Origin of the sequence: Roseateles sp. (assembly GCF_039595295.1) — a bacterium.
Classification (GTDB): domain Bacteria; phylum Pseudomonadota; class Gammaproteobacteria; order Burkholderiales; family Burkholderiaceae_C; genus Roseateles.
In genome coordinates, this window is the sequence record NZ_JBCNLU010000028.1 from 1 (window position 1) to 57449 (window position 57449).

Annotated in this window: 47 protein-coding genes (1 of these 47 running past the window's edge); 16 read left to right on the forward strand and 31 right to left on the reverse strand. The window is 68.1% G+C overall.

The features are described from left to right. The 12 genes from ABDW59_RS18045 to recA form a co-directional block, all read right to left on the reverse strand. A partial coding sequence (locus ABDW59_RS18045; protein ID WP_343631588.1) for a phosphatase PAP2 family protein occupies nt 1–2095 on the reverse strand: 2095 nt, incomplete at its 3' end. An 89-nt stretch (nt 2096–2184) separates the two neighbouring features. Then, complete coding sequence (locus tag ABDW59_RS18050; RefSeq protein WP_343631590.1) at nt 2185–2604, reverse strand: pilin; 420 nt, start codon at nt 2602–2604, stop codon at nt 2185–2187. Nucleotides 2605–2874: 270 nt separating this feature from the next. Further along, complete coding sequence (locus tag ABDW59_RS18055; protein WP_343631592.1) at nt 2875–3294, reverse strand: pilin; 420 nt, start codon at nt 3292–3294, stop codon at nt 2875–2877. Nucleotides 3295–3487: 193 nt separating this feature from the next. After that, nucleotides 3488–4270: a 3',5'-cyclic-nucleotide phosphodiesterase gene (locus tag ABDW59_RS18060; RefSeq protein WP_343631594.1), complete on the reverse strand. Its 783-nt coding sequence runs from the start codon at nt 4268–4270 to the stop codon at nt 3488–3490. Nucleotides 4271–4406: 136 nt separating this feature from the next. Then, complete coding sequence (locus ABDW59_RS18065) at nt 4407–5063, reverse strand: FHA domain-containing protein (RefSeq protein WP_067065871.1); 657 nt, start codon at nt 5061–5063, stop codon at nt 4407–4409. Nucleotides 5064–5103: 40 nt separating this feature from the next. Then, nucleotides 5104–5898, reverse strand: coding sequence for a Stp1/IreP family PP2C-type Ser/Thr phosphatase (locus ABDW59_RS18070; protein ID WP_343631597.1), 795 nt, complete (start codon nt 5896–5898; stop codon nt 5104–5106). After that, nucleotides 5895–6965 (reverse strand): serine/threonine-protein kinase, encoded by a 1071-nt coding sequence (locus ABDW59_RS18075; protein WP_343631599.1) that lies wholly within the window; start codon nt 6963–6965, stop codon nt 5895–5897. Before ABDW59_RS18075 ends, ABDW59_RS18070 begins: the two co-directional genes overlap by 4 nt. 18 nt (nt 6966–6983) lie before the next feature. Continuing rightward, nucleotides 6984–7715, reverse strand: coding sequence for a TerC family protein (locus ABDW59_RS18080; RefSeq protein WP_343631601.1), 732 nt, complete (start codon nt 7713–7715; stop codon nt 6984–6986). A gap of 187 nt (nt 7716–7902) precedes the next feature. Then, a complete protein-coding gene (gene sucD, locus ABDW59_RS18085; protein WP_067065875.1) occupies nt 7903–8796 on the reverse strand; it encodes a succinate--CoA ligase subunit alpha in 894 nt (297 codons plus the stop codon). Between the two features lie 29 nt (nt 8797–8825). Then, the gene (gene sucC, locus ABDW59_RS18090) at nt 8826–9986 is read right to left on the reverse strand and encodes an ADP-forming succinate--CoA ligase subunit beta (RefSeq protein WP_343631604.1); all 1161 of its coding nucleotides are present in this window, start codon (nt 9984–9986) and stop codon (nt 8826–8828) included. 383 nt (nt 9987–10369) lie between these two features. Continuing rightward, nucleotides 10370–10966: a regulatory protein RecX gene (locus ABDW59_RS18095; RefSeq protein WP_343631677.1), complete on the reverse strand. Its 597-nt coding sequence runs from the start codon at nt 10964–10966 to the stop codon at nt 10370–10372. 108 nt (nt 10967–11074) lie between these two features. Continuing rightward, complete coding sequence (gene recA / locus ABDW59_RS18100; RefSeq protein WP_343631606.1) at nt 11075–12121, reverse strand: recombinase RecA; 1047 nt, start codon at nt 12119–12121, stop codon at nt 11075–11077. 316 nt (nt 12122–12437) lie between these two features. On the opposite strand from recA, the gene ABDW59_RS18105 reads away from it, so the two are divergent. Both ABDW59_RS18105 and ABDW59_RS18110 read left to right on the forward strand, forming a co-directional pair. Continuing rightward, nucleotides 12438–13109 (forward strand): response regulator transcription factor, encoded by a 672-nt coding sequence (locus tag ABDW59_RS18105; protein ID WP_343631608.1) that lies wholly within the window; start codon nt 12438–12440, stop codon nt 13107–13109. Between the two features lie 41 nt (nt 13110–13150). Beyond that, nucleotides 13151–14656, forward strand: a complete 1506-nt coding sequence (locus ABDW59_RS18110; RefSeq protein WP_343631610.1) for a sensor histidine kinase N-terminal domain-containing protein — start codon at nt 13151–13153, stop codon at nt 14654–14656. Between the two features lie 19 nt (nt 14657–14675). Here the strand turns inward: ABDW59_RS18110 and rodA are convergent, their stop codons facing one another. The 5 genes from rodA to ABDW59_RS18135 form a co-directional block, all read right to left on the reverse strand. After that, on the reverse strand, nt 14676–15830 hold the full coding sequence (gene rodA / locus ABDW59_RS18115; RefSeq protein WP_343631612.1) for a rod shape-determining protein RodA: 1155 nt from the start codon (nt 15828–15830) through the stop codon (nt 14676–14678). Beyond that, nucleotides 15827–18022 (reverse strand): penicillin-binding protein 2, encoded by a 2196-nt coding sequence (gene mrdA, locus ABDW59_RS18120; protein WP_343631614.1) that lies wholly within the window; start codon nt 18020–18022, stop codon nt 15827–15829. Before mrdA ends, rodA begins: the two co-directional genes overlap by 4 nt. 13 nt (nt 18023–18035) lie before the next feature. Continuing rightward, nucleotides 18036–18557, reverse strand: coding sequence for a rod shape-determining protein MreD (gene mreD / locus ABDW59_RS18125; RefSeq protein ID WP_343631616.1), 522 nt, complete (start codon nt 18555–18557; stop codon nt 18036–18038). After that, nucleotides 18554–19528, reverse strand: coding sequence for a rod shape-determining protein MreC (mreC, locus tag ABDW59_RS18130; RefSeq protein ID WP_343631618.1), 975 nt, complete (start codon nt 19526–19528; stop codon nt 18554–18556). Before mreC ends, mreD begins: the two co-directional genes overlap by 4 nt. A gap of 175 nt (nt 19529–19703) precedes the next feature. Further along, on the reverse strand, nt 19704–20747 hold the full coding sequence (locus ABDW59_RS18135) for a rod shape-determining protein (protein WP_067065883.1): 1044 nt from the start codon (nt 20745–20747) through the stop codon (nt 19704–19706). 355 nt (nt 20748–21102) lie between these two features. Between ABDW59_RS18135 and gatC the strand changes: the two genes are divergently transcribed. Genes gatC through gatB form a run of 3 tightly spaced genes read left to right on the forward strand, consistent with a single transcriptional unit; the run spans nt 21103 to nt 24349 of the window. Further along, entirely contained in the window at nt 21103–21402 is a 300-nt protein-coding gene (gene gatC, locus ABDW59_RS18140; protein WP_343631621.1) for an Asp-tRNA(Asn)/Glu-tRNA(Gln) amidotransferase subunit GatC, read from the forward strand. Next, nucleotides 21399–22889, forward strand: a complete 1491-nt coding sequence (gene gatA / locus ABDW59_RS18145; protein WP_343631623.1) for an Asp-tRNA(Asn)/Glu-tRNA(Gln) amidotransferase subunit GatA — start codon at nt 21399–21401, stop codon at nt 22887–22889. The genes gatC and gatA overlap by 4 nt, the downstream gene beginning before the upstream one ends. Nucleotides 22890–22894: 5 nt before the next feature. Further along, the gene (gene gatB, locus ABDW59_RS18150) at nt 22895–24349 is read left to right on the forward strand and encodes an Asp-tRNA(Asn)/Glu-tRNA(Gln) amidotransferase subunit GatB (RefSeq protein WP_343631624.1); all 1455 of its coding nucleotides are present in this window, start codon (nt 22895–22897) and stop codon (nt 24347–24349) included. A gap of 87 nt (nt 24350–24436) precedes the next feature. Here gatB and ABDW59_RS18155 read toward each other — a convergent pair whose 3' ends face one another. The 3 genes from ABDW59_RS18155 to ABDW59_RS18165 form a co-directional block, all read right to left on the reverse strand. Then, nucleotides 24437–25159 (reverse strand): hypothetical protein, encoded by a 723-nt coding sequence (locus ABDW59_RS18155; protein WP_343631625.1) that lies wholly within the window; start codon nt 25157–25159, stop codon nt 24437–24439. Continuing rightward, entirely contained in the window at nt 25159–25836 is a 678-nt protein-coding gene (pyrE, locus tag ABDW59_RS18160; protein WP_343631626.1) for an orotate phosphoribosyltransferase, read from the reverse strand. Before pyrE ends, ABDW59_RS18155 begins: the two co-directional genes overlap by 1 nt. A gap of 135 nt (nt 25837–25971) precedes the next feature. Further along, the gene (locus ABDW59_RS18165) at nt 25972–28236 is read right to left on the reverse strand and encodes a TonB-dependent receptor (RefSeq protein WP_343631627.1); all 2265 of its coding nucleotides are present in this window, start codon (nt 28234–28236) and stop codon (nt 25972–25974) included. Between the two features lie 381 nt (nt 28237–28617). Between ABDW59_RS18165 and ABDW59_RS18170 the strand changes: the two genes are divergently transcribed. Continuing rightward, entirely contained in the window at nt 28618–29403 is a 786-nt protein-coding gene (locus ABDW59_RS18170) for an exodeoxyribonuclease III (RefSeq protein WP_343631629.1), read from the forward strand. Nucleotides 29404–29443: 40 nt separating this feature from the next. Here ABDW59_RS18170 and ABDW59_RS18175 read toward each other — a convergent pair whose 3' ends face one another. From ABDW59_RS18175 to argS, 9 genes are all read right to left on the reverse strand, one after another. Further along, complete coding sequence (locus ABDW59_RS18175) at nt 29444–30436, reverse strand: tripartite tricarboxylate transporter substrate binding protein (protein WP_343631631.1); 993 nt, start codon at nt 30434–30436, stop codon at nt 29444–29446. Between the two features lie 212 nt (nt 30437–30648). Further along, on the reverse strand, nt 30649–32853 hold the full coding sequence (locus ABDW59_RS18180) for a GGDEF domain-containing protein (protein ID WP_343631633.1): 2205 nt from the start codon (nt 32851–32853) through the stop codon (nt 30649–30651). Continuing rightward, nucleotides 32850–34913: a tetratricopeptide repeat-containing diguanylate cyclase gene (locus ABDW59_RS18185; protein WP_343631635.1), complete on the reverse strand. Its 2064-nt coding sequence runs from the start codon at nt 34911–34913 to the stop codon at nt 32850–32852. Before ABDW59_RS18185 ends, ABDW59_RS18180 begins: the two co-directional genes overlap by 4 nt. Before the next feature lie 172 nt (nt 34914–35085). Then, nucleotides 35086–36393, reverse strand: a complete 1308-nt coding sequence (locus ABDW59_RS18190; RefSeq protein ID WP_343631637.1) for a solute carrier family 23 protein — start codon at nt 36391–36393, stop codon at nt 35086–35088. A 170-nt stretch (nt 36394–36563) separates the two neighbouring features. Continuing rightward, entirely contained in the window at nt 36564–36794 is a 231-nt protein-coding gene (locus tag ABDW59_RS18195) for a hypothetical protein (protein WP_343631639.1), read from the reverse strand. A gap of 20 nt (nt 36795–36814) precedes the next feature. Beyond that, entirely contained in the window at nt 36815–37735 is a 921-nt protein-coding gene (locus ABDW59_RS18200; protein WP_343631641.1) for an SPFH domain-containing protein, read from the reverse strand. Between the two features lie 158 nt (nt 37736–37893). Then, nucleotides 37894–38577: a thiol:disulfide interchange protein DsbA/DsbL gene (locus ABDW59_RS18205; RefSeq protein WP_343631643.1), complete on the reverse strand. Its 684-nt coding sequence runs from the start codon at nt 38575–38577 to the stop codon at nt 37894–37896. 122 nt (nt 38578–38699) lie between these two features. Further along, the gene (locus ABDW59_RS18210) at nt 38700–39386 is read right to left on the reverse strand and encodes an SPOR domain-containing protein (RefSeq protein WP_343631645.1); all 687 of its coding nucleotides are present in this window, start codon (nt 39384–39386) and stop codon (nt 38700–38702) included. Then, nucleotides 39383–41113: an arginine--tRNA ligase gene (gene argS, locus ABDW59_RS18215; RefSeq protein WP_343631647.1), complete on the reverse strand. Its 1731-nt coding sequence runs from the start codon at nt 41111–41113 to the stop codon at nt 39383–39385. The genes ABDW59_RS18210 and argS overlap by 4 nt, the downstream gene beginning before the upstream one ends. A gap of 86 nt (nt 41114–41199) precedes the next feature. Here argS and ABDW59_RS18220 point away from each other — a divergent pair, with 86 nt between their 5' ends. Then, nucleotides 41200–42585, forward strand: a complete 1386-nt coding sequence (locus ABDW59_RS18220; RefSeq protein WP_343631649.1) for a serine/threonine-protein kinase — start codon at nt 41200–41202, stop codon at nt 42583–42585. Between the two features lie 196 nt (nt 42586–42781). Beyond that, nucleotides 42782–43117 carry a PsiF family protein gene (locus ABDW59_RS18225; protein ID WP_343631651.1) on the forward strand — a complete coding sequence of 112 codons (336 nt, stop codon included), beginning with the start codon at nt 42782–42784 and terminating at the stop codon, nt 43115–43117. Nucleotides 43118–43241: 124 nt separating this feature from the next. Here the strand turns inward: ABDW59_RS18225 and ABDW59_RS18230 are convergent, their stop codons facing one another. Beyond that, nucleotides 43242–43697, reverse strand: coding sequence for a DUF2214 family protein (locus ABDW59_RS18230; RefSeq protein WP_343631653.1), 456 nt, complete (start codon nt 43695–43697; stop codon nt 43242–43244). Then, complete coding sequence (locus ABDW59_RS18235; RefSeq protein WP_343631655.1) at nt 43694–44620, reverse strand: LysR family transcriptional regulator; 927 nt, start codon at nt 44618–44620, stop codon at nt 43694–43696. Before ABDW59_RS18235 ends, ABDW59_RS18230 begins: the two co-directional genes overlap by 4 nt. A 210-nt stretch (nt 44621–44830) precedes the next feature. On the opposite strand from ABDW59_RS18235, the gene ABDW59_RS18240 reads away from it, so the two are divergent. The 8 genes from ABDW59_RS18240 to ABDW59_RS18275 form a co-directional block, all read left to right on the forward strand. After that, entirely contained in the window at nt 44831–47020 is a 2190-nt protein-coding gene (locus ABDW59_RS18240) for a malate synthase G (protein ID WP_343631657.1), read from the forward strand. Between the two features lie 593 nt (nt 47021–47613). Further along, a complete protein-coding gene (locus tag ABDW59_RS18245) occupies nt 47614–50223 on the forward strand; it encodes a TonB-dependent receptor (RefSeq protein ID WP_343631659.1) in 2610 nt (869 codons plus the stop codon). Nucleotides 50224–50365: 142 nt separating this feature from the next. Next, complete coding sequence (locus ABDW59_RS18250; RefSeq protein ID WP_343631661.1) at nt 50366–51631, forward strand: geranylgeranyl reductase family protein; 1266 nt, start codon at nt 50366–50368, stop codon at nt 51629–51631. A gap of 18 nt (nt 51632–51649) precedes the next feature. Further along, nucleotides 51650–52405, forward strand: coding sequence for a class II glutamine amidotransferase (locus ABDW59_RS18255; protein ID WP_343631663.1), 756 nt, complete (start codon nt 51650–51652; stop codon nt 52403–52405). 220 nt (nt 52406–52625) lie between these two features. Next, the gene (locus tag ABDW59_RS18260) at nt 52626–53729 is read left to right on the forward strand and encodes a glycosyltransferase family 2 protein (protein WP_343631665.1); all 1104 of its coding nucleotides are present in this window, start codon (nt 52626–52628) and stop codon (nt 53727–53729) included. After that, nucleotides 53726–55396, forward strand: coding sequence for a glycosyltransferase family 39 protein (locus ABDW59_RS18265; RefSeq protein WP_343631667.1), 1671 nt, complete (start codon nt 53726–53728; stop codon nt 55394–55396). The genes ABDW59_RS18260 and ABDW59_RS18265 overlap by 4 nt, the downstream gene beginning before the upstream one ends. Further along, nucleotides 55393–56268, forward strand: a complete 876-nt coding sequence (locus ABDW59_RS18270) for a ChbG/HpnK family deacetylase (protein WP_343631669.1) — start codon at nt 55393–55395, stop codon at nt 56266–56268. Before ABDW59_RS18265 ends, ABDW59_RS18270 begins: the two co-directional genes overlap by 4 nt. Before the next feature lie 114 nt (nt 56269–56382). Continuing rightward, nucleotides 56383–57449 carry the 5' portion of a histidine kinase gene (locus ABDW59_RS18275; protein WP_343631671.1) on the forward strand. It continues 37 nt past the right edge of the window, so the window shows 1067 of its 1104 coding nt (coding positions 1–1067); the start codon lies at nt 56383–56385; the stop codon falls past the right edge of the window.

Sequence of the window (57449 nt, forward strand, 5' to 3'; positions counted from 1 at the left end):
CCGCCATCAGGGCATAGGCCTGGACGCTGCGCCCCGCGGCGATCGAGAGCAGATGCCCCTGGACCAGCACCACGCCGACCGCCAGCGCGCCGGCCAGCACCACGGATCCGCTGGACAGCAGCGGCCAGTCGCGGTGCGCCACCGCAGGGCGATCGACCGGGGGCACTCGCTCGATGGGCGAGGAGGTCTCCGCCGAGCTCTCGGCAGCACGCTGGCGTTTGTCACGCTCCATCAGGACGAGCGACGCCAGCAGATGGATCAGACCGGCGAGCAGCAAGGAACGCTGCTGCCCGATCGCCGGCAGCAAGCCGTAGGCCGCGACCAGGATGAACACCCCGGAGGCGCCCGTCATCACGGCCAGCGATGCGGTGGCGCGCGCGAAGTGGGAGGTCCCGGGCTCGGTCAGCGAGGCGGTGAGCACCGGCAGGCGCGCGCCCAGCAACAGCAAGGTCGGCAGCACCACGGCCGCGGCGAGCAGCACGCTGCCCGAGTCGCCCGCCAGCGCCTGCAGCACGCCCAGCACCGGCAGCGTGAGCACGGCCAGCACCGCCAAGCCGGCCTCCAGCATCGCGTGCGCGCGGGCCGGCGACTGGCTGCGAGCCAGCACGCGTGCGCCGATCAGCGCACCGGCCGCAATCGCGCCCAGCGCCGCCGCAAGCGCCAGCACCAGCGCCCTCGCGGAATCTGCTCCCGCCAGATCGAGCTGCTTCACCGCGACGCACAGGAACACCGCGCTCGCACCGCCGCCGGCCGCGCTCATGGCCAGGGCACCACGGCGAGCAGGCGACATCGGCTGCCGCGGCGCGAGCTCGATGGGCGCGGTCATCACGATCAGACGACGCAAGCGCCACAGCAACCAGGCGCCGATCGCGAGGGTCACCACCACCATGGCCTTGGCGACCCAGGCGTGGTGAAGGATCCAAGGGACCGAGGTGCGCAGCACCACCACCCAGACCAGCCAGGTCGTCAAACCGATGGCGATGATCGCCGCGCGATCGCCGCGCCAGGGGCGACGCACGCTGCACAGCGCCAGGATGGCCAGCGTGAACGGGGGCGAGACGACCAGATCGATCGCGTAATGCTCGCCCAGCATCTGGGTCGAAGCGGCGACCGTCGCGGCCCACAGGCACATCAGCACCCGGCTCCACCAGCGCGTGTCGCTGAAGCACCAGATGATGGCCACCGTGAACATCCAGCCGAAATGCATCGACGGCATGCCGTTGCGCGGGTAGTTGTCGACGACCAGCAGCTTCAACACGTCATTCGGAACGCTCCGCAAGACGTCCAGGAAGTCGCTGCTGAACACGTAGACCGGCCCGGTGATCGGGAAGAGGTGATACGCCCCGAGCGCACTCACGGAGAGCCCCACCCACGCGAGCAACGCGGAGATCGGGGGCGTGCCGCCACGGCGAACCTGCAAGGCCGCCACCAGGAGGAAGGCCACCGGCGTGTAGGCGTACGCCAGGAACAGAATCTTGTCGACGACGATCGAGTGCTTCAGCCACGGCACCAGCGTCGGAATCGGCGAGATGCCGGCGGCGCGATCGAACTGCAGCGCATACAGGTCCCAGGTCTGCGGATGCAGCGCGGCGGTCATCGTCAGCGCCGACGAGGGCACGAACGCGAACATCACCGTGAGCAACATGAGATCGCGTCGGCGTCCCACCAGCTCGCGCGCGACGGGATCGACCGGTCGCTTGAAGCAGCCCCACAGCAGCGGCGCCACGCAGGCCAGCGCGAGCGACGCGAGGATCCAATGCAGCGCCTTGATGTCGCCGGCCAGGATCACCTGGCTCATGTCGACATGGCCGAAATAGCGCTGCTTCATCGCGAACGCCACCACCGGCCAGGACAGGATCGCGACGCGGCGTTCGAGGACGTCAGGCGCGGTCGCCCAGAAGACGAAGATCGCCAGGGACGCGTAGGCGTAGATGAACGGGAAGCTGACGCGGCCGCCGACCTCGAAGGCCTCGAACCATTGCTTCTGACCCGGATAGGCCACCAGACCGGTGGTCGCGGCGGCGATCAGGACCGCCAAGCCGATCGAGAAGATGAACGCGGCTCGCCGCGCCTCCGCCCGCATTGGTTCCAACATGCTTTCCCTCGCCGGCGGCCTGCGGCCGCTCTCTTCCTCAAAAACGAAAAGGCTGCCCAAAGGCAGCCTTTCCTGTGGCGGGCCGGATGTTACTTGCAGCTGGCCGGCAGGTACTTCAGTTCGACGGTGCCGCCGCTGCAGGTCCAGACCACGGTTTCGCCACCGGCCGGCAGAGACGACTTCACCACCACGGTCTTGCCCGACAGCGCGGCTTCGACGGTGCTGGCGGTCACGGTCACGTTCGCGCCGTCCCAGGCGGTGCCGCCGACGACCGAGCCGGTCGACACGACCGGCATGGCGATGTCGGTGCTGCCCGGCATCGTGCCCTTAACGGTCACCCATTCCTGGATGTTGGCCTTCGGTTGGCCGGCGGCGGCGTACAGCTCAGAAGCCTTCGCCTTGATCGTGTAATCGCGATAGGCCGGCAGGGCCACGGCGGCCAGGATGCCGATGATCGCCACGACGATCATCAGCTCGATCAGGGTGAAACCTTGTTGGATGCGCTTCATGCTCGTTGCTCTCTCTGAAAGGAATGGGGGCCGCGTTCTCGTCGCGGACAAGCACTCCTTGCAGATGCCATGCCAGCACGCTTAACCCCCACCCGATCGTGACCCATGGCACAGGCGTCACGAGCTGTCACGCAAAGCTGACAGTTTTGGTCGCAAGGGTGACGAAGCTCGTCGCCCAAAGTGGTCACCTGGACGGATCAGTATCGGGACGGAAAAGAGAAAGGGCTGCCCGAGGGCAGCCCTTCGATGGAGCAAAAGTCGCTCGACCGATTACTTGCAGGAAGCCGGCAGGTACTTCAGGTCGACGGTACCGCCGCTGCAGGTCCAGACCACGGTCTCGCCACCGGCCGGCAGAGACGACTTCACGACAACGGTCTTGCCGGACAGAGCGGCTTCGACGGTGCTGGCGGTCACGGTCACGTTTGCGCCGTCCCAGGTGGTGCCGCCGACCACCGAACCGGTCGACACGACAGGCATCGTGATCTGGGTGGAGGTGGGCATCACGCCCTTGACCGTCACCCACTCCTGAATGTTCGCCTTCGGCTGGCCGGCGGCGGCGTACAGCTCAGAAGCCTTCGCCTTGATCGTGTAGTCACGGTAGGCCGGCAGGGCCACGGCAGCCAAGATGCCGATGATCGCCACGACGATCATCAGTTCGATCAGGGTGAAACCTTGTTGGACGCGCTTCATGGGGAACTCCTGAGAGGGAAGGTTGTTTGGGGTAGAGACCTCCCTGCTGATCGCAGGTCCCATGCCAACCGGATTCGTTCCCCGATCCGTGACGCAACGCACGCCCTGTCGATATCGCCCAGACTTCAAGTGACGCTTTTTGTCAGCCCCACCGCCGCGCTTTGTCAGACCCCAGGGGGTCTGCAAAGTTTTGTCAGCCCAGACTGAACTCTTGGAAATTCTCCAGCGCGGAGATGCGGTGGCCGCCTCGCAGGCCCATCACCGCATCCATGACGGCCGCGCGCTCGCCCGGCTTGATATGGGTGATGTGGACATCGATGGCCTCTTTGAGCTTCGCGAGCTCGTAGCCCAGCGTGGTCGGGCATAGGTGCTTGCTGATGCCGGCCAACTCGCATTCGTCATCGCCGAATGCGCATTCGATGATCAGGTGAGCCAGCTTGATCTGGCTCAGACGCTGCCACAGCGCGGGGTTCGGGCCGGTGTCGCCGGTGAAGACCCAATGGCCCGCCTCGCCGCCATCCACCGCGAAGCCGACGGCGGGCACGGTATGCGCGGCGCCCAGCACTTCGACCTGACGACCCGCGCCAAGATCCAGACGCTCGCCGACGGCGAACGGATGGAAGGTCAGGGCCGGCCGTTGCGGCGTCGGCAGACGCGTGAAGTCCGGCCAGATCACGCCATTGAAGATGTGTTGGCGCAGCGCCTGCAGGGTTTCGGGCAGCGCGTGGACCTGCACGGCGGGCCGACCGGCCTGCGCGCGACGGCGTTGCACGGTATCGGCCAGCAGGCCGATGGACAGCACATGGTCCAGGTGCGAGTGGGTCACCAGGATGTGGTCGACCTTGGCCATCGCCTCGACGCTCAGTTCGGCCACGCCGCTGCCGGCGTCGATGAGCACATCGTCGTCGAGCAAGAACGAAGTGGTTCTGTAGCCGGCCGCCATGGCGCCGGCGCAACCGAGCACGCGAATCTTCATGGCGGCACTTTAGAAGACCCGCCGCCCGCTGCTAAGCGCCGATTCCGCGTTCCAGGGACTTATTGCCGTCGCTTACGTGACGTCCGGTCGATGCCGTGAAAACCTGCACGCGTGTAGGTGATCGCCTGACGCGGCCTCAGACCTGCACGAACTGCATCTGCGTGCCGGCCAGCTCGATCACGTCGCCGTTCTTCAGCGGGACGGACTCGGCGGTCAGCGGCGCGCCGTTCACGACCGGCCGAGCGCCTCCCTCAACGTGAGCGAAGACGTAACCGCTGGGACGCTTGGTGATCGACGCGACCTGCACGCCGGGTTTGCCGACGGTCGTCACGACCTTGGTCAGCGTGACCTCGCGGCCGGCCGCCGGGCCGTTCAGCACCTTGATGGCGGCGGGCGTCGTCGACACCGGCGCCGGGCCCAGACCGCCGAAGGAGCTCGGCAAGCCGAAACCGCTGCTCGGGGCGGTGCCCGGGCGCAGGATCATGGTCTTTTCGTAATCGGCGTTGTCCTCGACCAGGAACTTGATCTTGTACTTGCCGACCTCGATCACGTCGCTGTGCGCGAGCAGCTGCTTCTTGATCGCCTTGCCGTTGATGTACGTGCCGTTGGTCGAGTTCAGATCCTCGATGAACACGTCCGCGCCGACCATCTGCAGCACCGCGTGCTCGCCGCTGACGGCGAGGTTGTCGATGACGATGTCGTTGTACGGCCGCCGGCCGAGCGTGGTCTTGTCCTTGGTGATCTGCACTTCCTTGATCACCACGCCGTCGAGCGACACCACCAGCTTGCCCATGCTTGACCTCGAGTCCTGTCTTTATTTATCGAGGACGACCTCAGCGCCGTCCATTGTTACGACTGAATGGCCACCACGCCCACGGCTTGGTGCGACTTTCCGCGCGAACCAGAACGATCGCAATATTATCCTTGCCACCCATGTCATTGGCGGCGTCCACCAGCGCCTGTGCCGCCTCGGGCAGATCGCTGTGGCTTTGCAACACCTGTGCCACGCTGGCGTCATCGACCATGTCGGACAGGCCGTCGCTGCACAGCAGGATCTGGTCGCCGGGCAGCAGCTCGTGCTGATGGACCTCCAGCATCACCGTGTCCTCCACGCCCACGGCGCGAGTCACGAGGTTCTTGTTGCTGGAGAACACCGCTTCTTCGGGCGTCAGCAGACCGGCGTCGATCTGCTCTTGCAGCAAGGAATGATCCCGCGTCAACTGCACCAGCTGACCCTCGCGCAGGCGATAGGCGCGTGAATCGCCGACGTGACCCAGCAACAGGGAGTTCTCGCGGAATACCGCCAGCACCAGCGTCGTCCCCATGCCGGCATACCGCGGGTTCGTGTTGGCCGCATTGAAGATGGCGCGGTTGGCGTTGTCCACGCAGATGTCCATCGCGCGGCGCACGTCGACATCGGTCGCATGCTGGCCGGCCTCGGACAACCAGCGGCCCAGCTCCGACTTGATGAAGGTCGTCAGCATCTGGCTGGCGACCTCCCCCGCGTTGTAGCCGCCCATGCCGTCCGCCAGGACCGCCAGCCCCACGCCGGGCTCAAGGGCCACCGAGTCTTCATTGTTGTCGCGCACGCGTCCGGTGTCGGTGGCGCTGAAGAACTCCAGGGTCATGTGTCGCGGGGGGGGTCGTCTGGGGGAAGGGGATTGTGCACTGCGCCCTTGGACTGTAGCCGTAAAGTTTGCTCGAATGCCTGCCCCGCCGGTGGGGGGGGTGTAGCACCCGTGCTATTGGCCAGCTCGGCGGGAAGTTGGGACAGCACCGCCTCCAGATCCTGCGCCAGCACATCGCCGCGTTGGTAGCGCAGCTCGGGCCGCTTCTCCAGCGCGAGCGCAATCACCAGCGCCAGCGATTCCGGCAGCTCCGCGCGCAGCTGCCGGAGATCAGGGGCTGGCTGGATGGCGATCTGTTGCATCAATTTCGCCATGGACTCGGATTGATGCGGCAGATTGCCCGTCAGCAATTGGAACAGCATCACCCCCAGCGAGTAGAGATCGGTCCGCCCATCCACCTGGAGCCCTGCCAATTGCTCCGGCGACATGTAGGACGGCGTGCCCAGCACCAGGCCGGTCCGGGTGCGGCTGCTGTCGGCGACGCGGGCGATGCCGAAGTCCATGATCTTCACGCTGCCCGAGGCGCGCTCCAGCATCACGTTGGCCGGCTTGATGTCGCGATGGACGACGCCATGATCATGCGCGTACTGCAGCGCTCGCGCGAGCCGAGCCCCGATCAACAACACCTCGCGCAGCGGCAGCAGCTGGCCGGCTCGGGTGTGATGGCTCAGGTCCTGGCCGACGACGAGCTCCATCGCGATCCAGGTATCGCCGGCACTCTCGCCGGCGTCGAGCACCCGCAGGATGTCGGGATGCTCGAGATGGCGCGCCGCGCCGGCCTCGCGCATGAAGCGGTCGCGCACGTCGACCAGATCCTCAGGCGAGAACTCGCGCTGCAGCGCCAGCCGCTTGATGGCGACGAGCGCGCCGCTGCGTCGGTCGACCGCTTTGTTGACCACCGCCATCGCGCCGCGGCCGATTTCTTCGCCGAGCTCGTAATCGTCCAGCGGCGTGCCGGCCGCACGAGGCATCGGCTGCGTGGTGAGAAGCGTGCTGGACGCCCCGGTCCCGTCGCGGTCGGAGGCGCCTCGTCCCAGCAATCGCTTGATGAAACCGGAGGCGCTCATGACATGGTGGGGCCGTCCTCAGCCGGCGGCGGGGCGGCGCGAGGCCAGCACCTTGCCCACGACGAGCACGAACAGCGCGCCGATCACACCCAGGCCGTAATAGACCTGCGGCAGCACCTCGGTCGTCCCGGCCTTCGCACCGGCCTGCATGGGCACCCAGCTGTTCAGCGCCGGATCGGTGACCAGCATGGTGCCGGCGATCCAGCCCAGCAGCATCGCGCCCAGCGTGATGACGATGGGGAACTTGTCCATCAGCTTGATCACGAGCTGGCTGCCCCAGACGATGATCGGGATGGACACCAGCAGGCCGAAGATCACCAGCGGCATCTGATGCGAGCCGCCCGCGCCTTCCGCGGCGCCCGCGATGGCGATGACGTTGTCCAGGCTCATGACAAAGTCGGCAATGATGACCGTCTTCACCGCACCCCACAGCTTGTCGCTGGCTTCCATCTTGGAATGGTCGTCATCGGCCTCGGGCAGCAGCAGCTTGATGCCGATCCACAGCAGCAGGATGCCGCCGACCAGCTTCAGGAAGGGAAGCTTGAGCAGCGTCAGCGCGAAGAAGATCAGCACGACGCGCAGCACGATCGCGCCGGCGGTGCCCCACAGGATCCCGCGCGTGCGCAGGTTGGGCGGCAGCTTGCGACAAGCGAGCGCGATGACGACGGCGTTGTCCCCGCCGAGCAGGATGTCGATCAGGATGATCTGGCCGACGGCGAGCCAGAACTCGGGGCTGGTGAGCATGTCCATGGATGGGAACCCGCCGGGCGGCTTCGCGTGGCGAAGGCCCAGTCTAAAGCGTTGGAGGGAAAAACGAACGAAGGGGCCGCAGGGGCCCCTTCGTTCCGTGGAGCGGACCGATTGTCCGCGCCGCCCCCCGGGAGCCCGCGTGCGTGGAACTACGCACCAGCGGGTACCCGCAGGTTTTTCCTGTGGCTTACAGCAGACCCTTGAGCAGACGCCCCATTTCGGACGGGTTGCGCGTCACGGTGAAACCGCACTCTTCCATGATGGCGAGCTTGGCATCGGCGGTGTCGGCACCACCCGAGATCAGCGCGCCGGCATGACCCATGCGCTTTCCGGGAGGGGCGGTGACGCCGGCGATGAAGCCGACCACCGGCTTCTTCATGTTGGCCTTGCACCAGCGCGCGGCTTCCGCCTCGTCCGGGCCGCCGATCTCGCCGATCATGATCACCGCGTCGGTGTCCGGATCGTCGTTGAAGGCCTTCATCACGTCGATGTGCTTCAGACCGTTGATCGGATCGCCGCCGATACCCACGGCCGACGATTGGCCCAGACCGATTTCGGTCAGCTGAGCGACCGCTTCATAAGTCAGCGTGCCGGAGCGCGAGACCACGCCGATGCGGCCCTTGCGGTGGATGTGGCCGGGCATGATGCCGATCTTGATCTCGTCGGGCGTGATCAGGCCGGGGCAGTTCGGGCCCAGCAGCAGCGTCTTCTTGCCGCCGGCCAGTTCCTTGGCCTTCATCTTGTTGCGCACTTCCAGCATGTCGCGGACGGGGATGCCTTCCGTGATGCAGATCGCCAGGTCCAGGTCGGCTTCAACGGCTTCCCAGATCGCGGCGGCGGCGCCGGCGGGCGGCACGTAGATCACCGACACGGTCGCGCCGGTCTGCGCAGCGGCTTCCTTGACGGTGCCGTAGATGGGGATGTCCGAGAACTTCTCGCCCGCCTTCTTGGGATTCACGCCGGCGACGAAGGCGTTCTTGCCGTTCGCGTAGGCCTGGCAGCCCAGGGTGTGGAACTGACCGGTCTTGCCCGTGATGCCCTGGGTGATGACCTTCGTGTCCTTGTTGATGTAAATGCTCATGTCGTATTCCTTGGCGCTGGGGCGGCTGTTTACTTGACGGCGGCGACGATCTTGGTCGCGGCTTCGGCCATGGTGTCGGCGGCGATGATGGGCAGGCCGGACTCGGCCAGCATCTTCTTGCCCAGCTCTTCGTTCGTGCCCTTCATGCGCACGACCAGCGGCACGTTCAGGTTGACGGCCTTGCAGGCGGTGATCACGCCTTCGGCGATGGTGTCGCACTTCATGATGCCGCCGAAGATGTTCACGAGGATGCCCTTCACCTCGGGGTTCTTCAGCATGATCTTGAAGGCTTCGGTGACCTTCTCGGCCGTGGCGCCGCCGCCGACGTCCAGGAAGTTGGCCGGCTCGCCGCCGAACAGCTTGATGGTGTCCATCGTGGCCATGGCCAGACCGGCGCCGTTCACCAGGCAGCCGATGTTGCCGTCCAGCGAGATGTAGGCCAGGTCGAACTTCGAGGCTTCGATTTCAGCCGGATCCTCTTCGTCCAGGTCGCGGTAGGCGACGATCTCCGGGTGGCGGAACAGGGCGTTGGCGTCGAAGTTGAACTTGGCGTCCAGGGCGATCAGGTTGCCCTTGGAGTCGCAGTTCAGCGGGTTGATCTCAACCAGCGACGCGTCCGTGTCCATGTAGCACTTGTACAGCTTGGCGAACAGGTCCACGGCCTGGTCCACCGATGCGCCGGTCAGGCCGATGGCCGCGGCGATCTTCTTCGATTGCTCGGTCGTGATGCCGGTCAGCGGATCGATGTACTCGGTGATGATCTTCTCGGGGGTCGAGTGCGCGACCTCTTCGATGTCCATGCCGCCTTCGCTCGAGGCGATGAAGGCCACCTTCTGGGTGCCGCGGTCGGTCACCAGCGAGACGTACAGCTCGTTCTTGATGTCCGCGCCTTCTTCGATGTACAGGCGGCGGACCTTCTGGCCTTCCGGACCGGTCTGGTGCGTGACCAGCTGCATGCCCAGGATCTGCTCGGACAGCGACTTCACGTCGTCCAGGCTCTTGCCCAGCTTGACGCCGCCGCCCTTGCCGCGACCACCGGCGTGGATCTGCGCCTTGACCACCCAGACCGGGCCGCCCAGCTTCTGCGCGGCTTCAACCGCTTCTTGCACCGTGAACGCGGGAATGCCGCGCGGCACCGGCACGCCGAACTGGCGCAGGATTTCCTTGCCCTGGTACTCGTGAATCTTCATAGGGAGGTCTCGCTTGATGGGTGAATCAGGAAGAGGTCACCAGCGCCACGGTCGATCCGCGATGCCGGCGTGGAGAGGGGGTTCGCACGGATGAACTCAGCCCCCTTGCCGCGACAAGCGCCCCGTCTTCGCGGCCATAGGACCGCGCGTCGGCAGAGCGACGGAGATGCGGCGGATGGCGCTCGGGGGAAGCGGTGGAAGACATAAAAACCGATGCAAACACGCAAAAACAGGCCCGCGGACAGGCGTCAGCGGGCAGGTTTGCGAAGCCGAAAATGTAGCATGCTGCGTTGCATCAAGTCCTTGCGGCGGTTGCGGCGCGCACCGGCGAGGGTCGTCAGAGTCCCGCAAGGTGCTTATGGCGCACGGAGTTTCAGGCGATTTCAGCCTTCCAGACCCCGATCGGTAACGCTACCGTCGCAAGCAGGGTCTTCCGCCACGTCGCCTTCTTCGGCCACACGCCTCAGCGCGCGACGCACCACGTCGGAGCCGAACCCGCGCCCGATCAGGAATCTCATCCGCTTCGCTTCTGCCGCCGCATCGGCGGCACGACCTTCGCCGAACTTGCGCCGCAGCATCTCGCAGGCGCGGTCGAGCTCGCCGGACGACAGCGCCGCCCGCTGCTCGGCATCGAGCGACAAGCCATGCTGCGCGAGCTCCTGCTCGATGCGACGCTGTCCAAAGCGCTGCGAGCGCACGTGGATGCGGGATTCGACGAAGCGCGATTCGTCCAGGTAGCCGTTGGCCTTGAGCCAGGCCAGCACGGCCTCGACTTCCTCGTCGATTGGGACCGCGTCGATTGCGTCGATCGCGTCGTCCCCGTGATCGGAGAGAAAGCCGACTTCGTCGCCATTGGCGCCCTCGGCGCCTGAAGGATCGAAGGCGCCGGGAACGCCAAGCCCCGCCGCCTCCGCCGCGGCCGCACGCTCGGCGGCGCGTCGATCACGCGCGATGCGCAGCAGCTTGCGCCGCAGCTCCATCGCGCTGTGCTCACGTTGTGTGAGCAAGGCCACCGCGCGCGCCTTCAGCGACAGCGGCTGCGAGGACCGGCCTCGCCGGCCGCTGGCCGGAGTCATGACTTGACCCCGTTACTCGGCGGCTGCGCCGGGCGTGGCGCCCAGCAGCGGGATGCCCAGCGAGTCGCGGATCTTGTTCTCGATCTCGACCGCCAGATCCGGGTTCTCGCGCAGGAACTCGCGCGCGTTGTCCTTGCCCTGACCGATCTTCTCGCCAGAGTAGGCGTACCAGGCGCCGGCCTTGTCGACGATCTTGGCGGTGACGCCCATGTCGATGATCTCGCCCTCGCGGCTGATGCCCTCGCCGTAGAGGATGTCGAACTCCGCCGTCTTGAACGGGGGGGCGACCTTGTTCTTGACCACCTTGACCTTGGTCTCGGAGCCGATGACTTCCTCGCCCTTCTTGATCGAGCCGATGCGTCGGATGTCCAGACGCACCGAGGCGTAGAACTTCAGCGCATTGCCGCCAGTGGTCGTTTCGGGCGAGCCGAACATCACGCCGATCTTCATCCGGATCTGGTTGATGAAGATCACCGTGCAGTTGGTCTTCTTGATGGTCGCGGTCAGCTTGCGCAGCGCCTGGCTCATCAGGCGGGCCTGCAGGCCGGGCAGCGCATCGCCCATCTCGCCTTCGAGTTCCGCCTTGGGGGTCAGCGCGGCGACCGAGTCGATGATGATCAGGTCGACCGAGCCGGAACGCACCAGCGAGTCGACGATCTCCAGCGCCTGCTCGCCGGTGTCGGGCTGGCTGATCAGCAGCTCCTGCAGATTGACGCCCAGCTTTTGCGCGTACTGGACGTCCAGCGCGTGCTCGGCGTCGATGAAGGCGCACACGCCGTCGAGCTTCTGCATCTGCGCGATGACCTGCAGCGTCAGCGTGGTCTTGCCGGAGGATTCCGGGCCGTAGATCTCGATCACGCGGCCGCGCGGCAGACCGCCGACGCCCAGCGCGATGTCCAGGCCCAGCGAGCCGGTCGACACCACCTGGATGTCCTCGATCTTCTCGCCTTCGGCCAGCCGCATGATCGAGCCCTTGCCGAACTGCTTTTCGATCTGGGCGAGGGCGGCCTGCAGGGCCTTGGCTTTTTCGGTATTGGCGTTCTTCACGGGGGCGTCCATGCAAGCTTCTCCTGTTGGGCTGCGGCGGATTATGGCCGAATCTGTATATCTGTACAGTACTTTGTTAGACCGGCCCGTTGGCTGTAGCGCCTTTCGCGGCGGTCGATGCAGTCATCTTAGGCATGAGGTGGCTCACTGGATGAGCCAGATGTGCCATTTCCCCCCTCTTTCCGCCATCAGAGGGAAAAGCCCCACCGAAAGCTGTCTCAGGCCTGACCCGGAGCCCCTCCTCGGCGGGCTTGCCACGGCTCGGAAACGCCTAGGGAAGCCACCGGGGCCCTCCATAAAATGTCTTCATGACCAGAGGGGACGACACATGCGCATCCTGATCGCCGAAGACGACCAAGTCCTGGCCGACGGCCTGCTGCGCTCGCTGCGCGCGTCGGGCTGCGCGGTCGATCAGGTCAGCAGCGGCAGCGAGGCCGACGCGGCCCTGGCCTCGCACGAGTTCGACCTGCTGATCCTGGATCTGGGCCTGCCCAAGCTGCACGGGCTGGAGGTGCTGCGGCGGCTGCGCTCGCGCGGCTCGGCGGTGCCGGTGCTGATCCTCACCGCGGCCGACAGCATCGAGGAACGCGTCAAGGGGCTGGACCTGGGCGCCGACGATTACATGGCCAAGCCCTTTTCGCTGCAGGAGCTCGAGGCCCGCGTGCGCGCGCTGACGCGCCGCGGCCTGGGCACGGCGTCCAGCGTGATCCGCCACGGCCCGCTCACCTTCGACGCCACCGGCCGCGTCGCCTACATCAACGAGCAGATGATCGAACTCTCCGCGCGCGAACTGTCGCTGCTGGAAGTGCTGCTGCAGCGCGCGGGGCGGCTGGTCAGCAAGGACCAGCTCGTGGAGCGGCTGTGCGAGTGGGGCGAGGAAGTCAGCAACAACGCGATCGAGGTCTACATCCATCGCCTGCGCAAGAAGATCGAGCAGGGTCCGATCCGCATCGCCACGGTGCGCGGGCTGGGTTACTGCCTCGAGAAGATCCCCGGCTGAGCCCATGCCCGTGGACGGCGGCATGACTCCCGACGCGCGGCATGGCGGCTGAATCGTCCGGCCATCGCTCGCTGTTCGGGGAGATCCTGGACTGGATGCTCGCGCCGCTGCTGGTGATCTGGCCGATCAGCGTCGCGCTGACCTGGCTGGTGGCGCAGGGTATCGCCAACAAGCCTTATGACCGCGAGCTCGGCGAGATGGCGCGCACGCTCGGCCTGCAGGTGGCGACGGAGCCCGCGCCCGGCGACGCCACGACGCGCAAGGGGCGCTCGCGCTATGCGCTGGCGCCGGAGGCCGCCGCGCTGCTGCGCGCGGACGAGTCCGACACCGTCTACTACCAGGTGCTGGGGCTGCGCGGCGAGCTGCTCAGCGGCGACGCGCAGTTGCCGGTGCCCGAGGTGGAGCCGCCCGTGATCCCGTGGGAGGTCAACAAGCGCTTCGACGAGATCAACAACGAGGCCGTGCGGGTGGCCTACCTGTGGGTCGTGCCCGAGGGGCAGGCCGGCAGCGACAAGATGATGCTGGTGCAGGTGGCCGAGACGCTGGGCAAGCGCTCGCGGCTGACCAACGAAATCATCAAGGGCGTGATCCTGCCGCAGTTCGTGATCCTGCCGCTGGCGGTGCTGCTGGTGTGGCTGGCCTTGGCGCGCGGCATCGCGCCGCTGAACGATCTGCAGCGCCGCATCCGCTCGCGCGACAGCACCGACCTCAGCCCCATCGACGAGCAGCGCATTCCGGAGGAGGTCGCGCCGCTGGTGCGCGCGATCAACGATCTGCTGGAGCGGCTGGATCAGTCCATCCGCTCGCAGAAGCATTTCCTGGCCGACGCGGCGCATCAACTCAAGACGCCGCTGGCGGGGCTGCGCACGCAGGCCGAGCTCGCGCAACGCGAGATCGATGAGGGGCGTAGCTCGCCGGCGGAGCTGCGGCGATCGCTCAAGCACATCGCGTTGTCGAGCCAGCGCGCCGCGCACATGGTGAACCAGCTGCTCGCGATGGCCCGTGCCGAGGATCAGGAACACGCCGCGCGCCGCGCCGAGGTGAACCTCGCGGTGCTCGCGATCGAGACGGTGCGGGACTTCGTTCCGCGCGCGATGGAGAAGCGGTTGGACCTGGGCTACGAAGGCCCGGAAGCGAGCCATGCCGGTCTGCGCATCAGCGGCCACCCCCTGCTGATCCGCGAGCTGATCCGCAACCTCGTGGACAACGCGCTGCTCTACACGCCGGGCGGCGGGACGATCACGGTGCGGGTGGTCGAGGATCCCTTCGGACAGGTCTGCGTGCTGCAGGTCGAGGACTCGGGGCCAGGTATTGCCGAGGCCGAACGGGACAAGGTCTTCCAACCCTTCTACCGCGCGCTGGGGACCAACGTCGACGGCTCGGGGCTGGGCTTGGCGATCGTGCGCGAGATCGTGCAGCAGCACGAGGCCGAGATCGCCGTCGACGACACGCGGCCGCGTCGTCAGGCGGAGGCAGAAGGCGCCGGCCCGGGGGCGCGATTCACGGTGAGATTCGCGGCGCATCCGCGGTCGAATGGGGCGCACTGAGCGCTCCCGGCGCGCCTGATCACCGCTGCGTCCCGCCCCGGCTTTTCGCGATCGACATCAGCATCCCCAGCGACAAGCCCAGCGTGACCATCGCGGTCCCGCCGTAGGAGATGAACGGCAGCGGCACGCCCACCACCGGCAGCATGCCCGTCACCATGCCCATGTTCACGAACACGTAGGTGAAGAAGCTCAGCGTGATCGCGCCCGCCAGCAAACGCGAGAACATCGTGGGCGCCTCATGCGCGATCGCCAGCCCGCGCAGGATCAGCGCGGTGAAGCCGACCAGCAGACCCAGCGCCCCGATCAGGCCGAACTCCTCACCGTAGGCGGCGAAGATGAAGTCGGTGGTGCGCTCGGGGATGAACTCCAGGTGGGTCTGCGTGCCCTTCATGAAGCCCTTGCCCGTCACGCCGCCCGAGCCGATCGCGATCTCGCCCTGGATGATGTGGAAGCCCTTGCCCAGCGGATCCTTGGTGGGGTCCAGCAGCGTGCAGACGCGGTCCTTCTGGTACTCCTTCAGCACGACCCACTTCACGTCGGGCTGGCAGATCTGATCCTCGCTCATCACCAGCGCGGTGGCGCCGGCGACCGCCAACAGCATCGCCGGGATGATCAGCTTCCACGACAGGCCGGCGAAGAAGATCACGTACAGGCCCGCGGCCAGCACCAGCAGCGAGGTGCCCAGGTCCGGCTGCTTCGCGATCAGGCCGACCGGGATGGCCAGCAGCACGAAGGCGGCGATGAAGTCGGGCAGGCGCAGCTGGCCCTCGCGTTTCTGAAACCACCAGGCCAGCATCAGCGGCATGCCGATCTTGAGCAGCTCCGAGGGCTGGATCTGCGTGCCGACATAGAGCCAGCGGGTCGATCCCTTCTTCGTGATGCCGAACAGCGCCACCGCGATCAGCAGCGCGACGCCGGCGGAGTACAGCGGCAGAGCCAGTTGCATCAGCCGCTGCGGCGGCACCTGCGCGGTCACGAACAGCACGCCCAGCGCCAGCACCATGTTGCGTGCGTGATCGACGAAGCGCGTCCCATGGTCGTAGCCGGCCGAGTACATGCACATCAGCCCCAGTCCCATCAGCCAGAACACGGCCATGAGCAGCGGGATGTCGAAGCCCTCGAACAGCGGCTTCAGGCGCTGCAGCAGGCTGGGTTTGCTGAAGACGGCGCTCATCGCGAGGCTCCCCGGTGGGCCGGCGCGGCGCCGGAGACTGGCGGAAGGGCACGGCGCGCCGCGGACGCCGCGCCAGTCGTGGTCGATGCCGACGGCGCCGCCGGACCCGGTGCGCGCTGGGGCGTCACGGGCGCGGTCGGAGCCGGTCGGGCCGGCGTGCCGGTGGTCAGCGCCGGAGCGGACGCGCTCGGCGCAGCTGATGCGGCGGACGCCGCCGAAGCCGCGGCGGCGGGGTCGCTCGCGGCGGCGCCCGGCAGGGGCACGTCCTGGACACGGCGCGGTGTGCCGATGGGCGCGCCGCTCTCGCCGACCTGGGTCTTGGCGATGTCTTCCTCGCTCGGATACTGGCCGCTCAGCACGTAGTCGAAGACGCGACGCGCGATGGGCGCCGCCGAGCCGGAGCCGAAGCCCGCGTTCTCGACGATCAGCGCCAGGGCGATGGTCGGCGCCTCGTAAGGGGCGAAAGCGATGTACAGCGAGTGGTCGCGCTTGCGCTCATCGGCCTTGATGCTGCTGTAGGTCTGGCCCGCGCGCAGACCCACCGCCTGCGCGGTGCCGGTCTTGCCGGCGCTCAGGTACTGCGCGCCCGCGAACACCAGCCGCGAGGTGCCTTCCATGGTCACGTCGTGCATCGCGTTGCGGATCACGTCGACGTCCTTGGGGCGCAGGGCCAGCGGCTCCAGCGCGTCGCTGGCGGTGCGGCGCTCGGTGTGCTTGACCACGTCCTCGATCTCGCGCACCAGGCGCGGCCGATAGCGCTGGCCGCCGCTGGACAGCGTGGACACCGCCGTCGCCAGCTGCAGCATGGTGAAGCTGTTCTGCCCCTGGCCGATGCCCAGCGAGATGGTCTCGCCCGGATACCACTTCTGATCCTGCGGCCGCTTGCCGGTGCGGCGCTTCCACTCCGTGCTGGGCAGCAGGCCGGCGACCTCGCCCTGCAGGTCGATCTCGGTCTTGCGGCCGAAACCGAAGGGCTCGAGCTGGTCATGGATCAGGTCCACGCCCATCTCGTTGGCCAGCGAATAGAAGTAGACGTTGGACGAGGTGACGATCGCCAGCCGCATGTCCTTGGGACCCGCCCGGTCGCCGGTCGCGCTGCCGAAGACCCGGCCGCCGAAGCTGTAGTTCAGGTTGTCCTGGATGACGACGTTGGCGGCGCGCTTGCCGGTGTTCAGCGCCGCCATCGCCATGTAGGGCTTGAAGGTCGAGCCCGGCGGATAGGTCCCGCGCAGCGCGCGGTTGAGCAGCGGCTTGTCGATGTTCTCGTTCAGGTCGCGCCAGCTGTCGACGTCGATGCCGTCGACGAACAGGTTGGGATCGAAGGTCGGCTTGGAGACGAAGGCCAGCACCTCGCCGTTGCGCGGATCGATCGCGACCAGCGCGCCGCGGCGCTCGCCGAAGAGCCGCTCCACCAGCGCCTGCAGCTTGATGTCGATGGACAAGTGCAGCGTGTTGCCCGGTGTCGGCGGACGGCTGCGCAGCCGGCGCACCGCGCGGCCGCCGGCGCTGGTCTCCATCTCCTCGAAGCCGGTCTGGCCGTGGAGCTCGCGCTCATAGGCCTGCTCCAGGCCGAGCTTGCCGATGTACTCGGTGCCTCGGTAGTTGGCGACGTCCTCTTCGGACCAGTCGTCCATGGCCTTCTTCTCGGCCTGGTTGATGCGGCCGATGTAGCCCAGCAGATGCGCGCCCACCTCGCCCAGCGGATAGCTGCGGAACAGCCTCGCCTTGATGTCCACGCCCGGGAAGCGGAAGCGCTGCGCCGCGAAGCGCGCGACCTCGGTGTCGGTCAGCTTGGTGCGGATGGGCAGGGACTCGAAATTCTTGCTCTCTTCCATCAGCCGCTTGAAGCGGCGCCGATCGCGCGCCTGGATCTCGATGACCGAGGACAGCTGATCGATGGTGCGCTCCAGGTCGGGCACCTTGGACGGCGTGATCTCCAGCGTGTAGGCCGAGTAGTTGCTCGCCAGCACCACGCCGTTGCGGTCCACGATCAGGCCGCGGTTGGGCACGATGGGCACGACCGAGACGCGGTTGGTCTCGGCGCGCTCGAGCAGCGCGTCGTGCTGCGCGATCTGCAGGAAGCTCAGCCGCGCGACCAGCAGGCCGAAGCACAGCAGCACGAAGGCGGCGGCGGCGACCAGACGCAGGCGGAAGCGCGCCAGCTCCTGGTGCAGGTTCTTCAGAACCGTCATGTCGGACCGGTCCTCAGAGCGGGCGATGCGCGTCGGGATCCGGCGCGCGGCGCTGCGGCGCGAGCAGCAGCGCGGCGGTGATCGGCCACAGCGCGGCCTGCAGCAGCGGCGCCAGCACCAGGCTCCAGCCCGGCCACATGCCGCCCACGATCAGGCGCACGATCACGGCGATGGCCTGCGCCGCCACGAACAGCGGCAGCACATGCAAGGCCTGCGCGCCCAGCGAGAACCACAGCAGCCGGCGATGCAGCGCCACCGCGCCGAAGGCCAGCAGGCTGTAGGCCAGCGCATGCTGACCCAGCAGCGCGCCGTGGTGCACATCGATCATCAGACCGAAGACGAAGGCCCAGCCCACGCCGACGCGGCGCGGCTGATGGACGTTCCAGAACACCAGGATCAGCGCCAGCACGTCCGGCATCCAGGGTTGGCGACCGACCGGGACCATGTCGATCAGCAGCCCCACGACCAGGCTGAACGCGATGAACAGGGGATTCGCAGGCAGCAGGAGCTGGCTGGCGCCACGCGGCATGATCATCGCCCGCCTCCCTTCGGGGCGGAGGCCGCGGGGCGGCCGCGCGCGGGCTTGGACGCGGCCGCGGCTTCCGCCGCCAGGGTCGCGCTGGCCGCTTCCTGCGCGGCTTCCGTGCGGGCGGCTTCCTGGCCTTCCAGCGGTTCCAGCACCAGCACGTGGCGCGCGCTGTCAGGCTGGGCGACCGGGCTCAGCCCGACGCGGGCGAAGCTGGTGTCGCCGCGGCGTTCGACCTCGGCCACCTTGGCCACCGGCAGACCCGGCGGATACAGGCCGTCCAGGCCCGAGGTCGCCAGCGCGTCGCCGGGCTTGATGTCGGCGTTGGCGGCGATGAAGCGCAGCTCCATCACGCCGCGCTCGCCGCCGTAGGCGACGCCGCGTTGCTGGGTCCGGGTGTTGAGCACGGGGATGGTGGCTTCGCGGTCGGTCAGCAGCGTGACCTCCGCGGACAGCGGATACACGCGGGTGACCTGGCCCAGCACGCCGGCGTCGTTGACGACGGGCGCGCCCAGGCGGACGCCGCGATGGCTGCCGCGGTCGATGATGATGCGGCGGGAGAAGGGATCGGGCGCCTCATAGAGCACCTCGGCGGCCAGGCCCTTCACGGGCAGCGCCTCGCGCAGGTCGAGCAGCGCGCGCAGGCGCGTGTTCTCCGCCTGCAGCTGCGCCGCGCGGCTCAGGATCACCGCTTGCGAGGCGAGTTGCTGGCGGGCCTGGTTCTCGGCCTCGGTGGCCTTCTCCATGCCGCGTGCGTAGTCGCCGGCCTGATCCCAGGCATCGACGGGCGCGAGCAGCGCGCGCTGCAGCGGATGCAGCGCCAGCGCGAGTCCGGCACGGGCCGGAGCAGTGATCTGGAAGCGGGAATCCGCCACCATGAGGAAGACCGCCAGCGCCGCGCAGAAGGCCAGCTTCGTCAGCGCGGACGGGCCTTCACGAAACAGCGGTGGCGGATTGCGATCCAGAGTGCCGAGCGGCATGAGAGGGATCTCAGACTTTCAAGAGACCGACGACAACGCTTGTTGACAACCTATCGGCCGTCGCGAGCGGGTGCCAGGCTAGGCGGACGGACCGCAGGAACCGGAACGTACTTCCTGTACGTGAGATTCCGAGGACCGCCCAACGACGCCTGGCGCCCGCGCAGTAGGCCCGCTCTTACTCGTTCGTGAAGATGGAACCCAAACGCTCCATACGCTCCAGGGCCATGCCGCAGCCACGCACGACGCAGGTCAGCGGATCTTCCGCAACCAGCACCGGCAGGCCGGTTTCCTCGGCCAGCAGCCGATCCAGATCGCGCAGCAGCGCGCCGCCGCCGGTCAGCATCATGCCGCGCTCGGCGATGTCGGCGCCCAGCTCCGGAGGGGTCTGCTCCAGCGCGTTCTTCACGGCCGAAACGATCTGGTTCAGCGGGTCGGTCAGCGCTTCCAGGATCTCGTTGCTCGAGATCGTGAAGCTGCGCGGCACGCCTTCGCTCAGGTTGCGGCCCTTGACTTCCATCTCCTTGACTTCGGAGCCGGGGAAGGCCGAGCCGATGTTCTTCTTGATGGACTCCGCGGTCGGCTCGCCGATCAACATGCCGTAGTTGCGGCGGATGTAGTTGATGATGGCCTCGTCGAACTTGTCGCCGCCCACCCGGACCGAGCCCTTGTAGACCATGCCGCCCAGCGAGATCACGCCGACTTCCGTCGTGCCGCCGCCGATGTCGATGACCATCGAGCCCGAAGCTTCGGACACGGGCAGGCCCGCGCCGATCGCGGCGGCCATCGGCTCCTCGATCAGGTAGACCTCGGAGGCGCCGGCGCCCAGGGCGGCGTCGCGGATGGCGCGCTTCTCGACCTGCGTGGAGCCGCAGGGGACGCAGATGATGATGCGGGGCGACGGACGCAGCAGCTTGGTGTCGTGCACCATCTTGATGAACTGCTTGATCATCTGCTCGGTGACGACGAAGTCGGCGATCACGCCGTCCTTCATCGGGCGGATGGCTTCGATGTTGCCGGGCACCTTGCCCAGCATGGCCTTGGCCTCGTGGCCGACGGCCTGGATCGTTTTCTTGCCGTTGGGACCGCCTTCATGGCGGATGGCGACGACGGAGGGTTCATCCAGCACGACGCCCTTGCCGCGGACATAGATCAGCGTGTTGGCGGTGCCCAGGTCGATGGCGAGGTCGGTGGAGAAGTAGCGGCGCAGAGAGGCGAGCATGGGTGTTGGAGGCCAGGACAAAAAGCTTCGGCACCTGTGCCACCTCATGCGTCACCGAATCAATCGCGACCGACATCAATCGGCGGCATTCAGCGGCATCAGGCGACTTCGTCTGCGTTCTGTCCGGGCGGCTGCGATTCGAGGGCTTGCGACGGGTAACCGCGCGGACCGGCGATGTCCGCGCGAGCGAGATTCCTTGCCATAAACGACGAGGCTGCAGAAGCAGCCCCGGCGCCATGGAGATAAGCGGGGATAATAACTGATCACCCCCAGGTTTGGCCCCTCGCCAAGCCGTTCTTCGCCGATTCATCTCGTGCCCGGGAACGGTTTGCGGGCCCCGCATTCAACCCAGCTTATGGCCCTCACCCACGACGACGTCCGGCGGATCGCCAAACTCTCCCGGCTGGAGCTTTCCAGCGACGAGCAGGCCGCTCTGCTGCCCCAGCTCAATGGTTTCTTCTCGATCGTCGAGCAGATGAGCGCGGTCGACACCAGCGGCGTGGAGCCGCTGTACACGCCCCTGTCGGCGGTGCAGGAAGTGGCCCTGCGCCTGCGCGAGGACCGCGTCACCGAGACAGACCAGCGCGACCTCAACCAACGCAGCGCCCCGTCCGTGCAGGACGGCCTGTTCCTCGTCCCGAAAGTGATCGAATGACTTCGCCCCTGCACACGCTCGGCGTGGCCGAGCTCGGCCGCGCATTGCGCGACAAGACCGTCTCCAGCACCGAATTGACGAAACATCTGCTTGCGCGTGTTGCCGCGGCGAAGGATCTCGGCGCGTTCCTGCACATCGACGAGTCCTACGCCCTGGGCCGCGCCCAGGACGCCGACGCCCGCATCGCGCGCGGCGAGGCCGGCGCACTGATCGGCATCCCGCTGGCCCACAAGGACATCTTCGTCACCCGCGACATGCCGACCACGGCCGGCTCCAAGATGCTCGAGGGCTACATGAGCCCCTTCGACGCCACGGTGGTGGACCGGCTCAACGCCGCCGGCACCGTGTCGCTGGGCAAGCTCAATTGCGACGAGTTCGCGATGGGCTCGGCCAACGAGAACAGCGCCTACTTCAAGGCGCTGAATCCCTGGGACCGCACGCGCGTGCCGGGCGGCTCCTCGGGCGGCTCGGCCGTCGCGGTCGCGGCGGGCCTGGTCCCGGCCACCACCGGCACCGACACCGGCGGCTCGATCCGCCAACCCGCCAGCTTCACCGGCATCACCGGCATCAAGCCGACCTACGGCGTGTGCTCGCGCTACGGGATGATCGCCTTCGCGTCCAGCCTGGACCAGGCCGGCGTCTTCGCCCGCACGGCCGAGGACTGCGCGCTGCTGCTGTCCGCGATGAGCGGCTTCGACGAGCGCGACGCCACCAGCGTCCAGCAGCCGCCGCAGGATTTCAACGCCCAGATGCTGACGGCACGCGAAGGCGCCACCGCCGCGCAGCCGCTCAAGGGCCTGCGCATCGGCCTTCCGAAGGAATTCTTCCCGGCCGCGCTGTCCGCCGACGTGAACGGCGCCGTGCGCGCGGGTCTGGCGGAGCTGGAAAAGCTGGGCGCGACCCTGGTCGACGTCTCGCTGCCCCGCACCGAGCTGGCGATCCCCGTCTACTACATCATTGCCCCGGCCGAGGCGAGCTCCAACCTCTCGCGCTTCGACGGCGTGAAGTTCGGGCATCGCGCCAAGGACTACGGCAACCTGCTCGACATGTACGAGAAGACCCGCGCCGAAGGCTTCGGCGCCGAGGTCAAGCGCCGGATCATGATCGGCAGCTACGTGCTCTCGCACGGCTACTACGACGCGTACTACCTGCAGGCGCAGAAGCTGCGCCGCATGATCGCGGACGATTTCCAGCAAGCGTTCCAGCACTGCGACCTGATCGCCGGCCCGGTGGCGCCGACGGTCGCGTGGAAGCAGGGCGAGGGCGCGGACGATCCGGTCAAGGCCTACCTGGCCGACATCTTCACGCTCCCCGGCTCCCTGGCCGGCCTGCCTGGCATGAGCGTGCCGGTCGGCCCGGGCGAGGGCGGCATGCCGGTGGGCCTGCAGCTGCTGGGCAACTATTTCAAGGAAGGCACGCTGCTGCACGCCGCGCATGCGCTGCAGCAGGCCACGGACTGGCATCGCCAGCGTCCGGCGGGGATGTGAACGTCATGAGCAAGAACAGCAAACTGGTGCGGGGCTACGAGGTCGTCATCGGCCTGGAAAACCACGTCCAACTCTCGACCGCCTCGAAGATCTTCAGCGGCTCCTCGACCGCCTTCGGCGCGGAACCCAACACACAGGCCAGCGCGGTGGACCTGGCGCTGCCGGGCACGCTGCCCGTGCTCAACCGCGGCGCGGTCGAGCGCGCGATCCGCTTCGGCCTGTCGGTCGGCGCCAAGGTCGCCCCGCTGTCCATCTTCGCGCGCAAGAACTACTTCTATCCGGACCTGCCCAAGGGCTACCAGATCAGCCAGTACGAGATCCCGGTCGTGCAAGGCGGCCAGATCGAGTTCTTCGTCGGCGACGAGAAGAAGGTCGTCAAGCTGACCCGCGCCCATCTGGAAGAGGACGCCGGCAAGAGCCTGCACGAGGACTATCACGGCCAGTCGGGCATCGACCTGAACCGCGCCGGCACGCCGCTGCTGGAGATCGTCTCCGAGCCCGAGATGCGCTCCGGCGCCGAGGCCGTCGAGTACGCCAAGACGCTGCACGCGCTGGTGATGTGGCTGGGCATCTGCGACGGCAACATGCAGGAGGGCTCCTTCCGCTGCGACGTCAACGTCTCGGTGCGCAAGCCTGGCGAGCCCTTCGGCACGCGCCGCGAGATCAAGAACCTGAACAGCTTCCGGTATCTGGTCGACGCGGTGAACTACGAGGTGAACTGGCAGATCGACCAGATCGAGGACGGTCTGGAGATCCAGCAGGCGACGGTGCTCTACAACCCGGACACGGGCGAGACGCGCTCGATGCGGACCAAGGAAGACGCGGCCGATTACCGCTACTTCCCCGATCCGGACCTGCCGCCGCTGATGATTTCGGCCGAGTGGGTCGAGCGCGTGCGGGGCGAGATGCCCGAGCTCCCCACGGTGATGGCCGCGCGCTTCCAGGAGGCCGACGGCCTGCCCGCTTACGACGCGACGATGATGACCCAGTCGCTGGCGATGGCGCGCTTCTATGAGGCCGCGCGCGCGTTGTGCGGCGCTCCCAAGCTCGTCGCCAACTGGCTGATGGGCGAGGTCTCGCGCCGACTCAACAGCGAGGAGCGCGGCATCGAGTCCGCGCCGGTGACGCCGGCGCTGCTGGCCGCGCTGATCCAGCGCATCCAGGACGGCTCGATCAACAACAACTCGGCCAAGCAGGTGTTCGAGGCGCTGTGGACCGGCGAGGGCAGCGATGTCGACGCGATCATCGCGGCCAAGGACCTGAAGCAGTCCAACGACACCGGCGAGATCGAACGCATCCTGGACGAAGTGCTGGCGGCCAACGCGAAGTCCGTCGAGGAGTTCCGCGCCGGCAAGGAGAAGGCCTTCAACGCGCTGGTCGGCCAGGCGATGAAGGCGGCCAAGGGCAAGGCCAATCCGGCCACCGTCAACGAGCTGTTGAAGAAGAAGCTCGGCGCCTGATCGCTGATCCCGGGCCGTCGATTCGGCGGCCCTGAAACGCAAAACGCGGCTGGAGCGATCCAGCCGCGTTTGTCTTTGGGGCCTCGCTCAGCGGCCGCTGGCGGGGGACTGCGGACGCTCCAGCGTGCCGGGCGCGGCGCCCGCCCACAGGCGGCGCAATCGCGCGAGGTCCTCGTCGAAGAGCTTGTTCACGCGGACGATCTCGGCCTTCTGGTTCTCGATCGATTGGCGCTGCGCGTCGGCCGCGACTTCGTTGTTCTCCAACTGGTGCTGCAGCTTCAGCGGCAGGCGCTTACCCTTGTAGAACTCCGCCTCGTCGAGCAGCGGTTTGCGCTCGGCACCGAGTTCCTTGATGCGCTTCTCCGATTGGTCCATTGCCTGCCGGATGTCGTCCAGCGCTGCCTCGCGCGCGCGCTTGTGCGTCGGCTCGTCCGGGAAGCGCTGGACCAGGTTGCGATCGCGGCGGATCGCGTCCTGCTGGATGGTGCGTTGCAGCTCCTCATTACGGCGGCGTTGATCGGCTGCGGCCTGTTCCTCGGGCGACATCGACGGCGGCACCATCTTGCGCACCGAGCCGTCGGAGTTCAGCAAGCGCTGTTCGCGCTGCTGGCACTCGGGGATGGGGCGGTCCGACGTCAGCCGGCGCCCGTCAGACGACGTGCAGGTGTAGATGCCGGAGGACGAGGGCTGCTGCGGCTTGGCCTGCGCGGACGCGATCGAGGGCGCGAGCCAAGCCGACAGCACACCGGCCGCGCTCATCACGAGCACGACCGGACGGAACAGCGAACGTCGAGGAGCGGAGGGACGCATCAGACTCCGTAGCGATCTCGGTAGGCGTGGACGGCGGCCGCGTGGGCGGACACCGAGGCGCTGCTGGTGGTCTGAAGATACTGCAGCAGGTCGGACAAACCCGCGATCGCGACCACCGGCAGTTTCAATTGGTCACGCACGTACTGTACTGCCGACCACGGGAGGTCCTGCCCGTTCTCGGCGGCCTTTTCCTGGCGGTCCAGGGCGATGGTCACGCCGCAGGGCGTCGCGCCGGCGGCCTGGATCATGGCGATGGACTCGCGCACCGAGGTGCCGGCCGAGATCACGTCGTCGATGATCAGCACGCGGCCTTGCACCTTGGCGCCGACCAGGGTGCCGCCCTCGCCGTGGTCCTTGGCTTCCTTGCGGTTGTAGGCGAAGGGCTTGTTGTGGCCCAGCCGGGCCAGCTCGATGGCGACCGCCGCGGCCAGGGTGATGCCCTTGTAGGCCGGGCCGAAGATCATGTCGAACTCCAGACCCGAGGCCAGCAGCCGCTGCGCGTAGAACTGCGCCAGACGGCCCACCTTCAAGCCGTCGTCGAACAGACCCGCGTTGAAGAAGTAGGGGCTGAGCCGGCCGGCCTTGGTCTTGAACTCGCCGAAGCGCAGCACGCCCGCGTCGACGGCGAACTGGACGAATTCCTGGGCCAGGGCGTCCTGGGCGTGGGCGGTGGTCATGGGCGGGGCTCGACAGTGAAATTGGGGCGGGATTGTAGGACCCGCCATGAAGAAGGCCCGCTCAAGAGCGGGCCTGCGAGGACGCCAACGTGGGATTGACGTCGCGCGACGAAACGCGGCTTGCGCCGCGCCCGATCAGAACAGCGCCTTGAACTGGACGCCGTAGGTGCGCGGGTCGTTGATGAAGCCCGTCAGGTTGTTGAAGTCGATCGCGCCGGTGACGCGGATCTGGTTCGTGATGTTGCGGACGAAGCCGGCCACCTCGTACTTGCCGTTGTTCCACACGTAGCCCGCGCGCAGGCCGCCTTCGGTCAGCGCCTTGCCGGTGAACTCGGTCGACTGGTACAGGAAGAAGTTGACCTTCGAGCGGTAGGCCCAGTCGGTGTAGATGTAGAACTCGTTGCCGGCCGGGGTCGGGATCGAGTAACGCGCCGTCAGGTTGGCCACCCACTTGGGCGCGTTCGGCAGGCTGTTACCGTCGATGCTGTAGTTGGTCGTGGAGCCGGCCACCAGCGGATCCAGCATCGTGCAGCCGCCGCCGCAGGCGGGCAGCGACAGCGAGGCGTCACGGATCTTGGTGTTGTTCAGGCTGCCGCCGACCGTGATCAGCAGTTGATCGATGGGCAGCAGCTCCAGGTTCAGCTCGACGCCGTTGCCGGTGGCCTTCTTGGCGTTCAGCAGACGGTTGGCGTTGTTCTGGCCGCCCACCGCGGTCAGCTGCAGGTCCTTGACGGTGTAGTCGAAAACGCTGGCCGACAGACGCGCGCGACGATCCCACAGGTCCGACTTCACGCCGATCTCGTAGGAGGTCACGTTCTCCGGCGTGGCCTGCGACTGGCCCGCGAAGCGCGATGCGCCCTGCACCGACGAGGCACGGAAACCGGTGGCCACGCGGGCGTAGACGTTGGTGTCCTTGGTCACCGCATAGGTGGTCGACACGTCCCAGTTCCACTTGGAGTCGGACGTATGCGCGGTCGTGCCGGTGCTGGTGTTCAGGTCGGTGTAGCTGCTGCTGACCGACACGTCCTTCTTGTCCTTCGTGAAGCGGATACCGCCACGCAGACCCCAGTCCTTGGTCACCGCGTAGTTGACCGAGCCGAACGCCGCCCAGGCGGTGTTCTTCTGATACGTGTCGACGTAGCCGGCGGCCGCGCCGGTCGAGGTCGTGTAGTCGGTGCTGCGGGCGGTGTAGCGCTCGTCGAACAGGTACAGGCCGCCTTGCCAGCGCAGCGGGCCGGCCGCGGCGGATTCGACGCGGAACTCCTGCGTGATCTGGCGATGGCCGGTCATGGAGCTGGACGATTCGCTCGGGAAGCCCGCCAGGCCTTCCTGGTTGTAGGGACGGGTCTGGCCGTAGATGTAGCCGCCGTCCACGTCGCCGCGGCTGAACGGACGCACCGACTCGAAACCGGTGATCGAGTACAGATTGATGTCGCCCAGGCCCCAGCGCAGACGCGCGCTGCCGCCGGTGGAATGCAGGTTCTGCTCGTTCACGCCGTCGGTGTACGCCTTCTCCGGATCGAAGCCGTCGACTAGGTTGTTGGTGCCCGGCTTGATGATGGAGGCGCGGAACAGACGCGCGCTGCCCTGCAGGTCACGGCCGTGGAAGTTCAGCAGCGCGCTGAAGTCCTTGTGCGGCTCGTACAGCGCCTGCACGCGCACGGCGCGGTCGTCGTAGCCCTCGATCTTGCCGGTCTTGCCGGCCGGCACTTCGTTCTTGACCCAGTTGTCGCGGTGCTGGATCTGCGCCGAGACGCGCGCCGACCAGTCGCCGGTCAGCGGCAGGTTGGCGGCGCCCTCGAAGTTGGTCGTGCCGTAGTTGCCGTAGGAGAAATTGACGTAGCCCTCCTGGCGATGCGACGGCTTCACCGAGTCGAACTTCACCACGCCGGCCGGCGTGTTGCGGCCGTACAGCGTGCCCTGAGGACCGGCCACGACTTCGATGGCGGCCAGGTCGAACGCCGGGAAGCCCTTCAGGATGGGGTTCTCCTGCACGACGTCGTCATAGACCAGCGAGACCGGCTGCGACGCGTTCAGGCGGAAGTCGGTGTTGCCGTAGCCGCGGATGTAGAAGCGCGGGAAGGCACGGCCGAAGGAGGACTCGATGTTCAGGCTGGGCACGCGGCCCGACAGGAAGCGCACGTCCTGGCCGCTGGAGTTCAGCACGTCCAGCTTCTCACCCGAAATCTTGGTGACCGCGTTCGGCACTTCCTTGATGTTCTCGACGCGGCGCTCGGCGGTGATGGTCACCGTCTCCAGCTGGCTCTTGTCCTTGGCGGCCTCGGCGGCCGGCGCAGCTTCCTGCGCGAAGGCGGGCCAGGCGAGCAGGGCCAGCGACACGGCCGCGGCGGCCTCGCGCAGCGCCGGACGAGCGGCGCGCTGGGTGGCGATTCGATTCATGGATGAACTCCGGGGGGTCAATGAAACCGGGGGCTGGCGTCGAGGCGGCAAGGGCGCGAAACGGGTGGAAACGGCCAGGATCGACGCGAGCAGAAGAGGGGAAATGGAGGGGCGCTGGTCGGCGCGTGAGCGCGATTCTGGCAACTTCGTCATCACGCCGTCACCCTTGGCACCATTGCGGTGCAGGAACTGTTGTCGAAACACCGCACCCCGGCGCCCCTCGCCCGGATGGGCGAGGTTGGCGCGGCGGCGCCGGGTTATGGGCGTGAAGACCGCATGAAGACGGCGTGAGGCCGACCCTCCCGGCTCGGACCGCGTCCCTGCTGTCAGGTTCAGAGAGCGGCTTTGCGATACTGCCGGCCTCTCAGGAATCGACCGGCCATGCGCTTCATCACCCTCAATCTCAACGGCATCCGCTCCGCCGCCACCAAAGGCGTCTTCGACTGGCTGCCCCCGCAGCAAGCCGACGTGGTCGGTGTCCAGGAACTGAAGGCCCAGGCCGACGTGGTCGAGTCGCAGTTCAACGGCTACGACAAGCTCACCGGCCATTTCCATTACGCCCAGAAGAAGGGCTACTCCGGGGTGGGCCTGTATACCCGCGAGACCCCCAGCGACGTGATCGTCGGATTCGGCAGCAGCGAGTTCGACCATGAGGGGCGCTGGATCGAGAAGCGCTTCGACAAGCCAGGCCGCAAGCTCAGCCTGATCAGCTGCTACTTCCCCAGCGGCTCCAGCGGCGAGGAGCGCCAGGCCGCCAAGTTCCGCTTCCTGGCGGAGATGTATCCGTACCTGATGGCGCTGCGCGCCGAGCGCGAATTCATCCTGGTGGCCGACGTCAACATCGCCCACAAGGAGATCGACCTCAAGAACTGGAAGGGCAACCAGAAAAACAGCGGCTTCCTCCCGGAAGAGCGCGCCTGGATGACCAAGCTGCTGGAGCAGGACGTCGGGCTGGTCGACGTGTTCCGCACGCTCAACGACAAGCCCGAGCAGTACACCTGGTGGAGCAATCGCGGCCAGGCCTGGGCGAAGAACGTGGGCTGGCGTCTGGACTACCACTTGGCCACGCCGGGCATGGCGCATCTGGCCACGCGCGAGGCGATCTACCTCGACCAGCGCTTCAGCGACCACGCACCGCTGACCATCGATTACGACTTCAAGATCTGATCGAGCGGCGCATCGATCCGATGTCAGGTCTTGCCCAGGCTCAATCGACCTTGGCGCCTGAGGCCTTCACCACCTTCGCCCACTTGGCCGTCTCGCTCGCGATGAGCGCGGCGAACTCGGCGCTGGTGTTGCCGCCCGGCACGGCACCTTGCGCCGCCAGCCGCTCCTTCATCATGGGCGTGGCCAGCGCCTTGGCCACCTCGCGCTGCAAGCGCGCGACCTGATCGGCCGGCTGCGTGTTCGGCGCCAGCAGGCCGAACCAGGAGGAGGCCTCGTAGCTCTTGAGTTCGGGGACGCCGCTCTCGGCGATGGTGGGCAGGTCGGGCAGGGCCTCGCTGCGGCGGGCGCTGGTCACGGCGATGGCCTTGAGCTTGCCCGAGCGGATGTGCGGCAACGCCGAGGGCAGGTTGTCGAACATGAGGTCCATGTTGCCGCCCATCAGGTCGATCAGCGCCGGCCCCGAGCCGCGGTAGGGGAAGTGGACCATGTAGGTCCCGGTCAGCGTCTTGAACAGCTCGCCCGCCAAGTGGATGGAGGTGCCGTTGCCGCGGGAGCACATGTTCATCTTGCCGGGATTGGCCTTGGCGGCGCGCACCAGGTCGGCGACGCTGTTCACGTTGTAGTACTGCGCCCGCTGCGGATTCATGACCAGCACGTTGGGCACCGCCGCGACCAGTGAGACGGGCGCGAAGTCCTTCACCGGGTCGAAGGGCATCTTGGGATAGAGCGACGCGTTGATCGCGTGCGTGCCGACCGTGCCCATCACCAGGGTGTGGCCGTCGGTGGCATGGGCGACGTCGGCGGCGCCGGTGTTGCCGCCGGCGCCGGGCCGGTTGTCGATCACCACGGGTTGGCCGAGCGCCTTCTGCAGCTCCGGCGCCAATGCGCGCGCGAGGATGTCGGTCGTGCCCGCCGGCGGGAAGGGCACGACGATGCGCAGCGGCCGCGCCGGCCAAGCGGATTGGGCGCGGGACAGGCTCGGCCAGCAGGCGGCGGAGGACAGCGCGAGCAACGCGCGACGGTTCAGGCTCATGGGGCGTCTCCTCGTTGTGATGCGGTCAGTATGGGAGGCAGTCATCGGAGCGCCAAGCCGGAAGACCCTCTCCCCAGCCCTCTCCCGCAAGCGGGCGAGGGAGTGACTCGTGCAGCGACCGCAGTTGCCGGCGATGGCGATGTATTACCCCCTCGCCCGCGGGGCGGGAGAGGGCGGGGGAGAGGGTGGGAACGTGGCAGTGAGCCGCCCGCTCAGGCCGGCGGTTGCGCCGGGCCGAGGATGGTCTGCAGCTGCACGCGCTCGGAGCTGCAGGCCGCGTCAAAGTCGGCCTCGATCTGGATCAGCGCCTGCGCGTCGCCGGCCTCCACCGTGACGATGCCGCGCGCGCGATTGCGCCCCTGCGACTTGGCCGTGTACAGCGCCATGTCGGCCCAGTTGACCGCCTGCTCCCAATGCAGCGCCAGCAGCGCCGGCGGCAGCGGGAAATGCGCGAAGCCGATCGAACACGTCACCCGCAGCGCGCCTCCCGCCGTCTGCACCGGCTCTTGGCCGACGCTGAACAGAATGCGCTCGGCCAGCAGCCGCAGCTGCTCCGGCGCGACGTTGCGGGCGAAGACCAGGAACTCCTCCCCGCCCCAGCGCACCACCAGATCCTCCTGCCGCACTGCCGCGCTGATGCGCCGCGAAACCTCCACGATCACCGAATCCCCTGCCGCATGGCCGTGACGGTCGTTGACATGCTTGAAGTGATCGATGTCGATCATCAGCAGCGCGCCGGTGAACATGTCCTTCGCATGCCGGTCCATCACCGCCAGGAAGTGCCGACGATTGGCCAGATCGGTGAGCGGGTCCCGCTCGCTCTGCGCGCGCAGCAGGTTCTGATTCGCCTTGAGCTTGCGGTTGGCCTCGCGCACCCGCGCCAGCATCACGCCGATCAGCACCAGCGACAGCCCGAGCAGCACCGCCAGCCCGACGCCCACGTACTGCGCCAAGCTGCGGTTGGCGAGCTCCTGATCCTTGAGCGCCTGATCGCGCCGCAGCAGCTCAAGGTCGCGCTGCTTGGCCTCGCTGTCGTACTTCAGACGCAGCTGTTGCAGGGAGGACTCGCGGTTGCGCTGCGCGGTCGCGGCGCTGAGCGCACGTTCCTCGTGATACAGCCGCAGCGATTCGCGCCACTGGCCGACCTTGGCGTAGGCCTCGCCCAGCTCACGCAATTGCACCGCGCGGCGCACCGGGTCGTTGTCGCCGACGGTGAGCTCGATCACGCGCGCGATCTCGCGTCGCGCCGGCTCGAACTGACGTTGCAGCACCAGCGCCACGGACAGGTTGTGGCGCAGCGTGCGCTCGGCCGCCTGGTCGTTGTAAGACTGCAGGACCGGCAGCGCCTCTCGTGCGACCCGCACCGCGGCGGCCGCCTGGTCGGTGTGGATGTGAAAGTCGGTCAGGTTGTTCTGGATCTGCGCGACATCGCGCCGCGCGCCGGCCTGCCGCGCCAGCCGCAGCGCCTCCTCCAGCGCCGTCTGCTGAAGCCCGCGGTCCCCGCGGCGCGACGCCACCATGGACTCGTACATGCGCGCGCGGCTCATCGCGAGCACGTCGCCCTGCGCCAGCTGCCAGGACTGCGCCAGCCACTGCTGCGCCGCGGCGGGCTCGTCGCGCACCTGACTGTTGTAGGCCAACTGCGCCATCAGCAGGCCGCTGGTATTGGGATCCTGCAGCGTCTGCGCCAAGGTCAGCGCGCGCCGCAGCGAGGTCTCGACAAAGGCGGACTCGCCCCGCGCCGCCTCGGCCCGCGCCACCAGGCGAAGCGCCTGGATGGTCACGCGCGCGTCGCAGCCCGCAGGCAAGGACTGTCCCTGCGGCGTCGGGCACTCCGGCGACAGCAGCTGCAGCGCCTGTTGCGCGAGCCCGCCGGCGCGGCCGGTCTGGCCGAGCCTGTCCTGCTGCTCGGCCAGGAGCACCAGCGCGAGCGCGCGACCGCCGGGGCGCTCCTGCAGCGCGGCGGCGATGCGGCGGACCTCGTCGGGATGCCCGGCCGAGGACTCGACCCGGCCCAGCGTGTACTCGATGTGCGCGCGATGCGCCGCATGCGCGGACTCGGCGAGCAGCACGCGCAGCTGCTGCGCGGCCTTGTCGGGCTCGTTCAGGCCCAGCCGATCCAGTTGCGCGAGCTGCGCATCCAGCGCGCGATCCGGCACCGGCAGCACGCCGCTCGGCGAGGTGGACGCGCCGGTCGGCGCGGGCACCGGCTTGGCGGACGCGGCCCCCGAAGCCTCCGTGATCGGCGCGGTGACATTGACCGAGCGCGGCACGGCGGCCGCGCTCAGGTCCGGGGCTAGCGGCAGCGATCCCGCGAGAACGCCCGCCACGGCGATCACCACGCCGCGGCCCGTCCAGGCCCGGCTCATCAGAGGGCCGCGCTTGCGCGCGAGCCCCATCGGGCGGCCTCGCCTCATGCGCGCCCCTCCTGCACCGGACCGAGCAGGCTCACCAGCTGCACTTGGCCCTGATGCCAGGCCGACTCGATACGGGCTGCCAGCGCGAGCAGTTGATCGCGATCGCGCGCCGCCATCGCGGCCACGCCGTAGGCCTTGTTGCGGCCGTGCGCCTTCGCCATGTACATCACCGTGTCCACCAGATCGATCGCGCGCTCCCACTCCAGCAGCAGATCCTGCGGCGCCATCGGGAAGCTGGCGAAGCCGATGGACGCGCTGATCGGGATGCGCAGCGGGCCGTGATCGACGGGCGTGCCGCCGATCTGGTCCAGCAGCCGCTGGCCGAGCTGACGCGCGGCCTCCGGGTCCTCGGACTTCACCAGGATCAGGAACTCCTCCCCGCCCCAGCGCACCACCAGATCCTGCTCGCGGAGCACGCTGCGCAGCCGCCGGGCGACCTCCACCAGCACGGTGTCGCCGGCCGCGTGGCCCCACTGGTCGTTGATGCGCTTGAAGTGGTCGATGTCGATCAGGTACAGGCTGCCGCGCAATCCCGTCTGATCGCGGGTGTGCTGCGCGATGGCCTGCTGGAAGTGGCGGCGGTTGGCCAGCCCCGTGAGCGGGTCGCGCTCGCTTTGCACCCGCAGCGATTCATTGGTCTGCGCCAGCGCCGCGTTGGTCCGGCGGATGCGCCGATAGGCCAGCGCCAGCAGCGCGCCGGACAGCAGCACGCAACCGCCCACCTCCGCCCACAGCTTGAGCTGCAGGTCCCGCGAGCGGATCTGCTCCGTCTTGAGGCTGTTGTCCTGGTTGAGCAGCCGGATCTCGCGCTGGCGCTGCTGGTCCTCGAAGCGCGCCTGCGCCTCCAGCACCGCCTTGCGGGTCTCGTCGCGCAGCACCTGATCGAAAAGCTTGCGCGAGCGATGAAAAGCGTCGGTCGCGCCGGCCAGGTCCTCGGCCTGCTCCAGATAAGTGCCCAGCTCCAGCCAGGCGTCGGCGGTGTAGCTGCCGGCCTCGCGCTGCGCGTCCATGGTGATGGCCTGCAGCACGTCGCGCTTGCCCTCCTCCAGCCGCCGCATGCCGATCTTGGCGATGCCCATGTTGTGCCGCGCCAGGATCTCGGTGGAGATCTCCTGGCTGTCGCGCGCCAGGGCCAGGCTTTGCTCCGACAGCGCCAACGCGCGCGGGAAGTTGCCGCTGCGCAGCTCGTAGTCGGCCAGATTGCCCATGGCCAGCGCTTGCAGTGTCGGGGACTGCGCCTCGCGGGCGTACTGCAGCGCCTGCTCGCGCGCCGTCTGGCTGACCTTGGCGTCGCCGTCTTGCGAATAGACGATCCCACGGATCGTGTGCAGCGAGTACATCAACACCGGATCCGGATCCTGCTGCGCCGCGGCCAGCCCCTCTTGCGCGGTCCGTTTGGCGTGATCGATCTGCTGGCTGCGGAAGTAGTTGAAGGCCAGCGTGGCCTGTGCGGTCGCGGCGCGCCAGCTCGAATTCATCGACCGCGCCTGGTCCAGCGCCTTGAGCCCGCTCTCGACCGAGGCATCCACCTCGCCGTAATCGCCCTGCATGTAGGCCAGCAGCGCGGTGGCGCGCCACAGCAGCCGCGCATCGGCCTTGGCGGCGTCGAGCTCGCTCAGCGCGCCCAGCAGCCGCACGCCGGCACCGAGCTCGCCGTTGGCCTTGAGCCATTGCGCCTTGGCCAGCTTCAGCGCCAGCGGCACCTGCGTCCGCACGGGCGAGGACTCCGGCCATTGCTTGAGCGCCTCCACCGCCGCCTCATGGCCGGCCCGGTCACGCACCTGCGCCAGCAAGGCCGCGCGCTGGCTGAGCGCTTCCAGCCGCTCGGCGCTGCCCGGCGCGGCACGGGCTTCCAGCGCCGCCAGCTCCTTGGCGTGCTCGCGCGGATGCGCGGTGCCGATGCGCTCCTGCTGTTCGAGCTCGGCCTGCAGCGCGCGGTCGCGGACCTCGATGGGCGCCGCGTCGGCGGCGGGGCCGCGATCGCAGCCGCTGAGCCCGGCTGCCGCGCCCGCCACCGCGAGCAGCAGCGCCGCCAGCGGCCTGCGACCGGATGCCGCCAAGGCGCGCGCGAGGCCAGCGCCTTGCGGCGCTACCTCGCTCTTGCCTGTCGTTTGCGGAACCCCTGCCATGCTCATCGAACCTGATGTCGTGTTGTACGTCTTGTTACTTGAGGGGCTGACGAGTTGCGGACGTGAAGCGTGCACGACTTCGCGCCGCGCGGGCTTCGGTGAATTACATCGCCGAGGGCGTGTCGCGCGCGGGACGCGCCCGTGCGAGCAGCGCCTGCAGCAGGATGGCACCGAAAGTGGCAGTGCCAATGCCGCCGAGGGTGAACGCACCCAGTTTGAGCGTGTAATCGCCGGTGCCGATGATCAGCGTGATCGCGGCCACCATGAGGTTGCGCGGGTCGCGGAAGTCGACCCGGTTGTCGACCCAGATGCGGGCGCCCGCCACGGCAATCAGGCCGAAGACGACGATGCTGACGCCGCCCATCACCGCCAAAGGTATCGCCTGGATCAGCGCGCCGAACTTGGGCGAGAAGCCAAGCAGCAAGGCCATCAGCGCCGCGACGACGAAGACCGCCGTCGAGTAGATGCGGGTGGCGGCCATCACGCCGATGTTCTCGGCGTAGGTGGTGACGCCGGTGCCCCCGCTCGCGCCGCTGACGATGGTGGCCAGACCGTCGCCGATGAAGGCGCGGCCCAGATAGGGCGACATGTCGCGACCGGTCATCGCGCCGACCGCTTTCAGGTGGCCGAGGTTTTCCGCCACCAGGATCAGCGCCACCGGCGCGATCATCAGCATGGCCTGGCCCTCGAAGACCGGCATCTGGAAATGGGGCAGCCCGAACCAGGGCGCCGCGATCACCGCCGACAGATCGATGGGCTTGCCCAGTCCGAAGCCGTTGGTCAGCAGCGCGTAGATCAGGCTGGCCTGGATCAGCCCGGCCAGGATCAGCAGCCGCTGCAGCATGCCGCGCGCGAAGACCGCCACCAGCGCGACGCTGAGGAAGGTCGCGCCCTGCATCCACGCGTCGAAGGGCGTGGGCGCCATGTTCTTGATCGGGACCGCCGCCAGGTTCAGGCCGATCACCGCGACGACCGCACCGGTGACCACCGGCGGCATCAGCTTCTCGACCCAGCCGCTGCCCGAGGCCGACACGACCAGCCCGATCAGCGTGTACAGCACGCCGCAGGCGACGATGCCGCCCAGCGCGACCGCGAGGTTGGGATTGGGGCCGCTGCCGCCGTAGCCGGTCGCGGCGATGACCACGCCGATGAACGCAAAGCTGGAGCCCAGGTAGCTGGGCACCCGCCCGCCGACCAGGAAGAAGAACAGCAGCGTGCCGACGCCGCTCATCAGCACCGCGACATTCGGATCGAAGCCCATCAGCAGCGGCGCCAGCACGGTGGCGCCGAACATCGCGATGACGTGTTGCACACCGAGTGCCGCAGTTTGCGGCCAGGACAGGCGCTCGTCAGGGGCTACCGCTGTCTCGGGGCCGACGGTCACCGGCCGCCAGCGCATCAACCACGCCATGGATTTACCTCAATGCTGGGAGCCATCGAGTGTAGTGAGGGACCCTGTGATCGCTACCCCGGACAAGTCCGGTGACGGGGCTCCCGTCGGAGGCTTGACGCGGCCTTGCACAGCATGCTCGCTTTTGAGCGCGCATCACGTCAAATCGCCGCCCAATGCCGTCATGTTCGTCATTCGGGCACTGGATCGCCCCCCGCTTCGCTGTCAGCCGCCGGCGGTCGGCCCCGACGCGGCGCCGGCGTCTCCTCCGGCTTGATCCCACGGCGTTTGAGCGCCTCCCGCAACAGCAGCTCGATCTGTGCGTTGGAGGAGCGCAGCTCGCGCGCGGCCAGGCGCTCGATCTCGTCCCACAGCGCGGGATCGAGACGGAGCGGAAACTGCTTCTTGGCGGGACTGGCCATGGCGACAGCGATCAGGACGCTCAGTTGTAGAGCGTCCCCGCGTTGACGATGGGCTGGGTGTCCTTGTCGGAGCACAGCACCACCAGCAAGTTGGACACCATCGCCGCCTTGCGCTCGTCGTCGAGCTGGACGATCTCGCGCTCGCTCAGGCCCTTGAGCGCCTCCTCGACCATGCTGACCGCGCCATGCACGATCTTCTTGCGGGCGCTGATGATGGCCTCGGCCTGCTGGCGGCGCAGCATGACCTGGGCGATCTCGGGCGCGTAGGCCAGGTGGGTCAGCATGGCGGTCTCGACCGAGACGCCGGTCGGGCGGAAACGCTCGCGCAGCTCGGTCGTCAGCGCCGCGATGACTTCATCGGTACCGCCGCGGAGCGTGACCTCGCGCTCGCCAGTGTCCTCGCCCTCGTCATAGGCGAACTGCGCCGCCAGGTGACGGATGGCGGCCTCGGATTGGATGCTGACGTACTGCTCGTAGTTCTCGACCTCGAAGACGGCGCGGGCCGTGTCCTCGACACGCCAGACCACGGCGGCGCTGATCTCGATCGGATTGCCGCGCTTGTCGTTGACCTTGAGCGTGGGCGCATTCAGGTTGTGGGCGCGCAGCGAGACGCGGCGCTTGGCCATCAGCAGCGGCACGGTCCAGCGCAGGCCGGAGTTGCGATCGGTGCCGACGTAGCGGCCGAACAGCGTCAGCACGCGTGCCTCGTTGGGCTGCTGGATGTAGAGGCCGGTCATCAGCACCAGGCCGACGACCAGCAGCAGCACGACCCAGAACAGCCCCACGACGAACACGTTCTTCGTGGCGACCAGCAGGATGGCCAGGCCCACCAGCAGCACGCCGGTGGTGAAGCTGGCATAGCCGTTCATGTGTCCGCCGCTGCGCTCCTGCGGGGTGGTGTTCTTGTGCTCGTCCTTGCGAGTGACCGCCGTGGTGCTCATCACCGTTTCTCCCAAAAATGGTGATATCACTTTAAGCGCTGCTCACCCGTTTCCGCAAGCCCCTCCCCCAAGGGAAGGAGTCGCTGCCGGGACGACGGCCAGGACGCGGCCATGAAAAAGGCGCCCACGTGGGGCGCCTCGGAGCGGAGGGAAAGCGATCAGGCCTTCTTCTTGCGAACCTGGTCCAGCAGGAAGTTGGACACCGCGATGCAACGCTGGCCCAGTTCCTCTTCGCTGACGCGCACGCCGAAGCCGGCTTGCGCGGGCGAGGTCATGAAGCGGCCGCCGATCGCGACGGTGGGGACGCCGTCGATGTTGTACTGGTCCTGCAGCTTGGTGGCCTGCTGGCACTTGGTCTGGACGGTGAAGGAGTTGTAGTTCTCGAGGAACTTGGCCTTGTCCACGCCCAGCGGCGCCAGGAAGTCGGCCATCGCTTTCGGGTCGGTCAGCGACTGGCCGCCGCGATGGATCGCGTTGAAGATGGCCGGGCGCACTTGCGCCTCCTTGCCCATCGCTTCCAGCGTGAAGAACAGGCGCTGGTGGATCTTCACGTTCTCGCGGAAGGCGACGTGGACCTTGCGGAAGACGACATCGGCGGGCAGCTGCTTGGCCCAGGCTTCGATGCTGGGCTCGAACACGTAGCAATGCGGGCAGCCATACCAGAAGAACTCGATCACTTCGATCTTGCCGGGCGTGGACTGAGGCACCGGCGTGGCCAGCTTGACGTACTGGCGACCCTCGATCGGGCCGCCCTGCGCCTGCGCGGGGAGGGACGCCAGCGACAGGGTGCCGGCACCGGCGGTCGACAGGGCCGTGAGGGCGGTGAATTCGCGACGCTTCATTTTGATTCCTTGTTGTGGCCGGGCAGCGGGCGGCCCGGCAGGCGGCGGTCATCCTAAGAACGGAGACTTATGGCGAGATTAACGCGCGCACCCCCTCCACGGGCAAGCGCGTGTGCGGCGCTTCAGCGCTGAATCGCCACCAGATTGGCCTCGACGCCGGCTTCGGTCAGCTTCTTCTGCTGGGATTCGGCCTCGTCTCGCGTGTCGAAAGGCCCCAACCGGACGCGGTACACCGTGCGTCCCGATTGCTCGCGCTCCATCACCTTGGCCGAGAAACCCTGGATCGCCAGCTTGGCGCGCTGCTGCTCCGCGTCCTCCATGCGCGTGAACGCGCCGGCCTGGACGAAGAAGCTGCCCTTGGAGCCATCCGAGCGCGCGCCGTCGGCGCTGCGCGACTCCGCCGGCTTGGCGTCGGCCTGACGCGTCTCCGCGGGCTTGGTCTCAGGCTTGGCGGCCGGCACGGCCGGGGTCGTGGCGGGGCGCTCGATCGGGCGGCCCTCGACGGCGGGGGCGGGCGTAGTGCCGGCGGTCACCGCCGGGGCGGGCGTGGTCGGCGCAGGGGCGGGGGTCAGCACGCCCGAGGCGGCCTTGGCACCGGCGCGGCCGGCCAGCGGCGCGTTCGGGTCCCAATTCTTGTTGCGTTCCGCTTCCTGCGCGTCCTGCTCGGCGGTGCGTTGCGGGAGCTTGTTGACGAAGGGCACGGGCGCCTTGGTCACGTACAGCGCCACGCCCAGCGCGATCCCCAGCCCCAGCAGCAGGCCCACGATCAGGCCCATGGCGAATCCGCCGCGCTGCTTCTCCTTGCTCATTGCTGCTCCTGCGAGTCACGTTCCATGACGTCCGGGGCCGACACGCCCAGGACCGCCAACGCGTTGCGGACCACCTGGCGCGTGGCCGCCAGCAGCGTGAGCCGGGCGCGCGACAGGGCCGGGTCGTCGCCCAGCACGCGTTCGGCGCCATAGTAGCTGTGGAACGAACCGGCCAGGTCGCGCAGATAGAACGCGACGTCGTGCGGGGCCAGGTCTTGCGCCGCAGCGGTCAGCATGCGCGGATAGTCCGCCAGCTTCAGCATCAGCGCGTACTCGGTCGGGGCGGTCAACAACGACAGGTCCGCGCCGGCGAGCGAGGCCTCGTCATGGCCCTGCTCCGCGCCCTTGCGCAGCACCGAGCAGATGCGCGCATGCGCGTACTGGACGTAGAAGACCGGGTTCTCGTCGTTGGCCTTGAGCGCCAGGTCGACGTCGAAGACGAATTCGGTGTCGGCCTTGCGGCTGATCAGGAAGAAGCGCACCGCGTCGCGGCTGGTCCAGTCGATCAGGTCGCGCAGCGTGACGTAGCTGCCGGCGCGCTTGGAGATTTTGACCTCCTGGCCGCCCTTCATGACCGTGACCATCTTGTGCAGCACGTAATCAGGGAAGCCCTGGGGGATGCCGACGTCGGTGGCCTGCAGGCCGCCGCGCACCCGGGCGATCGTGCCGTGGTGGTCGGTGCCCTGGATGTTGATGCACTTGGAGAAGCCGCGCTTGAACTTGTTGACGTGGTACGCGACGTCCGGGACGAAGTAGGTGTACGTGCCGTCGGACTTGCGCATCACGCGGTCCTTGTCGTCGCCGTACTCGGTCGAGCGCAGCCACAGCGCGCCGCCGTCCTCGTAGGTCTTGCCGTTGGCGATCATGCGCGACACCGCGTCCTCGACCTGTCCGCCGGTGTACAGCGAGGACTCGAGGAAGTAGTTGTCGAAGCGCAGACCGAAGGCCTGCAGGTCCAGGTCCTGCTCGTGGCGCAGATAGGCGACGGCGAACTGGCGGATGCTGTCCAGGTCCTCGATGTCGCCGCTGGCGGTGAACTCGCGGTCGTCGGCCTTGACCGTCTCCTTGCGCAGGAAGGCGTCGGCGATGTCCTGGATGTAGTCGCCGTTGTAGGCCGACTCCGGCCAGTCCGCGTCGCCCGGCTTCAGGCCCTTCAGGCGGGCCTGCGTCGAGTTGGCCAGCGTGGCGATCTGCACGCCCGCGTCGTTGTAATAGAACTCGCGCTTGACCTTCCAGCCCTGCGTCGCGAAGAGGTGGCACAGCGAGTCGCCCAGCGCCGCCTGGCGCGCGTGGCCGACGTGCAGCGGACCCGTCGGGTTGGCGGAGACGAACTCGACCAGGGCCGAGGTCTCGCGCGCGGGCTGACCACCGAAGCCGGTCGTCGCGGCCAGCACTTCGCCGATCACGGCCTGCTTGGCGGCGGGCTTGAGGCGGATGTTGATGAAGCCCGGGCCGGCGATCTCCAGCGCCTCGACCCAGCGCTCGAACGCGGGCTGGGCCTGCAGCTGGGCGATCAGCGTCTGCGCGAGCTCGCGCGGATTCTTCTTCAGCGCCTTGGACAGCTGCATCGCGGCCGTGCAGGCGTAGTCGCCGTGCGAGGCCTGCTTGGGGTTCTCGAACGCGGCGGCCGGGGCGGCGGCGATCGTGCCGCTGGCGACGGCCTCGTGGCTCAGCGTCTGGAGCACGGTCCCCAGGGCGGCGAGCAATTCCTGCTTGGCTTGGATCATGGGGGCGCATTTTAAGGGGCGCGTCCCTGTAAGAGACCGTGAGCCCTCTTGCGGGCGTCATCCCCCTGGGGCAGGATCCCCCACCGATGAGCCCCCCCACCGATCCCCCCCTGTCGGCCTTCCCCGAGGACACCACCCTCACCGGCCTGGCCGACCTGCCGGAGCAGATCGGCAAATACCGCGTGCTGCGGCGTCTGGGCGAGGGAGCGACCAGCGACGTCTTCCTGGCCATGGACGACTTCAAGGGCCAGGAGGTCGCGATCAAGCGCATGCGCACCTGGTCGGTCGGTGGCCGCAGCGAGGAAGACACTCTCAGCATCCGCTTCTTCGCCGCCGAGGCCGCGCTGGCTGGCCGGCTCCAGCATCCCAACGTCGTCCAGATCCTGGACGCGGTGCAGGACGGAGACCTCCCGTACCTGGTCATGGAGTACGTCCATGGCGTGACGCTCAAGCACTTCTGCCGCAGCGACCGGCTGCTGCCGCTGGACCAGATCGTGGAACTGGGCTTCAAGTGCGCGATGGCGCTGTCCTACGTCTTCCGCCAGGGCGTGGTCCATCGCGACATCAAGCCCGCCAATCTGCTGGCGGTGCTGGACAACCAGGGCCAAGTCACCGACGTGAAGGTCAGCGACTTCGGCAGCGCGCTCAACCTGAACGCGGACATGACGCAGGTCCATCGCGTCGGCTCGCTGGCCTACATGCCGCCCGAGCAGATCGAGGGCGGCGACGTGGGCGCGCAGGCGGACGTCTATGCGCTGGGCGCGGTGCTCTATCACCTCGTCTGCGGCCGCCCTCCGTTCGACGCGCCCAACCAGATGGCGCTGATGCATCAGATCTACCACCAGGCGCCGCAGTCGCTGCTGGGCCAGCGCGGGGGCGTCACGCCGGAGCTGGACGCCGTCATCCTGCGCGCGCTGGCCAAGCATCCGCATGAGCGCTATCCCGACTGGGAGGCCTTCGGCCAGGCGCTGTCGGACCTGGTCGCGCGGCAGTTGGTGCCGCTGGCGCGGCTCAACGAGGTCAAGGACTCGGAGCGTTTCAACCTGCTGCGCGGGCTGGAGTTCTTCGCCGCTTTCGGCGACGTCGAGCTGTGGGAAGTGGTGCGGCGCGCGCGCTGGCGCCGCTATCCGCTGGACTACCTGCTGTTCAAGAAGGGCCAGGAGGGCAACACCTTCCACATCATCACGCAGGGCCAGGTCGAGGTCTGGCGCGATGGCGGGCTGGTGGCCACGCTGGGCACCGGGACCTCGGTCGGCGAGATGGCCTACCTCGCGCCGAATCCCGATCTGCGTCGCCACAGCACCGACATCCGGGTGACCGAACTTTGCACGACCGTGTCCTTCACGCCGGAGTCGCTGGGCCAGTTGAGCCCCGAGTGCCAGCACCGTTTTGACCGGGCGTTCATACAGGTTCTGGTCAGGCGACTCCATCTGGCGCATGAGGCGCTGGCTCATCCGCGTCGGATTCTTTGAAGCGATCCCACGCGGCGTCGGGGCAGGGTGGTTACGGGCTGCCTGGTTCGAGTCCCCTTGTTCAGGTGAGCCAAACGCGCCACAGCGGTCAACCGCGATTGAGAGGTCGTCGTTGCTGTGCTCAACTGGTTGCGAGGGCCTTTCCTCAACCCAGTCCCCAAGCTTCTTAGCTTCTTAGCCCCCGAAGGAGAGAGTGATGAACCGACTGACCCCGATCTCGCTGATCGCCGGCGTGACGCTGGCCCTGGCCTCGCTGGGCGCGCATGCCGCGGACGACGCGAAGCCGAAGAAGGAACTGACGCCGCAGCAACAACGCATGTCCGACTGCGGCAAGCAGTCCAAGGGCATGGGCAAGGACGAGAAGAAGACCTTCATGAGCGCCTGCCTGAAGGGCGAGGCGGCTTCGGCGCCCACCGCCATGACGCCGCAGCAGACCAAGATGAAGACCTGCAACGCGGACTACAAGGCCTCCGGCAAGACGGGCAAGGCCGAGCATGACAAGTTCATGAAGGACTGCCTCTCGGCCAAGTGACGCAACGCCGGATTGGGCGCTCCGCGTCGTTGCACATCCTCGCCATAGCGCTGCTATGACTGCGGTTTGCGCCTGGCGGAGCATCCCCACCCGACGTCACGTCCCGTGGCCGAGCCAAGCGTCCTCACTTCGTCCACACGCCGCGCGCGAGCATGACCGCGGCGATCGGGATCAGCATCAGCAGATGCGCCTGGATCATCACGAGACGACGCGTGGCGCGGACCTCGGCTTCGGCCGGCAGGCCCGCGCCGGCGTTCAGCGCCTTGACCCAGCGGCGATAGGTCAGCGTCGGCTTGATCGACATCAGCCCGATCACGACGAAGAGCGTCACCTTCACATGCAGCAGCGGCTGGTGCCAGTACCAGTCCACGCCCTTCATGCCCCAGAAGGTGCGCGCCAAGCCCGTGAGCAGCACCGCCACCGCGGTCGCGCCATAGATCGCGTCCAGCCGCGCGAGCCGCCGCACCACCGCCGCGTTCAGCCATTCCATGCGGCACAGCGCCGCCTGGCTGGACAGAAAGACGACCAGGCTGAGGATCGCCAGGATGTGCAGGCCGGCGAGCAGGGCTTCTTGCGTCATGAGGTCTCCCAGGTGGAGGCGCGCGCCCAGTAATCGGCGCTGCCGTAGTGTTGCTTGAGGAAGTCTATCCAGAGCCGCACCCGCAGCGGCAGGTGCTTGCGCTGCGGCAGCATCGCGAAGATCCCGTTGGGCGGCGCGGCGAAGTCGTCCAGCACGCTGACCAGCTCGCCCTTGGCGATGGCCGCGGCCACTTCCCAGGTGCTGCGCCACGCCAGTCCCAGCCCCTGCCGGCACCAGTCGTGCAGGACCTGGCCGTCGCTGCAGTCGAGCCGCCCGCTCGGACGCAAGTGCTGCACCTGCCCGTCGATGCGGAAGGCCCAACCGCGCGTCTGGCTCGCGTCGGAGCTCAAGGTCAGGCATTCATGGCGCATCAGCTCCGACGGGTGCTTGGGCGTGCCGGCGCGCTTCAGGTAGGAGGGCGCGCCCACGCAGAGCCGGCGGTTGTCGGCCAACCGTGAGCTGATCAGGCTGGAATCGCTGAGGTCGCCGACCCGCACCGCGCAGTCGAAGCCCTCGTTGACGATGTCGACGACCCGGTCGCTCAGATTCAGCGACACGCTGACCTCCGGATGCTGCGCCAGAAAGTCCGGCACCAGCGGCGCGACATGGCGCCGGCCAAAGCCCGCCGGCGCGGTGATGCGCAGATGGCCGCTGGCCTGCAGGCCGCCCGCGCTGACGGCGGCCTCGGCGCTGGCGAACTCCACCAGCAGGCGCTGGCAGTCCTCCAGAAAGGCGACGCCCTCATGCGTCAGCGTCAGCTTGCGCGTCGTGCGCAGGAGCAGCTTCACGCCCAGACGGGCCTCCAGCGCGTCGATGCGCCGGCCCATCACCGCCGGGGCGACGCCCTCGGCTTGTGCCGCGGCGGTCAGGCTGCCCTTGGTCGCGACCAGCACGAATGACTCGATCTGTTTGAGGCGGTCCATGGCGGGCGATTGTTGGCTCGTTCCATCCCATCAGGCAATGAATGAAGACCCTTGCCCGTTCGATTCGTGCGAAAAAGTCAGGGATCTCCGACCAGGGCCGACATGAATCGGACCGCCAAGCCGCCCTACAGTCGAATGCAACCGATCCCCCGGGGATCGTCCGTCCATCCCCCGTTCCTCGACCTTTCACCGCCTTTCGCAGGAGCCGCCATGAGCGCACGCAGCCACCACCATCGCCTCCAGATCGACACCGCCCTGGCCCAGTTCATCGAGACCGAGGCCCTGGCCGGCACCGGCATCGAGCCGGCCGCCTTCTGGGCCGGCTTCGACGCGCTGGCGCATGACCTGGCACCGAAGAACGCCGCCCTGCTGGCCGAGCGCGACCGGCTCCAGACCGAGATCGACGGCTGGCACCGCGCCCATCCCGGCCCGATCCAGGACATGGCCGCCTACCAGGGCTTCCTGACAAGCATCGGCTACCTCGTGCCGCAGCCCGCCGATCCGCGCGCCACAACGTCCAACGTCGATGACGAACTCGCCATCCAGGCCGGTCCGCAGCTGGTGGTGCCCATCCTCAACGCCCGCTATGCGCTGAACGCGGCCAACGCGCGTTGGGGCTCGCTGTACGACGCGCTCTACGGGACCGACGTGATCCCCGAGACCGACGGCGCCGAGCGCGGCGGCGGCTACAACCCCGCGCGCGGCGCCAAGGTCATCGCCTTCGCCCGCGAGCTGCTGGACCAGGCCGCGCCGCTGGCGGGCGGCTCGCATGCGGACGCCACCGGCTATCGCGTCGAGGGCACCGCGCTGGCGGTCGCGCTGAAGGACGGTCGCGTCGCGGCGCTGGCCGATCCGGCCCAGTTCATCGGTTATCTGGGCGAGGCGAACGCGCCGACCGCCATCCTGCTGCGCCACAACGGCCTGCACATCGAGATCCAGATCGATCGCGCCTCCGCCATTGGCAAGACCGACGCGGCCGGCGTGTCCGACCTGCTGATGGAGGCGGCGCTGTCGACCATCCTGGACCTGGAGGACTCGATCGCCGCGGTGGACGCCGAGGACAAGCTGCTGGCCTACCGCAACTGGCTGGGCATCCTGCGCGGCTCGCTGACCGAGGAAGTCAGCAAGGGCGGCCGCAGCTTCGTCCGCCGGCTCAATCCGGACCGCGTCTACAAGCACGCCAAGGGCGGCGAGGACGTGGTGCTGGCGGGGCGCTCGCTGCTGTTCGTGCGCAACGTCGGTCACCTGATGACCAACCCGGCCATCCTGCTGGAAGGCGGCCGGGAGATCCCCGAGGGGATCATGGACGCCGTCATCACCACGCTGATCGCGCTGCACGACCTGCGCCAGCTCTCGGGCTCGGGCCTGCGCAACTCGCGTCAGGGCTCGATCTACATCGTCAAGCCCAAGATGCACGGCCCGGCCGAGGTCGGCTTCGCCAACGAGCTCTTCGGCCGCGTCGAGCAGTTGCTGGGCCTGCCGGCCTCGACGGTGAAGCTGGGCATCATGGACGAGGAGCGCCGCACCAGCGTCAACCTGGCGGCCTGCATCGCCGCGGCGCCCAGCCGCGTGGCCTTCATCAACACCGGCTTCCTGGACCGCACCGGCGACGAGATGCACACCACCATGCTGGCCGGTCCGATGCTGCGCAAGGGCGACATGAAGTCCAGCGCCTGGATCCAGGCCTATGAGCGCAGCAACGTGCTGGTGGGCCTGTCCGCCGGCCTGCGCGGCCGCGCCCAGATCGGCAAGGGCATGTGGGCCATGCCGGACCTGATGGCCGCGATGCTGGAGCAGAAGATCGCCCATCCCAAGGCCGGCGCCAACACCGCCTGGGTGCCCAGCCCGACCGCCGCCACGCTGCACGCGCTGCATTACCACCGCGTCAGCGTCGCCCAGGTCCAGCAGCAGATCGAGGCCGAGGCCCCGTCGGTCGACCGCGCCGAGCTGCTCGCCCGCCTGATGACCGTGCCGGTGGCGGCCTCGCCCAACTGGTCGGACGTCGAGAAGCAGCAGGAGCTGGACAACAACATCCAGGGCATCCTGGGCTACGTGGTGCGCTGGATCGATCAGGGCGTGGGCTGCTCCAAGGTGCCCGACATCAACGGCGTGGGTCTGATGGAAGACCGCGCCACGCTGCGGATCTCCAGCCAGCACGTGGCCAACTGGCTGCTGCACGGCGTCGTGACCGAGGCGCAGGTGCGGGCCACCTTCGAGCGCATGGCGGCGGTGGTGGACGGCCAGAACGCCGGCGACCCGCTGTATGAGCCCATGGCCGGTCACCCGGACAGCATGGCCTACCAGGCGGCGCTGGATCTGGTCTTCAAGGGCCGCGAGCAGCCCAGCGGCTACACGGAGCCCCTGCTGCACGCCTGGCGTCAGAAGCGCAAGGCGCGCTGACTCGGCGGCTGAATCTGCGAGAGACATTCCCTATCCCACATGGCAGATACGTCGTAGCAATTAATCGCCGCATGTCGCACATTCATGGTTTCGTGCGTTGTACGTAATCTCCTGCGGGGAATAACGACCGACTCTTTCTGCAGTTTCAGATACATGCTGTAAATACTCAGCAAACTAGCTTCACACCGCCCGTCCGGCATTCGCCCGCGGGCGGTTTTTCATTTTGGCGACTCGCATGCCCTGCGCACGGGCGCAATCCCAATGGCGGTGCATGTCGCACCTTTGCGGTGCGATCGTGGTGAAAAAGCCCCAGGAAAACCCGAGCAAAACTGAGGTGTAAACAAGCAGTAAAGGTGTGTTCTGTGGCTTTCGGGCCACCGAACCGACCCGTTGGCGTACGTGTAAACCCTCCCTTTGGGGCACCCGCGCACATATATAGGGGCCCTGGTATCGATATCCGCACAAATAGACCAAGGGGGTGTCAAAAGTCTGCAAACTTTGCGGCCACGGAACCCGGCACCCCGGGCCCCGATATTGTTTTGCGCGACGCCCAAAGCGCCGTGGCAATGCTTAACACCTGTAGGAGTGTTTCGATGAACAAGCTGAACGCGGTGAGCCTGGCAGTCGCCGCCACCCTCGCGGCCGCGTCCTTCCCGGCGCTGGCCCAACAAGACCAATCCACCCTCGAGAAGGTCGTCGTGACCGGCTCGGCCATCAAGCGGATCGACGCCGAGACGGCCGTTCCCGTCACCATCGTGAAGATGGACGACCTGAAGAAGTCGGGCGTGACCTCGGTCGAACAGATCATGGCCAACCTGTCGTCGGTGCAGTCGTCGACCAATACGGCGCAGTCGATCGGATCGAGCAGCGGCGGCGCCTCCTTTGCCGACATGCGCGGCATCGGCGCCGACAAGACCCTGATTCTGCTGAACGGCCAACGCATCGCCAACAACGCGGTCGACGGCTCGGCGCCCGACCTGAACATGATCCCGTTCGCGGCGATCGATCGCATCGAAGTGCTGCGCGACGGCGCCTCCGCGCTGTACGGCACGGACGCGATCGGCGGCGTGATCAACTTCATCACCAAGTCCGATTTCCAGGGCGGCTCGATCACCCTGGGCGCGGACTCGCCCGAGAAGTCCGGCGGCAAGTCCCGCAACTTCAGCGCTGCCTACGGCTTCGGCGATCTGCAGAAGCAGGGCTTCAACCTGTTCGGCTCGATCTCGTACCGCAAGCAGGACGCCATCAGCGGCACCCAGCGCAACTTCAACCAGCGCATGCCTGGCGGCCTGTCGTACAGCACGGCGCCAGCCAACTACACGCAGGACAACGCGACCTTCTACAACCCGACGGGCGCGGCGTGCTCCGGCACGCAGATGATCAACTCGAACGGTGACTGCAAGCTGGTCACGTCGTCGTTCGTCGACTTCACGCCCAAGGCCGAGACCACCTCCGGTCTGCTCAAGGGCAGCCTGCTGGTCAACGAGAACCTGACACTGGGCGCCGAGCTGTTCGCAACCAAGAACTCCGTGACGACCTTCGTCGCCCCGGTCCCTTACGGCGGCTACGAGGTCAACCCGGGCACCAAGTACTACCCGACCCCGCCCGCAGGCTCCAACATCGACACCACCCTGCCGGTGCTGGTGTACTGGCGTGACTTCCCCAACGGCTCGCGTGGTCAGACCAACAAGAACGATCAGCAGCGCCTGATGTTCACGGCTGACGGCAACGCGCTGGGCTGGGACTACTCGGCCAACCTGTCCTACAACCGCAACAAGGTCGACCAGTACCTGGTCAGCGGCTATGCGGACGGCACCCTGATCGGCCAAGGTCTGGCCGACGGCACCATCAACCCCTTCGGCGACCAGGACGCCGCCGGCTCGGCGCTGCTGGAGAAGGCCGCGCTGAACGGTCTGCTGGAATCGGCCAAGGGCACGGTGACCAACCTGAACGCCCACGCCAGCCGTGAACTGGGCGACTGGTTCGGCGCCTCGCGCGCTGCTCAACTCGCCTTGGGCGTGGAACTGCGCCACGAGAAATTCAAGTCGGCCGCCAACACCGACTTCGCGAAGCTGGTGTCCGCCTCGACGGGTGTGGATCCCAACTCGAAGGCCGAAGGCTCGCGCAACGTCTACGCGCTGTACGGCGAGCTGAACGTGCCGGTGATCAAGTCCCTGGACATCACGGGCTCGGTCCGCTACGACAAGTACAGCGACTTCGGCAGCTCGACCAACCCCAAGGTCAGCTTCCGCTTCCAGCCGGTCAAGGAACTGCTGGTGCGCGGCTCGGCGTCGACCGGCTTCCGTGCTCCGACGCTGTATGAGCTGTACGGCAACCCGGCCTACACGAACACCGGCGGCAGCTACGCCAACCCGATCCTGTGCCCGGACGGTGTGAACGGCGCGCAATGCGACGCACAGTTCCAAGTCCTGCAATCCGGCAACAAGAACCTGCGTCCGGAGAAGTCCAAGACCGCGACCCTGGGCTTCGTGTACGAGCCGATCACCAACGCCAGCGTCGGCATCGACTTCTGGTGGGTCCACCTGAAGGACTCGATCGGCCAGATCCCGCAGTTCGCGCTGTTCAACAACTACTACAACTACCCGGCGCTGCAGCAGTACTTCCACCCGCTGCCCAACGGCACGCTGTCTCTGGGCAACGAATGCCCGGGCGACACCTGCGCCTACGTCGACCAGGCCTATCTGAACCTGGGCAAGGTCCGCACGAACGGCTTCGACATCAGCGCGCAGTACCGCCTGGCCAGCCCGATCGGCAAGTTCGACTTCGCGCTGAACAGCACCTACGTCGCCAAGTACGAGTTCCAGGACTTCAAGGACGGCTACTGGGTCCGCAACGTGGGCAACTACGGCGAGTCCGGCCCGGTCTTCCGCTGGCAGCACAACCTGACGACGAACTGGAGCTACAACGAGTTCGGCGCCGGCGTGACCATGCGCTACAAGTCGGGCTACGCGGACTTCGATCCGTCGTCGCACGCTCGCGTGCCGTCGTACACGACCTTCGACCTGTTCGGCAGCTGGGCTCCGCGCAAGGACCTGTCGCTGGTCCTGGGCGTGCGCAACCTGTTCGATCGCGAACCGCCGTTCACCAACCAGGACGATCTGTTCCAGGGCGGTGGCTGGGATTCGCGCTACGTCGATCCGACGGGCCGCGCGTTCTACGTCCGCGCGACCTACAACTTCTGATCCAGCCGGGATCCCAGAGCGGCTCGCCGCCTCCGGCCCGGACCATCGAAGCACACGAAGCCGGGAGGGGAGACCCTCCCGGCTTTTTTCGTCCGGGCCTCCATAGAATGACCGCCTCTCGCCATCCCTAAGAACCGCATCCATGTCCGTCGCGTCCACCCCGGTCCTGCCCGCGTCCTGCCAGGTCCTGATCATCGGCGCCGGCCCCGCCGGCAGCGCCGCCGCGCGCTGGCTGGCCCGCGCCGGGCTGGACGTGGTGATGGTCGACCAGCAGCCGCTGGGCCGCGACAAGACCTGCGGCGACGCGCTCATCCCCGATGCCCACAAGGCGCTCGAGCGCCTGGAGCTGCTGGAGCGCGTGATGGCGCGCGCCGAGCGCTCGACCCACGTCGGCTGCGTCGGCCCCAGCGGCGGCCGCATCGACGTGCCCGGCCATCTGGCCGTGCTGCCGCGCAAGGTGCTGGACGAGATCCTCAACCTCGGCGCCCAGGAAGCCGGCGCGCGCTTCATCGCGCCGGCCCGCTTCGAGGCGCCGCTGGAGGACGCGCAAGGCCGCGTGCGCGGCGCGCGCCTGCTGATCGACGGCCAAGCGCACGAGATCACCGCCGACTGGGTCCTGCTGGCCACCGGCGCCGTGCCCAAGGCCTTGACCGCCGCCGGCATGTGCGAGCGCCATACCCCCAGCGGCGTCGCGCTGCGCGGCTACGTCCACGCCCCGTCGATGGTGGGCGAGATCAAGGCGCTGGAAGTCGTCTGGTGCAAGCCGGTGCAGCCGGGTTACGGCTGGATCTTCCCGGCCCCGGACGGCAGCTTCAATATCGGCGTCGGCGTGACCGACAGCCACAAGGACATGGCCGGCAAGGGCCAGAAGAAGGACGTCAACCTGCGCGCCATCTTCGACGCCTTCGTCGAACACTACCCGCCCGCCAAGCGCCTGATGGCCGAGGGCACGCTGATCGGCGAGCTCAAGGGCGCCCCGCTGCGCTGCACGCTCAAAGGCGCGCGCTGGACCCGGCCCGGGCTGCTGGTCACCGGCGAGGCGGCGGGGTCGACCTACTCCTTCACCGGCGAGGGCATCGGCAAGGCAATGGAAACCGGTCTGCTCGCCGCCGAGGCCATCCTCGCGCAGCGCCCTCAGCAGAGCGGCACCGCGGGAACGCTCGCGGTCGACGACGATGCCCGCGTGCGCGAGCGCTACGAGCAGGGCCTGCGCGCGCTGCAACCCAAGTACGACCTCTACGAGCGCGGCAACCGCGTCAACCGCTTCCCCTGGCTGGCCGACCTGCTCATCTGGCGCGCCAAGAAGAGCGAACGCTTGCTGCGCCGCATGAGCGGCGTGCTCAACGAGACCAGCAATCCCGGGAACCTCGTCAGCCTCAAGGGTCTGACGCGTCTCTTCTTCGAGTGACCCGGGCCGGAGACCGCCATGTGCCAGCTCATGGGCATGAACGCCCGCCGACCGACCGATGTGATGTTCAGCTTCGCGGGCCTGGCCACGCGGGCCCATGAGCACAAGGACGGCTTCGGCATCGCCTTCTTCGAGGGCCGCGGCCTGCGCCACTTCGTCGACCACCACAGCGCGCGGGTCTCGCCGCTGGCCGAGCTGGTCAAGACCTATCCCATCCGCAGCGACGTGGTCATCGCCCACATCCGCAAGGCCACGCAGGGCGTGGTGTCGCTGGAGAACACCCATCCCTTCGTGCGCGAGCTCTGGGGCCGCTATTGGGTCTTCGCGCACAACGGCGACCTGAAGGGCTTCAGCCCGCGCCTGCATGCGGCCTTCAAGCCGGTCGGCCAGACCGACAGCGAGCAGGCCTTCTGCTGGCTGATGCAGGAGCTGTCCAAGGCGCACGCGCAGATGCCGGCCATCGAGGAGCTCAACCACACGCTGCGCGAGCTGCTGCCCCAACTCAACCGCCACGGCACCTTCAACATGCTGCTGAGCAACGGCCAGGCGCTGTGGGCGCACGGCTCGACCAAGCTGCACTACCTGCTGCGCCAGCCGCCCTTCGGCGCGGTGACGCTGCAGGACGAGGACCTGACCGTGGACCTCGCGGCCAAGACCACCGACGACGACCGCATCGCCATCGTCGCCACCGAGCCACTGACCCGCGGCGAGGCCTGGTGCCCGATCGAGCCCGGCACGCTCAAGGTCTTCGTCGGCGGCGAGGTGTTCTGCTGAACGCGCGCAGGCGCATCGCCGGGCGATGCCGATGGGCAGGCGCATCCACGGCCCCGATTGAATGGCGGCTGAATCGCGGCTGAAGGCCGGCTGAAGCCGCTCTGAAGCGCCGCTGAAATCCGATCGGCTCGCGCCCCCCGTCACCGCGCGGTCAAGCGCCTGAAGGCTTGCCGACAGATTTCTTCAGCATCCGCTCAGGCGCCCGGCTCACGCTGCGGGCATGCATGTTTCCTTCCATCCCGACGGCGATCGCGCGACGACCTGGGCCGCCGGCTCGGCCGCGCCGGCGATCCCCACGGCGAGCACCGCGAGCGCGCTGACCTCCGCCAGCAGCGCGCGCCTGAACCCGGGCGAGCGCCTGGCCGCCGCGCCCACGCTGTCCTGCATCGTCCCCGCCTACAACGAAGCCGCCAATCTGCGCGAACTCCTGCCGCGCCTGCGGGGGATGCTGGAATCCTGCGTCGCGGCCGGCCTGGGCGGCTGGGAGGTCCTGGTCGTCGACGACGGCAGCGCCGACGGCACGGCGGAGCTGCTGCGCCGCTGGAGCCTGGAGCCCGGCCTGCGCGCCCTCCGGCTGTCCCGCAATTTCGGCAAGGAGGCGGCCTTGAGCGCTGGCCTGGTCGAGGCGCGCGGCGATCTGGTGCTCATGATGGACGCGGACCTGCAACATGATCCGGCGCTGATCCCGTCCTTCGTCCACGCCTGGCGGCGCGGCGCCGACATGGTCTACGCGGTGCGCGAGCATCGTGACGACGAGGGCCCGCTCAAACGCTGGGGCAGCCGCGGTTTCTATGGGCTGCTCAATCGCGGCGCGCGTTTCGCGGTGCCGGCCGATGCCGGCGACTTCCGCCTGATGGACCGGCGCGTGGTCGACACGCTGCTGGCGCTGCCCGAGCGCAACCGCTTCATGAAGGGGCTGTACGCCTGGGTCGGCTTCACCACCACCGCCCTGCCCTACACGCCGGCCGCGCGCGCGCACGGCCACAGCAAGTTCCGCCCGTTGCAGCTGGCCCGCCTGGCGCTGGACGGCCTGACCGCCTTCACCAACTGGCCGCTGCGCGCGGTCAGCGCCTGCGGCATCCTGCTGGCCGTGCCGGCGCTGCTCTACGGCGCCTACCTGACGGTGCTCTATCTGCTCTACGGCCACAACGTCAGCGGCTGGACCACCATCGTCGTCGGGCTGATGCTGTTCTCCGGCCTGCAGCTGGTGTCGCTGGGCATCGTGGGCGAGTACATCGGCCGCATCTTCGAAGAGGTGAAAGGCCGGCCGCTGTACGTGGTCGGCGAGCGCTCGGGACAGGGCCTGCCGGAGCGTCGCGCATGAGCGCCGCGATCCGCATGCCGGCGCCGATCCCGCGCCGGGAGCTGCTGCTCGCGCTGCTGGGCGCGCTGGTCTGGCTCGCGTGGAGCGCGGGCCTGCGCGTGCTGGAGCTGCCCGACGAGGGCCGCTATGTCGGCGTCGCCTGGGAGGCGCTCCGCAGCGGGCAATGGCTGGAGCCGCTGCTCAACGGCCAGCCCTTCTTCCACAAGCCGCCGCTCTTCTACTGGATCACCGAGGCCGCGATGTCGCTGCTGGGCGCCAACGAGTGGGCTGCCCGGGCCGCGCCGGTGCTGGGCGGCTGGCTGGCAGCGATCTCGCTCTTCCTGCTGCTGCATCGCTGGGCGGGTGCGGCGGTCGCGCGCGTCGCGCTGGCGGTGCTGCTGGCGCTGCCGATGTTTTTCCTGGGCGCGCAGTACGCCAACCTGGACATGCTGGTGGCCGGCTGCATCAGCGCGACGCTGGCGCTCACGGTGGACGCGGTGCTGCGCCGCCGCGTCGGCCTGCCCTGGCGCGCGACGCTGCTCGCCGCCTACGCGTCGGCCGGCGTCGGCATCCTGGCCAAGGGCCTGATCGGCATCGTGCTGCCAGGCCTGATCGTCGTCGTGTGGCTGCTGGCGCTGCGCCGCTGGCGCGACATCCTGGCGCTGCTGTGGCTGCCCGGCATCGCGGCGATGCTGGCCGTGGCCGCGCCCTGGTATGCGCTGATGCAGCTGCGGCATCCGGACTTCCTGCACTTCTTCTTCATCGTCCAACACCTGCAGCGCTTCGCGAGCACCGGCTTCAACAACGTGCAACCGCTGTGGTTCTTCCCGGCGGTGCTGCTGGCCTTCCACCTGCCGGCGCTGCCGTGGTTGGCGCTGGGCTGGTTGGGGACGAAAGGCCGCCGCGCACGCGACGGACGGACCGTTGACAGTGCCATGGCCTCCGGCGTCATTGCGGGCACGACGACCACGACGAGCCATGGTCAGGCCCGTGCCCCCGCCGGTGCCCCACCACAGGCCGACGCGGACCTCGGCCACGACCCGCATCGCCTGATCCCGCTGCTGCTGGCGTGGCTGGCGGTGGTGGTGGTGTTCTTCTCGCTGCCGCAGTCCAAGCTGGTCGGCTACATCCTGCCGGCCGTGCCGCCGATCGCGGCGCTGACGGCCCTGGGCTGGCAGCGTCTGCTGCCGATGTCCCGGCTGATGCGTCGCGCCGGTCTCGCCACGCTGGCGCTGAGCGCGCTGGTCGGCGTCGGCATCGTGATCACGCTGGCGATCAGCCCGCATCGCAACACGCGCGAGCTGGCGCGGGATCTGGCCGCTTGGCGCGCCCAGGGCGAGCCCATCTTCTCGGTCGGCCGCTTCGACTACGACCTGCCCTTCTACGCGCGATTGCGCGAGCCGATCCTCGTCGCCGAGGACTGGAGCGATCCCGAGGTGCTGGCTCGCGACAACTGGCGCAAGGAACTGGCGGAGACCCGCGGCTTCGCACCTGGCGGCCAAGCGCCGCTGCTGATCGACGAGAAGACCTTGCCCGCCGCGCTCTGCGCGCATCCGGTGAACTGGGTGATCGCGGCCTCGCGCGACGCGCCGGGCACGCCGTGGCTGAGGTCGCTGCAGTCGGTGTCGACGCGTCGCGGCGTCTCCTTGTGGCGGGTGACGCCGGCCATGGTGGGCTGCCCGCGATGAGCCGCCGCGGTCTGTGTGTCTGCGCCGACGACTACGGCCTGCATCCCCACGTCAATGCGGCGGTGCTGCGCCTGATCGAGCATGGCCGCCTGCAGGCGACCGGCGCGATGGTCGGCGCGCCGGGTTGGCGTGACGGCGTGGGTGCCTTGTCGCGCGTGAAGCAGGCGGCGCCCGAGCGGCTCGATGTCGGCCTGCACCTGGACCTCACCGAGTACCCGTTGACGCTCGCCCCGCGCGGTCTGGCGGGCTGGTGGCTGGCCGGCGCCGGCAGCGAGGCCGCGCTGCGGATCGAGATCGCCGCCCAGCTCGACACCTTCGAATCGGCGTTGGGGCAAGCGCCCGACTACGTCGACGGCCATCAGCACGTGCACCAGTTCCCGCGCGTGCGCGACGCGCTGTTGGACGAGCTCTCGCGGCGCTATCCGGACCGCCGGCCCTGGTTGCGCTCGACGCGTCGCGGCACGGCCGGCTTCAAGCCGGCGCTGATCCAGTCGCTGGGCCAGCGCGGACTGGCGCGACGCGCGGCGCTGCTGGGCTTCCGCCAGAACCGCCGCCTGCTGGGCGTCTACGACTTCGACGGCGACACCGACCGTTACGCAGCGCGGCTGCGCGGCTGGCTGCACGTGAGTGGCGACCGCGACCTGCTCATGTGCCATCCGGCGCGAGGCCGGGTGCCGGGCGACGCCATCGCCGAGGCACGTTTGTGGGAACTCGAGGTCCTGGACTCGCCGCTGTTCGACGCCGAGCTGAGCCGGCTGGGCATCGCGGCGGCGCCGATGAGCCGTCTACTGGCGGCGACGCCGGTGTCCGCGGGACCGGCCGCCATGCCCGCAAAGCCCCGCCAGCACGGGCCGCGCGGGCCGCAAGCCTGATGCCATCGGGCCCGCGCCGCCCGCCCGCGCGGCGGGACCGGCCAATCGTCGCCGTCTACTGCCATTCGCCGCATTCGAGGGGGGTGGCGCGAGGCCTCGCCTAGACTCGGCGCCATGATTTCTCCCAGCGCCTCGCCCGACGCCGCCCGTTTGGACTGGACCCAGTGGATCTTTCCGGGTCCGAGGCGCGTCTTCACCGAGGCCGAGATCCTGCGCACCGGCCTGGGCCGCTGGTCCACCGGCATCGACTGCTACGTGATCAGCAACGTGCTGGTACTGGTGCTGGTCTTCTATCCGGCCCTGCCGCGCGAACTGCTGCTGGTCATCCTCATCGGCGCCCTGGCAATGGCGGCCCTGGGACTGGCGGTGGGACGCATGCTCTGGCGCCAACCCTCACGCACCCGCTTCAACGGCGCCGCCGTCGCGCTGGGCGTGCTGATGGTGATGGTGACGCTGGCCATGACCAAGCTGGGCCTGCGCGATCAGGCCCGCGATCTGCTGCCATTCATCGCCGGCGGCATGACGCTGATGGTGTCGTCCTGGTGGTTCCTGACGCTGTACCGCACGCAGCAAATTGGCGCGCGGCTGGCGGAACTCGATGCCCAGGAGGAGCGCGTCGCGATGGCGCAGCGTCTGGCGACCGCGCAGATCCAGCCGCACTTCCTGTTCAACACCCTGGCCTCGCTGCAGCATTGGGTCGACACCCGCGACGATCGCGCCGGTCCGATGCTGCGCTCGCTGACGCGCTATCTGCGCGCGACGCTGCCGATGTTCGAGCGCGACCGGTTGCCTCTGGAGCAGGAGTTGCAGATCGTGCGCAGCTACCTGGACATCATGCAGGCGCGGCTGGGGCAGCGGCTGAGCTGGTCGCTGGACGTCGACGAGGCCGCGAAGGACAAGGTCGCCGGCGCCAGCCTGCCGCCCGGGACGCTGCTGACGCTGGCGGAGAACGCGATCACGCACGGCATCGAGCCCAGCCTGCGCGGCGGCCACATCGCGGTGCGCGCGTGGCTGCACGAGGACCGGTTGCGGCTGGAAGTGCAGGACGGCGGCCAAGGCCTGCGCGCCGGCGCCTGCGAGGGCCTGGGGCTGGGCAACACCCGCGAGCGGCTGCGCGCTCAGTTCGGCGAGAGCGCGCGACTCGGCCTGGAGCCCGCGCCCGACGCCGCACCGGGTTGCCT

Bases quoted from the DNA above. Each gene is read 5' to 3' on its own strand.
- ABDW59_RS18220 (WP_343631649.1), top strand. From the start codon at position 41,200: ATGAGCCCCCCCACCGATCCCCCCCTGTCGGCCTTCCCCGAGGACACC.
- ABDW59_RS18055 (WP_343631592.1), bottom strand. From the start codon at position 3,294: ATGAAGCGCGTCCAACAAGGTTTCACCCTGATCGAACTGATGATCGTC.
- ABDW59_RS18060 (WP_343631594.1), bottom strand. From the start codon at position 4,270: ATGAAGATTCGCGTGCTCGGTTGCGCCGGCGCCATGGCGGCCGGCTAC.
- ABDW59_RS18165 (WP_343631627.1), bottom strand. From the start codon at position 28,236: ATGAATCGAATCGCCACCCAGCGCGCCGCTCGTCCGGCGCTGCGCGAG.
- ABDW59_RS18210 (WP_343631645.1), bottom strand. From the start codon at position 39,386: ATGAGCAAGGAGAAGCAGCGCGGCGGATTCGCCATGGGCCTGATCGTG.
- pyrE (WP_343631626.1), bottom strand. From the start codon at position 25,836: ATGACCACCGCCCACGCCCAGGACGCCCTGGCCCAGGAATTCGTCCAG.
- ABDW59_RS18255 (WP_343631663.1), top strand. From the start codon at position 51,650: ATGTGCCAGCTCATGGGCATGAACGCCCGCCGACCGACCGATGTGATG.
- argS (WP_343631647.1), bottom strand. From the start codon at position 41,113: ATGATCCAAGCCAAGCAGGAATTGCTCGCCGCCCTGGGGACCGTGCTC.
- ABDW59_RS18250 (WP_343631661.1), top strand. From the start codon at position 50,366: ATGTCCGTCGCGTCCACCCCGGTCCTGCCCGCGTCCTGCCAGGTCCTG.
- mreD (WP_343631616.1), bottom strand. From the start codon at position 18,557: ATGATCATGCCGCGTGGCGCCAGCCAGCTCCTGCTGCCTGCGAATCCC.
- gatB (WP_343631624.1), top strand. From the start codon at position 22,895: ATGAGCAAGAACAGCAAACTGGTGCGGGGCTACGAGGTCGTCATCGGC.
- gatA (WP_343631623.1), top strand. From the start codon at position 21,399: ATGACTTCGCCCCTGCACACGCTCGGCGTGGCCGAGCTCGGCCGCGCA.
- rodA (WP_343631612.1), bottom strand. From the start codon at position 15,830: ATGAGCGCCGTCTTCAGCAAACCCAGCCTGCTGCAGCGCCTGAAGCCG.
- ABDW59_RS18240 (WP_343631657.1), top strand. From the start codon at position 44,831: ATGAGCGCACGCAGCCACCACCATCGCCTCCAGATCGACACCGCCCTG.
- ABDW59_RS18205 (WP_343631643.1), bottom strand. From the start codon at position 38,577: ATGAAGCGTCGCGAATTCACCGCCCTCACGGCCCTGTCGACCGCCGGT.
- mrdA (WP_343631614.1), bottom strand. From the start codon at position 18,022: ATGACGGTTCTGAAGAACCTGCACCAGGAGCTGGCGCGCTTCCGCCTG.
- ABDW59_RS18260 (WP_343631665.1), top strand. From the start codon at position 52,626: ATGCATGTTTCCTTCCATCCCGACGGCGATCGCGCGACGACCTGGGCC.
- gatC (WP_343631621.1), top strand. From the start codon at position 21,103: ATGGCCCTCACCCACGACGACGTCCGGCGGATCGCCAAACTCTCCCGG.
- sucD (WP_067065875.1), bottom strand. From the start codon at position 8,796: ATGAGCATTTACATCAACAAGGACACGAAGGTCATCACCCAGGGCATC.
- sucC (WP_343631604.1), bottom strand. From the start codon at position 9,986: ATGAAGATTCACGAGTACCAGGGCAAGGAAATCCTGCGCCAGTTCGGC.
- ABDW59_RS18235 (WP_343631655.1), bottom strand. From the start codon at position 44,620: ATGGACCGCCTCAAACAGATCGAGTCATTCGTGCTGGTCGCGACCAAG.
- ABDW59_RS18175 (WP_343631631.1), bottom strand. From the start codon at position 30,436: ATGAGCCTGAACCGTCGCGCGTTGCTCGCGCTGTCCTCCGCCGCCTGC.
- ABDW59_RS18270 (WP_343631669.1), top strand. From the start codon at position 55,393: ATGAGCCGCCGCGGTCTGTGTGTCTGCGCCGACGACTACGGCCTGCAT.
- ABDW59_RS18105 (WP_343631608.1), top strand. From the start codon at position 12,438: ATGCGCATCCTGATCGCCGAAGACGACCAAGTCCTGGCCGACGGCCTG.
- ABDW59_RS18190 (WP_343631637.1), bottom strand. From the start codon at position 36,393: ATGGCGTGGTTGATGCGCTGGCGGCCGGTGACCGTCGGCCCCGAGACA.
- ABDW59_RS18080 (WP_343631601.1), bottom strand. From the start codon at position 7,715: ATGGACATGCTCACCAGCCCCGAGTTCTGGCTCGCCGTCGGCCAGATC.
- ABDW59_RS18195 (WP_343631639.1), bottom strand. From the start codon at position 36,794: ATGGCCAGTCCCGCCAAGAAGCAGTTTCCGCTCCGTCTCGATCCCGCG.
- ABDW59_RS18180 (WP_343631633.1), bottom strand. From the start codon at position 32,853: ATGAGGCGAGGCCGCCCGATGGGGCTCGCGCGCAAGCGCGGCCCTCTG.
- ABDW59_RS18265 (WP_343631667.1), top strand. From the start codon at position 53,726: ATGAGCGCCGCGATCCGCATGCCGGCGCCGATCCCGCGCCGGGAGCTG.
- ABDW59_RS18200 (WP_343631641.1), bottom strand. From the start codon at position 37,735: ATGAGCACCACGGCGGTCACTCGCAAGGACGAGCACAAGAACACCACC.
- ABDW59_RS18070 (WP_343631597.1), bottom strand. From the start codon at position 5,898: ATGACCCTGGAGTTCTTCAGCGCCACCGACACCGGACGCGTGCGCGAC.
- recA (WP_343631606.1), bottom strand. From the start codon at position 12,121: ATGGACGCCCCCGTGAAGAACGCCAATACCGAAAAAGCCAAGGCCCTG.
- ABDW59_RS18075 (WP_343631599.1), bottom strand. From the start codon at position 6,965: ATGAGCGCCTCCGGTTTCATCAAGCGATTGCTGGGACGAGGCGCCTCC.
- ABDW59_RS18245 (WP_343631659.1), top strand. From the start codon at position 47,614: ATGAACAAGCTGAACGCGGTGAGCCTGGCAGTCGCCGCCACCCTCGCG.
- ABDW59_RS18135 (WP_067065883.1), bottom strand. From the start codon at position 20,747: ATGCTCGCCTCTCTGCGCCGCTACTTCTCCACCGACCTCGCCATCGAC.
- ABDW59_RS18095 (WP_343631677.1), bottom strand. From the start codon at position 10,966: ATGGAGCTGCGGCGCAAGCTGCTGCGCATCGCGCGTGATCGACGCGCC.
- ABDW59_RS18110 (WP_343631610.1), top strand. From the start codon at position 13,151: ATGGCGGCTGAATCGTCCGGCCATCGCTCGCTGTTCGGGGAGATCCTG.
- ABDW59_RS18065 (WP_067065871.1), bottom strand. From the start codon at position 5,063: ATGGGCAAGCTGGTGGTGTCGCTCGACGGCGTGGTGATCAAGGAAGTG.
- mreC (WP_343631618.1), bottom strand. From the start codon at position 19,528: ATGCCGCTCGGCACTCTGGATCGCAATCCGCCACCGCTGTTTCGTGAA.
- ABDW59_RS18170 (WP_343631629.1), top strand. From the start codon at position 28,618: ATGCGCTTCATCACCCTCAATCTCAACGGCATCCGCTCCGCCGCCACC.
- ABDW59_RS18230 (WP_343631653.1), bottom strand. From the start codon at position 43,697: ATGACGCAAGAAGCCCTGCTCGCCGGCCTGCACATCCTGGCGATCCTC.
- ABDW59_RS18050 (WP_343631590.1), bottom strand. From the start codon at position 2,604: ATGAAGCGCATCCAACAAGGTTTCACCCTGATCGAGCTGATGATCGTC.
- ABDW59_RS18155 (WP_343631625.1), bottom strand. From the start codon at position 25,159: ATGCGTCCCTCCGCTCCTCGACGTTCGCTGTTCCGTCCGGTCGTGCTC.
- ABDW59_RS18225 (WP_343631651.1), top strand. From the start codon at position 42,782: ATGAACCGACTGACCCCGATCTCGCTGATCGCCGGCGTGACGCTGGCC.